General features: G+C 40.7%; 42 protein-coding genes, 1 tRNA gene and 4 pseudogenes (2 of these 47 cut by a window edge). 16 read left to right on the top strand and 31 right to left on the bottom strand.

What is annotated here, in order from left to right; all coding sequences use genetic code 11:
- The 4 genes from pstB to pstS all read right to left on the bottom strand — a co-directional run.
- On the bottom strand, window positions 1-510 hold the 5' portion of the coding sequence (gene pstB, locus PL11201_RS02555) for a phosphate ABC transporter ATP-binding protein PstB (protein ID WP_079677075.1). The gene continues 309 nt to the left of window position 1, outside the view; only the first 510 of its 819 coding nucleotides appear in the window; the start codon lies at window positions 508-510; the stop codon falls past the left edge of the window.
- A 160-nt stretch (window positions 511-670) separates the two neighbouring features.
- Window positions 671-1,570 (bottom strand): phosphate ABC transporter permease PstA, encoded by a 900-nt coding sequence (gene pstA / locus PL11201_RS02560; RefSeq protein WP_079677076.1) that lies wholly within the window; start codon window positions 1,568-1,570, stop codon window positions 671-673.
- Window positions 1,571-1,639: 69 nt separating this feature from the next.
- On the bottom strand, window positions 1,640-2,596 hold the full coding sequence (gene pstC / locus PL11201_RS02565) for a phosphate ABC transporter permease subunit PstC (protein ID WP_079677077.1): 957 nt from the start codon (window positions 2,594-2,596) through the stop codon (window positions 1,640-1,642).
- 247 nt (window positions 2,597-2,843) lie between these two features.
- Complete coding sequence (gene pstS, locus PL11201_RS02570; RefSeq protein WP_079677078.1) at window positions 2,844-4,037, bottom strand: phosphate ABC transporter substrate-binding protein PstS; 1,194 nt, start codon at window positions 4,035-4,037, stop codon at window positions 2,844-2,846.
- Between the two features lie 157 nt (window positions 4,038-4,194).
- Between pstS and bioB the strand changes: the two genes are divergently transcribed.
- The 4 genes from bioB to PL11201_RS02590 all read left to right on the top strand — a co-directional run bounded on the left by bioB (window position 4,195) and on the right by PL11201_RS02590 (window position 8,788).
- The gene (bioB, locus tag PL11201_RS02575; RefSeq protein WP_079677079.1) at window positions 4,195-5,313 is read left to right on the top strand and encodes a biotin synthase BioB; all 1,119 of its coding nucleotides are present in this window, start codon (window positions 4,195-4,197) and stop codon (window positions 5,311-5,313) included.
- A gap of 19 nt (window positions 5,314-5,332) precedes the next feature.
- Window positions 5,333-5,917, top strand: coding sequence for a biotin transporter BioY (locus PL11201_RS02580; protein WP_200816686.1), 585 nt, complete (start codon window positions 5,333-5,335; stop codon window positions 5,915-5,917).
- An 80-nt stretch (window positions 5,918-5,997) separates the two neighbouring features.
- The gene (gene lspA / locus PL11201_RS02585; RefSeq protein WP_079677081.1) at window positions 5,998-6,468 is read left to right on the top strand and encodes a signal peptidase II; all 471 of its coding nucleotides are present in this window, start codon (window positions 5,998-6,000) and stop codon (window positions 6,466-6,468) included.
- 49 nt (window positions 6,469-6,517) lie between these two features.
- Window positions 6,518-8,788, top strand: a complete 2,271-nt coding sequence (locus tag PL11201_RS02590; protein WP_079677082.1) for a transglycosylase domain-containing protein — start codon at window positions 6,518-6,520, stop codon at window positions 8,786-8,788.
- Window positions 8,789-8,842: 54 nt separating this feature from the next.
- On the opposite strand, the gene PL11201_RS02595 is transcribed toward PL11201_RS02590, so the two are convergent.
- Window positions 8,843-9,460, bottom strand: a complete 618-nt coding sequence (locus tag PL11201_RS02595) for a Uma2 family endonuclease (protein WP_079677083.1) — start codon at window positions 9,458-9,460, stop codon at window positions 8,843-8,845.
- Between the two features lie 336 nt (window positions 9,461-9,796).
- Between PL11201_RS02595 and PL11201_RS02600 the strand changes: the two genes are divergently transcribed.
- Together PL11201_RS02600 and PL11201_RS02605 are read left to right on the top strand one after the other, a co-directional pair.
- Window positions 9,797-10,969, top strand: a complete 1,173-nt coding sequence (locus PL11201_RS02600; protein WP_339394340.1) for an RNA-guided endonuclease InsQ/TnpB family protein — start codon at window positions 9,797-9,799, stop codon at window positions 10,967-10,969.
- 81 nt (window positions 10,970-11,050) lie between these two features.
- Window positions 11,051-13,075: a serine/threonine-protein kinase gene (locus PL11201_RS02605; RefSeq protein ID WP_079677085.1), complete on the top strand. Its 2,025-nt coding sequence runs from the start codon at window positions 11,051-11,053 to the stop codon at window positions 13,073-13,075.
- 193 nt (window positions 13,076-13,268) lie between these two features.
- Here the strand turns inward: PL11201_RS02605 and PL11201_RS02610 are convergent, their stop codons facing one another.
- The 5 genes and pseudogenes from PL11201_RS02610 to PL11201_RS27000 all read right to left on the bottom strand — a co-directional run.
- On the bottom strand, window positions 13,269-13,616 hold the full coding sequence (locus PL11201_RS02610) for a DUF5615 family PIN-like protein (protein WP_079677086.1): 348 nt from the start codon (window positions 13,614-13,616) through the stop codon (window positions 13,269-13,271).
- Window positions 13,613-13,930, bottom strand: coding sequence for a DUF433 domain-containing protein (locus PL11201_RS02615; protein ID WP_079677087.1), 318 nt, complete (start codon window positions 13,928-13,930; stop codon window positions 13,613-13,615). Before PL11201_RS02615 ends, PL11201_RS02610 begins: the two co-directional genes overlap by 4 nt.
- Before the next feature lie 22 nt (window positions 13,931-13,952).
- A complete protein-coding gene (locus PL11201_RS26380; RefSeq protein ID WP_159451503.1) occupies window positions 13,953-14,129 on the bottom strand; it encodes a hypothetical protein in 177 nt (58 codons plus the stop codon).
- 11 nt (window positions 14,130-14,140) lie between these two features.
- Window positions 14,141-15,130 (bottom strand): annotated as a pseudogene (gene rpoD / locus PL11201_RS26995) (RNA polymerase sigma factor RpoD); the annotation flags it as partial.
- A gap of 1,020 nt (window positions 15,131-16,150) precedes the next feature.
- Window positions 16,151-17,335 (bottom strand): annotated as a pseudogene (locus PL11201_RS27000) (WD40 repeat domain-containing protein); the annotation flags it as partial.
- 146 nt (window positions 17,336-17,481) lie between these two features.
- On the opposite strand from PL11201_RS27000, the gene PL11201_RS02640 reads away from it, so the two are divergent.
- Window positions 17,482-18,390, top strand: a complete 909-nt coding sequence (locus PL11201_RS02640) for a hypothetical protein (protein WP_079677088.1) — start codon at window positions 17,482-17,484, stop codon at window positions 18,388-18,390.
- Here the strand turns inward: PL11201_RS02640 and PL11201_RS02645 are convergent.
- The 3 genes and pseudogenes from PL11201_RS02645 to PL11201_RS02660 all read right to left on the bottom strand — a co-directional run bounded on the left by PL11201_RS02645 (window position 18,387) and on the right by PL11201_RS02660 (window position 23,497).
- The gene (locus PL11201_RS02645) at window positions 18,387-19,580 is read right to left on the bottom strand and encodes a DNA-methyltransferase (RefSeq protein WP_079677089.1); all 1,194 of its coding nucleotides are present in this window, start codon (window positions 19,578-19,580) and stop codon (window positions 18,387-18,389) included. The genes PL11201_RS02640 and PL11201_RS02645 overlap by 4 nt on opposite strands.
- A 24-nt stretch (window positions 19,581-19,604) precedes the next feature.
- Window positions 19,605-20,375, bottom strand: a pseudogene (locus tag PL11201_RS27455) (ApaLI family restriction endonuclease).
- Between the two features lie 257 nt (window positions 20,376-20,632).
- Window positions 20,633-23,497: a glycerol-3-phosphate acyltransferase gene (locus tag PL11201_RS02660; RefSeq protein WP_079677092.1), complete on the bottom strand. Its 2,865-nt coding sequence runs from the start codon at window positions 23,495-23,497 to the stop codon at window positions 20,633-20,635.
- Between the two features lie 151 nt (window positions 23,498-23,648).
- On the opposite strand from PL11201_RS02660, the gene psb35 reads away from it, so the two are divergent.
- Window positions 23,649-23,822, top strand: a complete 174-nt coding sequence (psb35, locus tag PL11201_RS26730) for a photosystem II assembly protein Psb35 (protein ID WP_200816687.1) — start codon at window positions 23,649-23,651, stop codon at window positions 23,820-23,822.
- A gap of 188 nt (window positions 23,823-24,010) precedes the next feature.
- Here the strand turns inward: psb35 and PL11201_RS02665 are convergent, their stop codons facing one another.
- From PL11201_RS02665 to PL11201_RS02685, 5 genes are all read right to left on the bottom strand, one after another.
- Window positions 24,011-24,769, bottom strand: coding sequence for an LmeA family phospholipid-binding protein (locus PL11201_RS02665; RefSeq protein ID WP_079677093.1), 759 nt, complete (start codon window positions 24,767-24,769; stop codon window positions 24,011-24,013).
- 122 nt (window positions 24,770-24,891) lie between these two features.
- The gene (locus tag PL11201_RS02670) at window positions 24,892-25,173 is read right to left on the bottom strand and encodes a type II toxin-antitoxin system RelE/ParE family toxin (RefSeq protein ID WP_079677094.1); all 282 of its coding nucleotides are present in this window, start codon (window positions 25,171-25,173) and stop codon (window positions 24,892-24,894) included.
- Entirely contained in the window at window positions 25,154-25,384 is a 231-nt protein-coding gene (locus PL11201_RS02675) for a hypothetical protein (RefSeq protein ID WP_079677095.1), read from the bottom strand. Before PL11201_RS02675 ends, PL11201_RS02670 begins: the two co-directional genes overlap by 20 nt.
- Before the next feature lie 100 nt (window positions 25,385-25,484).
- Window positions 25,485-26,099, bottom strand: a complete 615-nt coding sequence (locus tag PL11201_RS02680; RefSeq protein WP_079677096.1) for a pentapeptide repeat-containing protein — start codon at window positions 26,097-26,099, stop codon at window positions 25,485-25,487.
- Between the two features lie 34 nt (window positions 26,100-26,133).
- On the bottom strand, window positions 26,134-27,537 hold the full coding sequence (locus tag PL11201_RS02685; RefSeq protein ID WP_079677097.1) for an HD domain-containing phosphohydrolase: 1,404 nt from the start codon (window positions 27,535-27,537) through the stop codon (window positions 26,134-26,136).
- A gap of 353 nt (window positions 27,538-27,890) precedes the next feature.
- On the opposite strand from PL11201_RS02685, the gene PL11201_RS02690 reads away from it, so the two are divergent.
- The gene (locus PL11201_RS02690) at window positions 27,891-28,673 is read left to right on the top strand and encodes a calcium-binding protein (protein ID WP_079677098.1); all 783 of its coding nucleotides are present in this window, start codon (window positions 27,891-27,893) and stop codon (window positions 28,671-28,673) included.
- Between the two features lie 10 nt (window positions 28,674-28,683).
- On the opposite strand, the gene PL11201_RS02695 is transcribed toward PL11201_RS02690, so the two are convergent.
- The 6 genes from PL11201_RS02695 to PL11201_RS02720 all read right to left on the bottom strand — a co-directional run bounded on the left by PL11201_RS02695 (window position 28,684) and on the right by PL11201_RS02720 (window position 36,007).
- A complete protein-coding gene (locus PL11201_RS02695; RefSeq protein WP_144017651.1) occupies window positions 28,684-29,694 on the bottom strand; it encodes a sensor histidine kinase in 1,011 nt (336 codons plus the stop codon).
- Between the two features lie 331 nt (window positions 29,695-30,025).
- A complete protein-coding gene (gene fba / locus PL11201_RS02700) occupies window positions 30,026-31,105 on the bottom strand; it encodes a class II fructose-bisphosphate aldolase (RefSeq protein ID WP_079677099.1) in 1,080 nt (359 codons plus the stop codon).
- 434 nt (window positions 31,106-31,539) lie between these two features.
- Window positions 31,540-32,808, bottom strand: coding sequence for a hypothetical protein (locus PL11201_RS02705; protein ID WP_079677100.1), 1,269 nt, complete (start codon window positions 32,806-32,808; stop codon window positions 31,540-31,542).
- 65 nt (window positions 32,809-32,873) lie between these two features.
- Window positions 32,874-32,945, bottom strand: a tRNA-Lys gene (locus tag PL11201_RS02710).
- 70 nt (window positions 32,946-33,015) lie between these two features.
- A complete protein-coding gene (locus tag PL11201_RS02715; protein WP_079677101.1) occupies window positions 33,016-33,909 on the bottom strand; it encodes an aldose epimerase family protein in 894 nt (297 codons plus the stop codon).
- 67 nt (window positions 33,910-33,976) lie between these two features.
- Window positions 33,977-36,007: a CapA family protein gene (locus PL11201_RS02720; protein WP_079677102.1), complete on the bottom strand. Its 2,031-nt coding sequence runs from the start codon at window positions 36,005-36,007 to the stop codon at window positions 33,977-33,979.
- Window positions 36,008-36,610: 603 nt separating this feature from the next.
- On the opposite strand from PL11201_RS02720, the pseudogene PL11201_RS02725 reads away from it, so the two are divergent.
- Together PL11201_RS02725 and PL11201_RS02730 are read left to right on the top strand one after the other, a co-directional pair.
- Window positions 36,611-36,895, top strand: a pseudogene (locus PL11201_RS02725) (transposase); the annotation flags it as partial.
- 83 nt (window positions 36,896-36,978) lie between these two features.
- Entirely contained in the window at window positions 36,979-37,611 is a 633-nt protein-coding gene (locus tag PL11201_RS02730) for an IS630 family transposase (RefSeq protein WP_255377493.1), read from the top strand.
- A 263-nt stretch (window positions 37,612-37,874) separates the two neighbouring features.
- On the opposite strand, the gene PL11201_RS02735 is transcribed toward PL11201_RS02730, so the two are convergent.
- Window positions 37,875-40,352: an ATP-dependent Clp protease ATP-binding subunit gene (locus PL11201_RS02735; protein ID WP_079677105.1), complete on the bottom strand. Its 2,478-nt coding sequence runs from the start codon at window positions 40,350-40,352 to the stop codon at window positions 37,875-37,877.
- 384 nt (window positions 40,353-40,736) lie between these two features.
- On the opposite strand from PL11201_RS02735, the gene PL11201_RS02740 reads away from it, so the two are divergent.
- Window positions 40,737-40,916, top strand: a complete 180-nt coding sequence (locus PL11201_RS02740) for a hypothetical protein (RefSeq protein WP_079677106.1) — start codon at window positions 40,737-40,739, stop codon at window positions 40,914-40,916.
- Between the two features lie 2 nt (window positions 40,917-40,918).
- On the opposite strand, the gene PL11201_RS02745 is transcribed toward PL11201_RS02740, so the two are convergent.
- Window positions 40,919-42,487, bottom strand: a complete 1,569-nt coding sequence (locus tag PL11201_RS02745; RefSeq protein WP_079677107.1) for a photosystem II high light acclimation radical SAM protein — start codon at window positions 42,485-42,487, stop codon at window positions 40,919-40,921.
- Window positions 42,488-42,802: 315 nt separating this feature from the next.
- On the opposite strand from PL11201_RS02745, the gene PL11201_RS02750 reads away from it, so the two are divergent.
- Together PL11201_RS02750 and PL11201_RS02755 are read left to right on the top strand one after the other, a co-directional pair.
- On the top strand, window positions 42,803-43,177 hold the full coding sequence (locus PL11201_RS02750; protein WP_079677108.1) for a DUF1830 domain-containing protein: 375 nt from the start codon (window positions 42,803-42,805) through the stop codon (window positions 43,175-43,177).
- A gap of 113 nt (window positions 43,178-43,290) precedes the next feature.
- Window positions 43,291-43,860, top strand: coding sequence for a hypothetical protein (locus PL11201_RS02755; protein WP_079677109.1), 570 nt, complete (start codon window positions 43,291-43,293; stop codon window positions 43,858-43,860).
- Between the two features lie 72 nt (window positions 43,861-43,932).
- Here PL11201_RS02755 and PL11201_RS02760 read toward each other — a convergent pair whose 3' ends face one another.
- Window positions 43,933-44,697 carry a response regulator transcription factor gene (locus tag PL11201_RS02760; RefSeq protein WP_079677110.1) on the bottom strand — a complete coding sequence of 255 codons (765 nt, stop codon included), beginning with the start codon at window positions 44,695-44,697 and terminating at the stop codon, window positions 43,933-43,935.
- Between the two features lie 241 nt (window positions 44,698-44,938).
- Between PL11201_RS02760 and PL11201_RS02765 the strand changes: the two genes are divergently transcribed.
- On the top strand, window positions 44,939-45,187 hold the full coding sequence (locus tag PL11201_RS02765) for a DUF6761 family protein (protein ID WP_079677111.1): 249 nt from the start codon (window positions 44,939-44,941) through the stop codon (window positions 45,185-45,187).
- Window positions 45,188-45,291: 104 nt separating this feature from the next.
- Here the strand turns inward: PL11201_RS02765 and grxD are convergent, their stop codons facing one another.
- The gene (gene grxD, locus PL11201_RS02770; RefSeq protein ID WP_079677112.1) at window positions 45,292-45,615 is read right to left on the bottom strand and encodes a Grx4 family monothiol glutaredoxin; all 324 of its coding nucleotides are present in this window, start codon (window positions 45,613-45,615) and stop codon (window positions 45,292-45,294) included.
- Between the two features lie 112 nt (window positions 45,616-45,727).
- Complete coding sequence (locus PL11201_RS02775; protein ID WP_079677113.1) at window positions 45,728-45,985, bottom strand: BolA family protein; 258 nt, start codon at window positions 45,983-45,985, stop codon at window positions 45,728-45,730.
- Between the two features lie 625 nt (window positions 45,986-46,610).
- Between PL11201_RS02775 and PL11201_RS02780 the strand changes: the two genes are divergently transcribed.
- Window positions 46,611-47,354, top strand: a complete 744-nt coding sequence (locus PL11201_RS02780; RefSeq protein ID WP_079677114.1) for a thioesterase II family protein — start codon at window positions 46,611-46,613, stop codon at window positions 47,352-47,354.
- An 81-nt stretch (window positions 47,355-47,435) separates the two neighbouring features.
- Here PL11201_RS02780 and PL11201_RS02785 read toward each other — a convergent pair whose 3' ends face one another.
- Together PL11201_RS02785 and PL11201_RS25770 are read right to left on the bottom strand one after the other, a co-directional pair.
- Window positions 47,436-48,797 (bottom strand): cytochrome P450, encoded by a 1,362-nt coding sequence (locus PL11201_RS02785; RefSeq protein WP_144017652.1) that lies wholly within the window; start codon window positions 48,795-48,797, stop codon window positions 47,436-47,438.
- Window positions 48,798-48,876: 79 nt separating this feature from the next.
- Window positions 48,877-57,671: the 3' end of an SDR family NAD(P)-dependent oxidoreductase gene (locus PL11201_RS25770; RefSeq protein WP_159451505.1), read on the bottom strand. 15,046 nt of this gene lie beyond the right edge of the window; only the last 8,795 of its 23,841 coding nucleotides appear in the window; its start codon lies off the right edge, out of view; it ends in the stop codon at window positions 48,877-48,879.

Here is a 57,671-nt window from a genome sequence, read left to right on the forward strand (position 1 = left end):
AATACAAAGCCGTTGTTGTTGACCTCCAGACAGGGCAAAACCGCTTTGACCCAGTTTATCTTTAACCTCATCCCATAATACCGCTTGACGCAGGGATTTCTCGACAATTTCATCTAATTCGGCTTTATTTTTAGCTAATTTATTTACCCGTACCCCGTAGGCAATGTTATCATAAATCGACTTAGGGAAAGGGTTAGGTTTTTGAAAGACCATCCCGATGCGGCGACGAACTTCTACGGGATCAACATTAGGTGCATACAAATTTTGATTATGATAGAAAATATTCCCCTTGAGTTTGAATCCTTGAACTAAATCATTTAAACGATTAAAACAGCGCAGAATTGTACTTTTACCGCAACCAGAAGGCCCAATAAAAGCCGTAACTCTATTTTTGGGAATTTCCAAACAAACCCCCCGAACTGCCTTAAAATCACCGTAATAGATATCAATATTTTCCGTTTGGATTACCGTTTCCATCTGCGTAGAGTGACAGTCATAAACACCAGACATAAAAATTAACTCCTGAAAGTATACAATATCAAAAAAATCAACATCAAAATAGAGTATTTTATTTAGTTAATACTAAATTATGATGACCGTTAGATACAGCTAAAAGTCAGACAGAACCAACTAACCCATAGACAAGAATTCACCGGTTAAAAGCTCAGACTTAAAACTGTTTTTGCCGAGTCGCCAAACGAGCAATTATGCTAGTTAATAAAACTAAAACCACAATTACTAAGGACGCAGCCCAGGCAAATTCCTGTAAAACTTGATCAAATCCTCTAGCAAATTCAAAAACCAAATAGGCCAGGGATGGGAGAGTTTGAGAAAAAAGACCTCCGGGCCAATTATTGGTATAAACAACCGTAAATAATAGCGGTGCCGTTTCTCCAGCGGCTCGGGCGACGGCTAAGGTAACTCCGGTTAAAATTGCAGGTAAGCAGGCTGGAAGTACCACTTGCAAAACCGTTTGATAATTAGAAGCGCCCACCCCCACCGAAGCCCAGCGAATCTCCTGGGGAACAATTTGTAACGCTTCATCGGTAGTACGGATAATCGTCGGTAACATCAAAACCGAGAGGGCAATTGCCCCCGCCAGAACTGAAAACGAACCCATTTTCAAGACAATAAAACTGTAAGCAAACACCCCCGCAATAATAGAAGGAACACCACTTAAAACATTAGTGGTAAATCGAATCCAACGCACAACTTGACCATTTCCTCCAAATTCAGAGAGGAAAATAGCCGCCAAAATCCCAAAGGGAACCGCAATTAAAGTCGCAGTCGAAACCACTTGAATCGTGCCTAGAATCGCACTGGCAATGCCTCCAGAGATTTGTCCCGCAGCCGGGGGAAGTTTGGTGAATAAATCTAAATTTAAACGGGCAGACCCCTTGAGGAAAATATAATACAAAACCGCCACCAACGGGATCAAGGTAATCACAATACAAGCGGATGCAATCCCGGTCATTAACAATTCAAAAATATGCCTGGAACTTTTATTGTTGCGAATTAAACTAAAGTCATTAACTTCAGAATAATTTGGATCTTTTGTCGGATTTGACATACAGAAAAAATACTAAATTTTTCAAGATTATCAGATTTTTAAAACCGGATTAATTACTCCTGATTCAGATTATTGATATTTCGCTTTAACTTGATTAACAATCCACTCCGCCGCAATATTCACCAATAAGGTGAGGGCGAACAAAACTAATCCTGCATACATTAAAGCTGAAACCTGTAAACCCGAAGCTTCTGGGAATTGATTTGCCATCAAAGAGGCAATCGTATTCGCCGGAGCAAATATGGAAGTTTTCAGATTATTCGAGTTACCAATAATCATTGTAGCTGCCATGGTTTCTCCCATGGCCCGTCCTAATCCCAACATCACTCCTCCGACAATCCCAGAAAAAGCCGCAGGAATTAAAACCCGAAAGATAGTCACCCAACGGGTTGCTCCCAAACCCAAAGAAGCTTGACGTAAATCAGGCGGTAAACTGGCTAGGGAATCCCTGGAAATTGCTGTGATAATCGGCAGAGTCATCACGGCTAAAACCACCCCGGCTGGAAACAATCCTGGCCCAGCCGGGGGGGTACTAAATAAAGGAATCCAGCCGAAATTTTTATACATGAACATCCCAAAGGGTCTTAAAAAAGGAATTAAAACAAAAATTCCCCAAAGACCATAAACCACACTGGGAATTGCGGCTAATAATTCGACCAGAAAGGTTAAAGCGGTGCGAATCGAAGGGGGAATAAAATCTTCACTCAAGAAAATTGCCGTTCCCACACCCAAAGGCACTGCCAATAATAGGGCGATTAACGAACTCATTAACGTCCCCGAAATCATGGGAAAGACGCCATATTGATTCGTCACAGGGTTCCAATCACTACCAAATAAAAACCCTAACCCAAACTGTTGAATAGCGGGAATTGCTTGTTGAGCAATGGGAAAACCCAGTAATAATAAGACAACAATAACCCCCCAGGCAAAAATTTGTGTTAGCCAAATAAACCCTTGATCAAGTTTTTTTTCTATTGGGGAACGAGATTGGGGAATTCCTTGTACATTTTGACGGGGTATAGCCATATATCAAAGATTATACACGATTAATCACAATAATTGAAATTTAAGGTTACTTAATTTTAACCTTGATTACCATTGTAAAAGATGAAAATTAGCATCTTTATTTTGGGGGAAAAGAAGCAATTTAAAGTTTAACCGCAACCGGTTAAAATCTCTCAAATGCTGTCTTTTCCTTTGGTTTTTTAGTTGAGTTCCCTACAGGTTCTCTCGCAACTTACAAGTTGCAAGTTCAGCTAAAGGGATGACCCCGTTACTCCACTTTAATTGTAAAGTCTGGGCTGATTTGATCCGCTTTTGCTGCCACTTTTTTTACAACCGCCGCAGGTAAGGGAATATAACCTAGTTGGGCACTGGTTTTTTGGCCTTCAGTTAGTCCATATTGAATCATGGCTTCAACAGACTTAGCGATTTCTGGTTTATCGTACTTTTGATAAGCCATAATCCAAGAGTAGGTGACAATCGGATAGGATTGGGCACCTTCAGGATTAGTAATAAAAGCGCGTAAATTTTCGGGTAATTCTACGGATTCAAGGGTTTTTGCCGCCGATTCATCGGTAGCTTTGACAAAACTGCCCGCTTTATTTTGCAAAGAGGCTGTTTTTAAGTTAGCATTTTTGGCAAAACCATATTCAACATAACCAATCCCACCAGGAGTTTGACCGATTTGGGCCGTAACCCCCTCATTGCCCTTACCACCAATACCTACGGGCCACTGAACGGTTTTACCCTCGCCCACACTATTTTTCCAGTCCTCACTCATCGCACTTAAATTTTTAGTGAAAACTCCCGTGGTTCCGCTACCATCGGAACGATAGATGACCTGAATGGGTAAGTCAGGGAAGGTGACACCCGGATTATCTGTGGCTAGGGCTGGATCATTCCAATTAGTAATTTTACCTAAAAAGATATCAATTAGGTTTTGTTGAGATAATTTGACTTCTGCTACATCGGGGATGTTATAGGCTAAAACAATACTTCCGGCGGTCATGGGTAATAGTAAAACGCCGTTGGGAACTTTAGCAATTTCTTCATCGGTCATGGCGACATCGCTGGCACCAAATTGAACTAACCCTTGTACAAAACGTTCTACCCCAGCACCACTACCGACGGATTGATAATCAATTTGTAGATTTTTGGTGCTGCTACTAATATCACTGGCCCAGCGTTGATATAAGGGAGCCGGGAATGAAGCCCCCGCACCGATTAATGCTACGGGTTGTTCCAAACTAATTAATTGGGCTGCTGCTGTATTCGGGGTTGTGGTAGCGCCCGTTGTGTTATTAGTTGCTGTAGATGTCCCCTCAGTCCCGGTCGCCGGAGTGGGAGCCGTAGTAGTTGTGGTATTACTCCCGCCACAAGCGGCTAAACTCAAACTCAGAGCTAAGGCTGAAAATCTAGCTACAAACCGACTAGAAGGATTAATCGCATTCAGACGAAACAGCATAAAAAATCAATATTTTGTTAGGGTCGATACCGTAGAGAATACCGTCTCTGTAACAAGTTAAGGTTAAGGGAAGGTTAACGGTTGCAGAAAGTACGAAACAGTCTTATGTGTGCTTTGGTGATAAAATAACTCAGTTTGGATAATTGAAAATTCCGACATGATCAATGTAGTTCCAGTACGACCCGCCCTTAATAGTTTGTCTTCGGTTAGCAATTCCCCATTGGAAGTTCCTGAAGATTGGGAAACCCAAGAAGACCTACAAGTCTGGCTGAATAAATTAGTTGAAAGGATTATATCTGGCGATCGCATTAGTCGAGAAGCAGCCTTAGCTCTAGGCCAGATTGAAGACCAAGAAAAAATTTTATTACTCTGTCAAGCCGCCGATCAAGTTCGTCAAGCCTGCTGTGGTAATACCGTTGATCTCTGTAGTATTGTTAACATTAAATCGGGTAATTGTTCAGAAAACTGTGGTTTTTGTTCTCAATCTGTTCATCATCCGGGGGAAGCATCTCCGATTTATGGATTAAAGTCTAGTGATGAAATTTTAGACCATGCTAAAGCCGCAGAAACTGCCGGAGCCGCTAGATTTTGTTTAGTTTCTCAGGGACGAGGGATTAAATATAATAGCCCGAAATCCTCGGAATTTGAACAGGTTTTAGCCACGGTTAAACGAATTATTCAAGAAACAAAAGTTAAACCCTGTTGTGCTTTAGGGGAATTAACCTTAGAACAAGCTCAGGCTTTAGCCGATGCGGGAGTTACTCGCTATAACCATAATTTAGAAGCCTCAAAAGCCTTTTATCCGCAAGTGGTAACCACCCATACCTGGGAAGATCGGGTACAAACTGTTAAAAACCTGAAAGCGGCGGGAATTCAAGCCTGTACAGGGGGGATTATTGGCATGGGAGAAACCTGGGAAGATCGGATAGATTTGGCTTTCTCCTTAGCTGAATTAGAGGTGGAGTCCGTCCCAATTAATTTATTAAACCCGCGATCGGGAACGCCTTTATCAGAACAATCTAAACTCGATCCTTATGAAGCATTAAAAGCGATCGCCATTTTTCGTTTAATTCTTCCGACTCAAATTCTCCGTTATGCTGGAGGACGGGAAGCAATCATGGGAGAACTGCAAGGAAAGGGGTTAAGATCGGGAATTAATGCCATGTTAATTGGTAATTATTTAACTACTTTGGGTCAACCTCCCGAACAGGATCAGGCGATGTTAAAATCCTTGGGACTCGAAGGGGGTGAAGCTCAAGCCCCTCATTTTTCCTAATGGTTAATATTTCTCTATTGTGACAGCGACCTCCGAGTTTTTTTGGGCAATTATTGGTGTTTTATTAACGATTGGTGGCACTTTTTTAGAAGCCTTTGTCACCGATCCTTCTTGGCTTTGGCAACAAGAAAATGTTGAAGTTCACTCTTTGGGTGTCACCTATCAAATTGGGGCGGTTTTGTTAGTGGGTTGTTTAGGGGGGAAAAATGCCGCCGCCATGTCCCAAATTGCTTATCTAGCTTTGGGATTAACTATATTACCAGTTTTTTCAGAAGGGGGGGGACTGGATTATGTAAGACAACCCACTTTTGGCTATTTATTAGGGTTTATTCCCGGGGGATGGGTCTGTGGATTTTTAGCTTTTAAAGCCTTACCTAAATTAGAATTATTAGCCTTTAGTTGTTTATGTGGATTACTTACCGTTCACAGTGTAGGGTTAATTTATTTAAGTTTAAGTCACGTTTTTAATGGCGTTGCTACCCAAGGAATTATTCTTGGAGATGCGTTTGAAAAATATTCCCTCCAACCTTTCCCGGGACAATTAGCTGTCAGTTGTGCGGTAGCTGTTTTATCTTATCTTTTAAGGGGATTACTATTTTATTAAAGTAGTTTGTTGACCGTTGATTGGTAGGGTCATGATAACCCCGCCCCATTCCCCATTCCCTATTCCCTATTCCCTGATTTATGCGATTTAAGAAAAATTCTGATTTTTGGATAGTTGCTCTGGTGAGTTTAATTGCGGATCACCTGACTAAATTGTGGGTGGTACAAAATTTTGAACTAGGAGAAACTTTACCTCTGTGGCGTGATGTGTTCCATCTAACCTATGTTACAAATACAGGAGCAGCCTTTAGTTTATTTAGTAATGGGGGTATCTTGTGGTTGCGTTGGCTATCATTATTGGTCAGTCTAGGATTAATGGCAATGGCTTGGTTTGGCCCTCGTCTCCACCGTTGGGAACAAGTGGGATATGGTTTAATATTGGGGGGTGCATTAGGGAATGGAATTGATCGGTTTATTTCCGGTCACGTCGTTGATTTCCTAGATTTTCGACTAATTAATTTTCCCGTATTCAATTTGGCAGATATTTCGATTAACATTGGAATCTGGTGTTTAATTATTGCCATGTTTACCCAATTAAAACCTGAGTCCTGAAACGAAACGGTACAATAGATACAGACCCATGCAAGTCTGAGTGCTGAAAATGTCCACCCCCTTGCCCCCTCAGAAACCCCAAACTCTCCTGAACACAATCACACAGGTTGTCCAGACACTTCACGCTAAAGTTAATTTTTCGCGACTGATCCTCAAACCGAATGCTAAAGTCCCGGAACTGATAGTACATCAGGCTGATACTAACAAAGCAGAAGTTTATCCCCTATTAGGCGATCGCTATGTGGTGGGACGTTCTTCCCGAACCTGTGATATCGTAGTCCGAAACCCCCTGGTCAGCACAATTCATGTCAGTGTTGTCCGAGATCCCAAACGGACGGGGTTATTCTCGGGTCGTACCGGGTTTATGATTCAGGATGAAGACTCCACCAATGGCTTATATTGGGGACGACGACGGGTTAAAGAATTGCCGTTGCACCATGGGGATAGTTTAACCTTGGGGCCACCGGAACTGGCTTCTGTGGTTCGGGTCGAATATCGAAATCCGCCTCCTTGGTATCTTCAAACCCTCCGTTATGGATTTTATGGAATCTGTGGTTTAACGGCTGCGGTGGGGATAGTGGTGTTATTCCAGTGGCAGAAATTTGAAGTTGATCCCCTACCGAAAACCGTAACTGGGCCAGTAATTATTCATGCCGCCGATGGTCGCCCCCTCCGACAAGCAAATACCATCGCCCATTTAGAAGCGGATAAGTTATCGGATTTTGGCCCCTATTTACCTAAAGCCGTTGTTGCTTCTGAGGATGCTCGGTTTTATTGGCATTTGGGCATTGATCCATTAGGAACATTACGCGCATTATTAACCAATGTCCGGGATGGGGAAATTCGAGAAGGAGGCAGTACCCTTTCCCAACAGTTAGCCCGGAGTTTATATCGGGATTATGTAGGTACGGAAGATTCTGCTGGACGGAAATTTAGGGAAGCGGTTGTGGCCCTGAAATTAGAAGCGGTTTATGGTAAAAATCAGATTCTAAAAACCTATTTGAATCGGGTTTATTTAGGAATTAATTTATATGGTTTTGAGGATGCGGCTAAGTTCTATTTTAACAAATCTGCCAAGGATTTAAACCTGTCAGAAGCAGCTACTTTAGTAGGAATTTTACCCGCCCCCAATAGTTTTAATCCGATTCAAAATTATCAATTAGCAGTACAATACCGCGATCGCGTGATTAGTCGGATGTTAGAACTGGGCATGGTTAGTGAAGATGAAGCCGATCGCGCTCGCCGTTCTCGGATTGAAATTAATCCTAAAGCTCAGGAGTTTTTAGAAAGTACCATTGCTCCCTATTTTTACGATTATATTTTTGCTGAATTACAGGAATTATTAGGAGAACAATTGGCACGGGAAGGCAATTTTATTGTAGAAACAGCATTAAATCCTTCGATGCAAACGATCGCCGAATCTTCTCTCAAAAGTTCAATTCAGACCACAGGAGCAACTAATGGGTTTTCCCAAGGAGGTCTGGTAACATTAGATTCTAATACTGGGGAAATTTTAGCAATGACGGGGGGTGCAGATTATAAAGAAAGTCAGTTTAACCGTGTTACCCAAGCTCAACGTCAGCCGGGATCAACGTTTAAATTGTTTACCTATTTAGCGGCGCTCGCTCAAGGTATTCCGCCGGGTCAAATCTATTCCTGTGAACCCTTAACTTGGAAAGGACAAAGTTATCAAGGGTGTGAACGCAGTGGGGGTGATATTGATATGTATAGAGGGTTAGCGTTATCAGAAAATGTGATCGCCCTGAGAATTGCTCAAGATGTTGGATTAGACCAAGTTATTGACATGGCAAAACGCTTAGGAATTAAGTCAAAACTTGATCCAGTTCCGGGCTTAGTAATCGGTCAAAGTGAGGTGAATCTGTTAGAAATTACTGGAGCTTATAACACCGTTGCCAATGATGGTTTTCGTAATTCTCCCCATGCAATTAAACGAATTTTAGATAGTAGTGATTGTACGGATTTTAATGATATTAATACCTGTCGGGTGATTTATGCTTATGATCGAGACAATCCCAAGATCCCATCGGTTTTATCTGCTTCTGTGGCGGAAACAATGACAACTTTATTGCAAGGAGCAATTCGTCGGGGAACGGCTAAAAGTGCCTATATCGGATTAGGAGAAGCGGGTAAAACCGGAACAACAAATGATAATGTTGATTTGTGGTTTATTGGTTATCTTCCTGATTCTAAATTAACCACGGGAGTTTGGTTAGGGAATGATGATAATTCTCCTACCAATGGAAGTAGTGCAAATGCGGCTCAATTATGGCGAGATTATATGAGTCAAATTGCTAGATAATTTTTTAGAAATTAAGAGAAAGAGAGACGCGCCGTGGCTCGTCTCTACGGGGAATTATGATTGAAAGATTTGTGTTGGGGTTAAATTTAATTCGGGGAATATAGCCGATTCCATTCTATCATTTTCTCTAAATAAATTTACCATATATTCCCCATCGATCATTTGATAAACTGAAATCGTAGGTTGTTTGGGATTTCCAATATATCGCCGACCGCCTAACCCTAAATAATCAATAATCCAATATTCTTTAATTCCTAATTTTTCATATTCTGATAATTTCATTAAATAATCATCTTGCCAATTGGTACTGACCACTTCTATAACTAAAGGTAAACTTTCACCTTGAGTAATAGTTGATCGCTTTTTCCACATTGGTTCATTTTCTAGCGCATTTTTATCAATAATAGTCAGATCGGGATTAAAACCAGATTGATCAGAATCAATGGCTTTGATAATACACTGTCGAGCGACAAAATAGTTCAGTCCCAAGGATTCTATCTGAATGCCTAATTTAAGGGTAAGAAAACTAGCGACTTGTTCATGAGTTCCTGTAGGCTGCATTTCTTTAATAACTCCTTGATGTAATTCATACCGTCCGTAACCATCGGGAACCCAGTCCAAAAATTCCTCCAAGGTGATTAATTTAGCTTCCGATTCTAAGTAAATAGTCATAAATAAAATAACAATAAGAAGACAGTTTGTTGTTGCGCTTAAGCGCATCTTGTCGTTGCTGTTTATAGCTAAGAGTAGGAGCGCCACATCGCAACAACGAATTATTTTTTTATAGTATAACAATTTATAGAACCCGGCTTTCTCAGAAAAACGGTTTCTTCCGGTTATCAGAAAAATGGGTTTAAAACCCCGTCGTTCTAGGCCTGCCCTCATGAAAATGGGGGACGGCTTTTTATTCTATTTTAGAGTATACTAAAGAACTGATTGTGAGCAACAAAAACAATGAAAGCCAGGTATCGGTACAGAATCTACCCAACTAATCAACAAAAGAGGCTGATGTCTCAATTGTTTGGTTGTTGTCGTGTAGTGTTTAACGATGCTTTAGCTTACTGTCAAGAGCAACACCGTGCGGGTAATAAAAAACCTTCTAGCAGTGAACTCTCTAAAAGACTTACAGAACTCAAAAAAACCGAGGAAAAAGAATGGTTAACAGAAGTTTCCTCGGTTCCCTTGCAACAGTCTTTGAGAGATTTAGAGCAGGCTTATTCTAACTTTTTCAAATCCTCCAAAGGACAAAGAAAAGGCAAAAAAGTTAAACCGCCTAGATTGAAGAAACGTAAATCCAAGCAATCAGCTAGATTTACTGATAACAGTTTTAAACTCTATCCTAATTCTGATTACATTTGCCTAGCTAAAATAGGTGATATTCAAGTAATCTGGAGTAGGGAATTACCCGCAGTTCCTTCTAGTGTCACCTTAATTAAAGATAGTGCTGATAGATATTTTGTCAGCTTTGTAGTTGAGTTTAATCCTCAACAATTACCAAAAAATGGACAAAGTGTTGGCATTGACTTAGGAATCACTGATTTTGCTACACTAAGTAACGGTGAAAAAATCAAATCACCTAAACCTTTAAAGAAACAGTTAAAGCGTTTAAGGAAATTACAACGGAATTTGTCAAGGAAACAGAAAGGGAGTAAAAGAAGGGAAGTTGCTAGAAAAAAACTAGCTAAACTTCATGCTAAAATTTCTGATACCCGAAACGATTTTTTACACAAACTGTCAACTCAGATTATTCGTGAAAATCAAACAATAGTCTTAGAAGATTTGAATGTGTCAGGGATGATGAAAAACCGCAAACTATCCCGTGCAATTAGCGATTTGGGCTGGCGTAGTTTTAGAACCATGTTAGAGGCTAAGTCAGTCATGTACGGGCGGGATTTTCAAGTAATTGATAGATGGATTCCCACTTCTCAAACTTGCTCTTGTTGCGGTTTTCACAGTGGCAAAAAAGAGTTAAATATTAGAGAGTGGATTTGTCTTAATTGTGGAACTTCTCATGATCGAGATGTTAACGCTGCAATTAATATCAAGGTCGCCGGAGGGCATTCGGAGACTTTAAACGGACGTGGAGAGAAGGTCAGTCTTTCTGTAAAGAAAGCACATCTCGGCGAAGCGTCAACCCATCCAGCATTTGAGCAGCTATCAATTTTTGATCTGCTTAAATAGATAGAATCCCCGTCCGTTCACGGCGAGGCGGATGTCAACTTAGGGTAAAATAAACTTAGGCTCGTTTGAGTTAGATCATCTATGAGTTATTGCCTAAATCCCCAGTGTCCTCAACCCCAGAACACCCCAGAGGCTAAATTCTGTTTAACCTGTGGGGCAAAATTGTTATTAAGAGAACGGTATCGCGCCGTTAAAGTGATTGGTCATGGGGGTTTTGGTAAGACATTTTTAGCCGTAGATGAAGATAAACCCTCCCGTCCCGCTTGCGTAATTAAACAATTTCGCCCCCAAATGCAGGGCAATTCTCAAAAAGCCATTGAGTTATTTCATCGAGAAGCAGAACGTTTAGATGAGTTAGGAAAACACCCTCAAATTCCTGAATTATTAGCCCATTTTGAACAAGAGAATCATCAATATTTAGTCCAAGAATTTATTAATGGGCCGAATTTGGAAGCGGAAATTTTGGATCACGGGATTTTTAATGAAGCCCAAATTCGTCAAGTCTTAGATGACTTATTACCCGTTTTACAATTTATTCATCATCATCGGGTAATTCACCGAGATATTAAACCCGCGAATATTATTCTGAGAGAGGGATCTTTATCGGCACAATTGCCCTTAGTTCGTCCTGAATTTTTACAACAATTGCGGGGAGAATCTTCGCCTCAAAATGCCCCTGGGGGTTCTCAACCTCAAGGTCAGTTAGTATTAGTAGATTTTGGAGCGGCAAAGGTCGTTACTGATACTGAAGTTCCAATTATGGGAACAGTAATTGGTAGTCCCGAATATGTGGCTCCTGAACAAACCAGAGGACAGGCAATTTATAGCAGTGATATTTATAGTTTAGGGGTAACTTGTATTTATTTAATGACGCAAATTTCACCTTTTGATTTGTATGATATTCATGAGGATCGGTGGATTTGGCGAGATTATTTAAAACAAAATTCTGTGAGTTCGGAATTAGGAAAAATATTAGATAAAATGTTAGCCGTATTACCCAGTCAACGTTATGATTCTGCTTTAAAAGTCCTCAAAGATCTACATCCGAGTGGCATACCTGTCGCGATCACCCGCCATTTACAAACCCCATCCCCCCCAACTCCTGCACCACCAACCGTTAGAACTCCCGCCCCATCTCCCTCCCAGACCTTACCCCCCCGCACCCTCCAACAACCCCCACCCCCTCAACAGCAGCGTGTTCAACCCTTGCACCCGCCCTCTTGGAAGTGTGTGCACACCCTTAGTGGTCATCGCAACGCTATTACGGGAGTGGCTTTCAGTCCCGATGGCCAGACCTTGGCGAGTGGGAGTCAGGATCAGACGATTGAAATTTGGCGGCTGGACTCGGGGAAACGGTGGTATACCTTGGTGGGTCATAGTAATTGGATCACGACCATTGCTTTTAGTCCTGATAGCAAGACTTTGGCGAGTGGGAGTCGGGATCAAACCATTGAAATTTGGGATATGACTAAGGGTAAAAGGTGGTATACCCTCACGGGTCATCAAGACGGGGTGGAGGCGGTGGCGTTTAGTCCCAATGGTCAATTCTTAGCCAGTGGAAGTCGAGATAAAAGTATTGAAATTTGGAATATGAATAAGGGAAAACGGGGGTTTACCTTAACAGGTCATCAGGATCGAGTTTATAGTGTGGCGTTTAGTTTGGATAGTCAAAAATTGGCAAGTGGGAGTCGAGATCAAACGATAAAAATTTGGGATTTGAACACAGCAAAGGAAGTCCAAACTTTAACAGGTCATGGGGACTGGGTGCGAAGTATGGCGTTTAGTTTAAACGGTCAATTATTGGCTTCGGCGTCTAAAAATGGCATGATTAGAATATGGCACAATCAACAGGAAAAATGGGTATTATTAAGAACATTAAGAGCCGATGTTCAAGAGATATTTAATATTGTTTTTAGCCCAGATAATCAGTTTTTAGTGAGTGGGGGAGGACAGGGAATAATTGATATTTGGGATGTACAAAAAGGGATATTATTAGAAACCATTAAAGCCCATGATAGTGATGTTTTTACGGTGGCATTTAGTGGGGATGGTCAATGGTTAGCAACGGGAAGTTATGACTGGACGGTGAAGTTGTGGAAACAATAACCGCCCTGAACGCTCATTTCGGGCTGTAGAGACGTGCCACGGCGCGTCTCTCGATGTTATCTAAAGATAACCTGTTTTAAATAGGAGCGATCGCAACCCCAATCAAATTAACACCCACCATCTTACTAAAATTGATATTCATATAAGAATGTGCGATCGCAAATACAATAATATTAAAACAATAATTTTATTGTTAAAAAGGTAAGTATTGAACTTGGTTCACTAAATCTTCTGGTTCACTTGCTTTGGCAATTATTTCTAAGTCCCGCACACATTCTCCAACGGTGACAGACTGTTGATGTGCGTAAATAACCCCACTAAACTTTACCCCCTCTTGCTGGCGACGGTTAGCTATTACTAAAAAATCATCATCTTGGGTAAAGATAACACGATCGAGTTCTGTGGCGCGATCAAGTAAAATTGGATCAGGCGTGCCAGTTCGTCCATCTTCTTGTACTGTGAGAACGTCTATACCGCGCAATTTTAAACCATTTGTAATTACTCGGCGAATGTGTTCATCCATGTAAAGGGCTAGGGTCATTTAATGAGTCCCTGGGTGCGAAGTTTTTTAACTAAAGCAGATTCACCTGCTTGTTGACGTAACGTTTCAACATTCTCAAATCGTCGCTGTATATCGGCATCTAGTTCTTCTTTATTATCCCAGTAGTAAGCTAAGGTAGAATAAATTTGACTCATGCTTAAATAGGGATGTTGAAATTTAATTTCTTCGGGACTCCAACCAAAAGCAAGATGACCGGAAACTAATTCAATTACTTTCATGGTTGTTCCGCCAATGTAGGGAACGTTGTTTTCATTCAGTTCTATATACTTGTGTTGTGTCGTAGTCAAGTTCATAGAGTTTGCCTCGTTACTGAATTTAATTATAGTATATTTTTGGCAATTTCTTCTGAAGTGCGATCGCCACCCCAATCAAATTAACACGCACCATCTTAATAAAATTGATATTAATACAAGAATAGGCGATCGCAAATACAATAATATTAAAACAATTAATTGGTAGATGTTGGGGTGTAGCAAGTGAGGATGATCGCACTGCTTTAGATTCTAAAATAACAATAGATATTCTTTCAAGATACTATTGCGGTTAGGATGACGTAACTTTCTGAGAGCTTTCGCCTCTATTTGACGAATGCGTTCACGGGTGAGATTAAAAATCTGACCAATTTCTTCTAATGTCTTCATCCGACCATCATCTAACCCATAACGCAATCTTAGTACATCTCTTTCCCTGGGACTGAGACTATCTAATACATATTCTAAGTCTTCTCGTAATAGATTCATAGACACTTGATCTTCAGGAGTTTCGCCATCGGATTCAATAAAATCTCCTAAACGAGAATCTTCCTCTTTCCCAATCGGTGTTTCTAAAGAAATCGGAAGTTGAGCCGATTTAACAATAAACCGTAACTTCTCGATGGTCATTTCCATGCGAGTTGCTATTTCTACTTCGGTGGGTTTGCAACCCATTTCTTGAGACAGTAACTTGGTAGTTTTTTTAATCCGAGAAATGCTTTCATACAGGTGAACTGGAAGCCGAATAGTCCGAGATTGATCGGCGATCGCTCTAGTAATTGCCTGACGAATCCACCAGGTCGCATAAGTAGAAAATTTGTAACCTTTTTCGTGATCAAATTTCTCGGCGGCGCGAATTAATCCTAAACTACCTTCTTGAATCAAATCTTGGAAGGAAAGACCCCGATTCATGTATTTTTTGGCAATCGAAACCACCAGTCGTAAATTAGACTGTACCAGTTTATCTTTTGCCCGGCGGCCAATATAAAGACGGCGGCGGAATTCTGGCAACCTCATCTCAACGGCGCTCGCCCATTCCTGCTCATTGGGTTCGCGATCGTAATGTTCGATCAGTATTTCCCGAATTCGCTCTAGTTCGAGTAAGTCGGCAATTTTACGAGCGAGTTCAATTTCTTCATCCGCGCGTAATAATCGAATCCGACCAATTTCTTGGAGATAGAGACGAATCGAATCTTCTGTAAAGTGTTTTTTCTTCGTCTGAGTTCGACGCCGGGATCTAACCCATTTACCAGATGGCATCTGGTAATAACCATACAAATGACCATACAATAATCTAAATTCATCCAAATCTCGGAAGATATAAGATCGAATATGCCAACGAGTGAATACTCCTATTGCCATTTTAGAATAGCTTTCAGGGTTTTCCTTGGGTTCGGGAGTTGGAGTCGGAGTTGGAGTCGGAGTTGGAGTCGGAGTTGGAGTCGGAGTTGGGGTTGGACTTGGGGTTGGACATGGTGTTGGACTCGGTGTTGGACGTGGTGTTGGACTCGGTGTTGGACTCGGTGTTGGACATGGTGCTGGACGTGGAGTTGGTTCGGGGTTAGGATTATTTTTGGAATGATCTAATTTTTCTATTGTTTCACCGACCGTTTTAATCACTTCATCTATGAAAGAAGGTTTAACCGGATTTCTATTGCTAAAATCAGATGAAACATAAACATCTTTTATCTTGGGAACAGGAATAACTTTACACTCAGCTAAATCGCTAATATTCTCTGGGATAGCTTTAGCATAAACTTCATAACTTCCATCAGCATCCTCTAATGGAATAAAATAACCATTCTGATTAATTGTTCCCCCTGTAGCCGTCCAAGTGACTTGTCCGATGGGAATAGGTTGATTATATTGATCAAAACCTTGAACATTAAATTGTTGGGATTTACCACAATATAGACTTGTTTCTGAAGGGTTAATTTTTAACAATGTTAGTTTAGGTTTTTCAATAATTGTTATTAAAACTTGACAACTAACTGAGTTAACCTGTGCTTGTATTTTAAAGTTAGAACCTGATATATTTCCGGCTTGGAATAGTCCGTCTTCGACCTCTCCTCCTGTAGCAGTCCAAGTTATATTTTCAATTTTAATCGGTTTATTATATTGATCAAAACCTTGAATAGTAAACTCTTGATAGTCACCACAATATAAAGTTTTTCCTGGGGAATTAATTTTTAACGATGTTAGTTTAGGAGACTCACCTTCTAAAACCTCTAAAATTTCTCCTTTTTGCAAATCCCAAAGTTTAATCCAATCCCGACTCCCACTAACAAATAATTTACTATTAGAACTAACAGCAATAGAACTAATAAATCCAGTATGACCTGTGATTCTACGAGATGGATTAGGGTATTGATTAAGGTTTTGAATATAAATACTGCCATTATTGGTTCCTATGACTTGAATATTACCATTAGAAGTAATATCAAAATCACTGATTGTTTGAAATTTGCCTGTAATAGTCTTAACACATTTTAAACTATTGACAAGTAATTGAAATGGGGGTTCATTATTACTCTTTCCAAAAAAGAAACTCAAAACATCAGTTACAAAAGGAATATTAAAATTTTCATTTTTACCTTGAGTTTTGGGATCTTTTTGCCAAATTTTAACAGTTCCATCTCGACTACCTGTAACTAAAGATTGATCATCAGAACTAATGGCGACATTTTGAATCCAATCTGAATGTTCTTCAATAGTTCTTAATAATTGTTTTTTTGTCAAATCCCATAATTTTATCGTTTTATCTGTACTTCCACTGACTAAAAATTTACTGTCTGAACTAATTGCTAAACAAGAAATCCATCCGGTATGATCATTAAAAGTATGGACAAGTTGTTTCTTTTCTAAATTCCAGACTTTAATGGTTTTATCTGCACTTCCACTAATTAAGGTTTGATTATCTGGGGTAATTTTAACGACATTAACCCAACTTGTATGACCTGTAAAAGTATGCAAATTAATTGTAGTTTTTAAATTCCATAACTTAACAGTTTTGTCAATACTACTACTGACTAAATATTGACCATTGGAACTAATTGCAACGGATAAAACCCAATGGGAATGAGCATCAAGGGTATCAACTAATTGTCCTGTCTCTAAATTCCAAATTCTGATGATTTTCCAACCGCCACCGACGATAATTTTATGTTCTGAACTAATAGCTACACAAGAAATTGTATCTTGAGGTATAATATTAGGCGATCGCAAATTAACATTTTCAGTTAAATAAGGATTATCACCATACAGCACCCAATACGCCGATTGTTTAACCTGTTCTGAAGGGTTGATTAATGCCTGTTGCGCTAGTAAATCTAAACCTTGATCAAATTTCAGACAGTCTGAAAGGGCTGTAAGTCGTTGTTGCAGGTCTGGACTGGTGAATTTACCCCGAAGATTCTCAATAGCTGGCCGTTCAGAGGGTTCGGTCATGGTCTTAACTATTACAGGTTATCTATCCATTTTAAACTCATAACCCCATTAAATAACAAAGGTTTAATTAAGAAAAATGATCACACTTTATCAAGGGCTTTGCTTCTGCTATAGTGAGAATAATTAACTCGGCAAACCGGATCAATATGGAAATTAACCCTAATCCCCTCGAATTTCTATCTGCCAAGGTTCAAGAAACGGTTAACGATACCCAAAATTTGGCTAACCAAATAGCTGCCAATGTTCAGGACAGTGCCAAGGCCGTAACCGCATGGGTAGAATCCGCCCCCGGTTCCATGGTTGGTGTTGGGGTCGTTGTGACTCAAGAAGCCTTTAAAGTCGCCCATAATATCCGGTTTGAAAACCTACCTACAGGGTTACAATTAAAATTCGCTCGGGCGGGTGTGCGCCAGGGAATGCGAAATGTTCAAGAAGCCACAAAAGTCTTTGAATCCATACCCGCCCAAATTCGCGCCCAAGGGCCAGAAGCCATTCGTAACTTCTGTCAGGATAAGGATTGGAGTCACATCAAAGCCCACGTCAATGGCGGCGGAAGCGAAGCCCATAACGGGATTTTTGAATATTTTAAGGTGAATCGTAAGCGCGGTGGGGTGGACATGACCCGCAAAGAATTAGCCGCGGCGAAGAAGGTTTTAGCGGATGCCGCCTTTAAAACAGCAGTTGTCGAAATCGTTGGGGCAACTCTTAAAGGTGCGATTGTTGCAGGAGTTATTGAGTTAGTATTTTCTATTTTAGAAAACTCTTTATTGTACGTTGAAGGCAAAATTACCAAGTCGGAGTTAGTGAAAAAAGTCGCCACCGCCACGGCAAAAGCCGCTATTGCGGGGGGTGTAATTACGGCCATCCTGTTAACACTTTGTATGATATTTCCCTCCATTGCCACGCTTTTAGGTGCTGTCGCCATACCCTTGGGGGTTGCCGGGATTGGTTTTATGGGAATTCGCGCCTGGGAAATCTTTTGTCATGCCGATCACTTATTTGGTATTACTGAACAAACACAACAACTTATGGGACTCACTGAAGGGGCAATTTAATTGAAGTTAAACCCTTTTTGAACAGTATAAGCCGGGGCTTCTATAATCATGATGTGATCGGGAATATCTATCACGTCAAGATCAAAAAGATCATCTGATGTTTTGACTAAAATGGATTTTAAAGCCCCTTTAATTTGAGATGCTTTATGCAATAAAGCGAGTGCTTTGTGTAAACTTTCTCCCTGACGCTGTACCCGAACAGGAACGGGCTTTCCTTGATAATTCTGTTTTAAAATAGCATCAATTCCTTGATTTCTTTGAACCGGAATAATATCTAAACTAGCAATAATATTAAGTGCATCTTCATTGGCATTAAGATAGGCTTTGCGACCTTTCTGAAGGAGCAAAGATTCAGATTTCATTGGTGTTTTTAATCTATCTTTAGAAATTTGAACAGCATCGGGAGAAATATCAATTCCCCAGGCTGAACGATTTAATAATTTTGCCGCAATAATTGTTGTCCCACTTCCACAAAAAGGGTCTAATATAATATCCCCAGGATTAGAGGCTAACTCAATAATTTGTTCTAGGAGCAAAATCGGTTTTTGAGTTGGATAACCCACACGCTCTTTAGCTTTAGGGTTTAAATAGGGAATCTCCCAAACATCACTTAATGGGACTCCTTTTTTGGGATCAGCCGGAATAATTTCCCCCTGCTCATCCCTCGCATAAATGGCTTTACCATGCTGATCTCGGGTACGTTTCTGTAAGATTTGATCAATATTGGTAGACTCTGAATAATCACAATAAATACGATTAAAAATAAATTGATTGGTCTTAGAATAAAAGAATATTGTTTGATGGGCGGGTAATAATCCTTTTCTGGAATTTGACCATCGTTTGTAACTCCAAATAATTTCTGATCTAAAATTTTCTTGTCCAAAAATATGATCTAAAATTGCTCTAATGATATAATTAGCATGGGTATCACAATGCACAAAAATTGACCCATCTTCCCTTAAAACCTTATGTAGAACAACTAACCTCTCATGAATAAATTTTGCATAGTCTTGATGACTTTCCCATAAATCATCATAGCTAAATTCAGATTGTCTATCTCTCGTTTTTAAAGAATGGTGTTTTTGGGTAAAAAAAGGAGGATCTAAATAAATCAGATTAACGAAATTTTGCTGCATTCCTTGGACTATCTCAAGACAGTCTCCTTGAATAATATTGTAAGTATTGTTCATAATTTTTCATGGGTTAATCAATTATCATTCATCTGAAGCCGTATTTTGATCCGCAATTCTTTGTAAGATTGCTTTTAAATCTACACCTGTTCGTTTCGTTACATAGTTCCAGGCACTCTCTCCATAGTAATATTCACCGCCAATGCCCTTATAAAGTGTCTCTAAAGTTTGTTGAATTCTGATAGCTTGTTGCCTATTGGGGTAATAAAACATAATACGAATGGGTTTATAACCTGCGGTTGATATATAGCAATCCTAAATAGGTTGTAACATTTTATTGTAGGGGTTTGGTCTCCAAACCCAGGCGAAAAGAGGGTTTGGAGACCAAACCCCTACGGAATTTTGTCACAAATTATTTAGGATTGCTATAGCTTTGATTCTAGTATGTTCTTTTGTGATATGATCTCCATCTGTTGTTGCATCTCTCCACTTAATTTCAATGGCATTATTTCCTTCTAAACAATCAATTTCAAATGTTTTCGGTCTTGAACCCAGAGTATTAGTAATTTTGACTGCTTTTGAATCAGGGTATTTTTCCAGGAAAGATAATTGAGTAGCCTTCTCTAAAAATGAACCTGCATAATTATATAAAAAACGACCTTTATTTTGATAAGTATCTATTAATCTTCCTTCTTCCTCAGTGATATGCAAAACTCTATAGATTAAAAAATGAGAAGTATCATCAGCTTCCATTTCTTTTAAACTAAAGTTAATTTGTTTCAGTAGAGCTTCGGAAGATTTTTGTGCTAAATTGTGGATTTTTTCTTCTAAACTTGAAGGCGTGAGAGATGCCATAAATTAAATACTATTTTTATAGAAAAGTATAAGTTATATAGCAATTCTAAATGATTTGTGATCAAAACCCGTAGGGGTTGGGTCTCCCAACCCTCTTTGCGCCTGGGTTGGGAGACCCAACCCCTACAATAAAATGTTACAACTTATTTAGAATTACTATATACAATTAACATTACAGTAAAGCACTCTAATTATAGCTTTAAATTGTTCATCATGTCAATATTATATTTAACACTATATTCTCTATTTTTGATTTCCTATTCTTTACTCTCCAAAATCTCAACAGTCCCCTGATAACCATCAACGCGCACCCGTTGACCATCTTTTAAATAAGTAGTCGCTCCTTGAATATTCATCACCGCCGGGATGCCATATTCCCGGGCGATAATTGCACCGTGAGAAAGTTGTCCACCGACTTCAGAAATAATCGCTTTTGCGGTTAAGAGAATCGGCGACCATCCGGCATCGGTGTAGGGAACTACGAGAATTATATCCTCAGTTTGATCAATAATATTGGTTAAACTACGGCAGATTTTAACGGTTCCTTCCACACAGCCAATACTAGCAGGAATCCCTTGTAAAATAGCTGAATTTATAATCGTTTTTAATCGAGGTTCAGGTAATAAGTTACCATAGACAACAGGGGGAACTGTGCGATCGCTATCTTCCCTGAAAACTTGCCGCCGTTGACTGACTTTAGGAATAAAATCAGGCTCAATTTTCCGTTCTATCCAATCTTTAATTTCATCCCATTCTAAATAGAAAATATCCCCCGAAGTTTCTAAGATTCCTTGATGAATAGCTTGGGATTCTATGGCTAATATTGTCCATCGTAAATGAGCTAAAAGTTTACCGTAAATTTCAGCAATTTGGCTTTTGGTTAAAGTGCGTTGATAACATTGAGCTTGTCGCCATCTTTCCCATCGGGTTAAGGTAGAAACCGTTGAATTTTCCGTCCGGTAGTTGCTATTTTGAACAATTTTAAAGAGCATTTCTTTTAAAATCTCCGGTTGTTCTAACCAATTCGGCACAGAAATATCCGTTCCGACTTCACTTAAATAGCCGTAGGTTTGTAACCAATCTTCAAATTGTTGATTAAACTGGGGATTTTCTGCTAGAATCTGATCAAAGTATTGGTCGCTTATTAGTTCGGGTTCTTCCGAGGTTTCTCTAATCCGATCAGCCAGGGTTTGTAAGGCTTCCATCGAAGCAATTTCTGGGGCAGTATAGGTAGGTATCCAACTATCAGAAACTTTAAATAAAGTTCGTCGAATCGCTAACCCTATAGGGGCTAGAATATTATAATAAGTCGCTGATTTTAACAGGTTTTGAATGGTTTCAGATCGTTCTAAAAGTTGAGTTAAACTTAGGGATTTCATGGATAATTCTGCTTCTAGTTGTTGTAATATGGGTAAAAATAGCTGTTCTAAATCCTGTTGAAAATCCCGATCCAAATGTCGCTCCCGTTGAACTAATCGCCATAAACCAGGTAAGGAGGGTAAGAGTTTCCCAAGGGGGGGTTTTCCCATTTTTTGTCCTCGAACTAAAAATTCTAATCCCTGTTCAGGTAATCCCATCATTGAAAAGATTTCCCCTAATAAGGTAGCGTTAAAATAGGCGTGGGAACCGAATAATGTCGCGGTTTGATTAAAGTCTAATGGTGCTGCTTTTTCCCCTAAAACTAAAGTAAAGATTTCTCCCCAAACCCCACAGGTTAAGGGGCGATTAATTGACCAAGTTAAGGGAGGAATTACCCCGGGAATGACTTCTGCGGCGATGGTTCGCGTCCAGATAGGATGTAAATTGGTAATGGGGCGACTTTGCAAAATCCAGACTTTTGCTCCATCCCAACACCACTCAATATCCTGGGGTAAACCATGATAAAAGGTTTCTATTTCTTGAGCGAGTTTAACTAATTCTAAAATAACGGTTTTGGGTAAAATAGACGGGGGTTCTAAATCCTCAAAGGAGGTATTAATTTCTATTTCTAAATTCACCGGAGTGACTTGACCTCCGACAACGGATTCTGCCCCCCCGGGTAAGGCTTCAATAATGATTTGTGAACCGCCATCTAGGGGGTTACGGGTAAACATAACCCCAGCGACTTCACTGGCTAAATAGGGTTGAATTAATACCGCTATTCCCGTATCAGGAATTTGTTGATTTTGACGATAGGAAATGGCTTCAGAAGTCCAATAGGATTGACGACATTGAATAATTGCCTCGTGTAATTCTGAAGTGGAATAAACCGGGCCAATGGTTTGATATTGTCCTGCTGCTGAAGCGTAGTTACTATCTTCTCCCACCGCAGACGAACGAACAATTAAGGGAAAATTAATCGGGTCAATTTCTTTTTTTAAAGTAATATTTACGTCTTCTAAACGGTTAATAGCAGGTAAAATCCATCCTAAAGTAACTTCAAATCCTGCCCGTTTTAATTCACTTAATCGGGTGGCTTTTTCCCCACATTGTTGAAGATTGAGTTTATCTTCCAGATTTAAAAATTGTTGTTTCATATAATATCCGAGATCATCTTTTTGAGATAAGTTAATTAAAACTAATTGAAAGGCTATTCCTAGGGCTGCGACGAATTCCCAAGCAGATAAGGGGGAATATTCAGGGGTTTGATGCCAAAACCAGACCCAAAACGGCCCACTTAAACAGCCTAAACGGGATGCCCAAAGTCGGGATGAATATTTAGAAATGGGTAATAATAAATCACTGAATCGCCAGATGAATAATCCAGTTATTCCGCTACTGATGGCAACAATAGGAGAATAGACTAATATTCCCCAGGTGGCATTAGTAACTCCCCCACCTTTAGCAACAAAATATCGTCCCGTAACCAATACCATTAAACTCACTAATTGCCAAGCTGGATCATTTGGGAATAAAATTTTAGCAGCAATTACTGGAATTATCCCTCGGGTTATTTCCAGGAGAACTGCAACAATTCCTGCGGGTTTTCCTCCTTGATAAAAAGCGGCGGAAACACTAATATTACCTGTTCCTAATCTTGATAACTTTTTGCCCGATAGAAGTTGAACAACCCAATCGGTTAGGGGTAATGTTCCTAAAATAAAGCTGCCCACTAATAGTAATCCGATCATCCAAAAAGACATGAGAAATATTCTCCGGTAATTAGCAAGATCTCAAGCATCAGATCCTAGGGTTAATTGGGTTAGGATGTCGTCGATAGAATCTTTAACGTTTAGTTAACCAAAAATGAGATAATGGTCAGGGTATCATTATAATTAAGGAAAAATCAACATTATGGCAAGTAGTAATACTCTATGGATTCCGATTGCAGTGCTGATTGTCGGATTTGTGGCGGCGGTGAGTATTGGATCAATTGCTTGGTATAACTCTAAGCGTCCCCCGGGTTGGGAAGATAAAGAAAGACCGGATTATATTCCTAAAGTGAATCAGGAAGATGAGAATAAATAGGGGTTAAGATTAATTTAACCACAAAGACACGAAGATACAGAGAGGTTGTCAATATCCTCGGTGCTTATTGCTTTACTTTCAAGATGAAAGTCGGGAAGAACACTTGCTTTTCCCGACTTTAAACTAAAAGTAATGGTCTTGAACAATTCTCCTCCAGCAATCAAATTTAACGGTAAATTAACAACGTTTTAGCTTTTCTTTCCTTTGGGAAATTGATTGATTTGGGCTGACCCATAAAAAATCAGGGAATTGTTTTGAATTCGCAGTCTATCTACCTTTAATTGGGTTCCATCTAAAGCAAATTTGTCCAGATCTAATAAATCATTTACATGGTTTACTAAAGCTTGACTCAGGTTAATTTCCTCCTGATTTCCCTGATATTGAACATCAACAAATCGGATTTTCTGACGGTCTTCCACCTCCACCTGAGTTGTGAAATCAACTTGGACGGGTGCTTGTGAATTTCCTAGTAGAATTCCCGATTGAATTCTAAGGTTTTTCTCAGGAGTAACCGTCATCAGGGTTTTTGTAAAGGTTAAGGATTCTCCCTGATATTGCAGGCGCTGGAGTTTTTCTACCACAAAGGGGGTGTTAAAAGAGTCAGTCAAGTCTTCCTCCGTTAATACCACCCGCAAACTGGCTTGAGTCGGTTGTCGTAACTTGACTTGGCCTGTGAAAATCGCGCTGAAATCAATGGACACCGCCTGCACATAGAGTTCCATGACGGCAATGCGGAGGCCATTGTACATCAGCATCCCGTTGCCAATAAAATCGAAACCATCGACGCTTCCCTGCAAAAGCTTGGCTACAGGTTCCGCCCGAACGTTGGCTTCAATTTTTTCAGAACGCTTGAATAAAGCTGCGATCGCAGCCCCAACCGCCTTGCTGACAAGGCGATCGCCACTTTGATTCTGAAAAGAAGTGCTTCCAAACAAAGCCTGTACCATTCCTATTGCTCGTTAGCTGACTTGCCTATTATAACTTTTTATAAAGTTTTGTAACAATCAGTAATGCTTATCAAGAGAATAAGAGGGGGTGGGGGTGCGGTGGGAGAAGAACGGAGAACAGCTTAATAAACCTCATCATGGCTTCCAATATCAATTAAAAAAATTACTCTCTCTACTAATTCCTTGTCCTCGGAAAATTCAAAAACAATCCGGCAATTATAAGTCACCCAACAAGCCCATAACCCATCCAAATTTCCGGTTAACTTATGAGACTTTAAAGAAAAAGTAAACGGGTCATCAGCCAAAATTTCTAAAACATCAATAATTTTTTGCTGTAACTGCGGATTCTTTTTGATCAGCTTTTTAACTCCTCGCTTAAACCCATTACTCCAGACCAGTTTCATCCTCATCCTCTAATAAATCAGCCATCAGATCATCAACTGTTCCTTGCTTGGCTTTCCCTTCCCGAAACGCCAATTTAACCGCCTCAGCATTCGCCAATATTTCTCCTCGTCGTTGTTCAATTCGTCGCTTACGAATCAACTCCCACAAATAATCCTGTTCCTCAAATGATAATGCCTCAATCGACTCAATCAGGTCTTGAAATATCATCATGATTACCTCACTTTCACTGATTAATTAACTCTATCCTAGCTAATTACAAGCTGATTTTTAAAACAACCCTGCACCCATCTTCTTTCACACTGTACAACCGTTAACAATTCCCTAACTCTGTTCCTTCGAGACAAGCACCTTCTAAAACCACACCTAAAAATAAGGTTTGTTCCAGAATAGCGCATAGTAAATTAGCCCGTTCTAAATTCGTTCCCCGCAACACCGCACCGGATAAATTAGCTTCTTCTAAATCAGCTTGAGATAAATCAGCACCGGATAAATTAGTATTTCTTAAATCCGCTTGATATAAAATTCCTTGGGATAAATTCACGCCGCGTAAATCAGCACCCCTTAAATCAATCCCACTTAAATCCAAATTTCCACAGGTGGCTCCAGTTAAAAAAGCTCCAGCAAAACTCGCTTCTTTTACCTCCGCATCGAATAGAATTGCCCCCCTTAAATCAGCATTTCTCAAGTCAGCCCCTTGCAAATTTGCTCCCGATAAATCAGCCCCTCTTAAATTAGCTCGGAGTTGCGCTCCTTGTAAATTAGCCCCGGATAAATTAGCTCCCGACAAATTAGAACCCGATAAATTCACCTGTGCCAAATTAGCCCCGGATAGATCAATACCGGATAAATTCATATTAGTCAAATCTTTAATAGCTCCTTGTTTGAGGGCATTAAAATCAACCGATAGAGTGCGAGTCATGGTCATAATTAGGGATAATTGAAACAACTTAAAGTTCAGATTATTTTTGCAGTTTAGATTGAGGATTTAACTCCTCCTCTAACCACACGTTCGGCAATTGACTAGGCTTTTCAGGTAACTGCATTAAGCCGATTTCAGTTAATTTTACAACGGTTTTTAATGATTCAACTAAAGTTGGATCAAATCTCGTGCCACTCAACTCCTGACATTTTTCTAACGCCTCTGTTAAACTTAAAGCCGGACGTTTACCTCGGGGTTGAATAAAGGCTTGAAAATAAGCCACCACCGCTAAAATTCGGGATTTAATATCAATTTCTTCTCCTTTTAAACCATTGGGTTTGCCCGTGCCGTCCCAATGTTCTAAATAGTGATACACAACCTCCCGAACTTCCGATAATTCTGGCATAGATTCTAATAATCTAGCCCCAATTAATGTCCGTTCTGACCAAAACTTTCTCGTGGCATCATCCATTTCTTCCGGTGTTTGATTAAACACCTCATCTGGTGCCGATGCTAACCCAATTCTATATAATAATCCCGCTAACCGTAACCGTCTCAAGGTCACCGTTGGCAGATCTAAAATTTGACCAATGGTTTCCGATAAAGCCGCGACTTGTAAGGAAGCACAGGGGTTATCGCGATCCCGTTCATCCACCCGTTGTGCCATTCTTAAAAATGCCTGTAATTTATTGGCACTAATATTACGGCTGACTCGTTTTGCTTGCCCTTCTAATTCCCATAATTCTCGGGTTTGACGGTTAACCGTAATTAATTCCTGTTGAGAAGATTGTAGATAACTCACAATCCGAGAAACCACGCTGGTTAAATCAGGAACTTGATGATAAGGTGTCGCTACAATTTGCTGATGTTGTGCCAATAAACTATCCGCTAATTCAGGATTATAGGGTCGAAACCGCTCAATTAAAATTTCAGCAGATTTACGAACCAACTTTTGATCAAATGTCCATAATCCATAAAATTTTCGTTCGCTATCAATCGTAGGTTTACTATGATGGGCATATTCATTTGCCATCAATTCATGGCACAATAGCATTGTCGTATAACCGGGAGCCAAAATAATTAAATTCCACTCCATCACCAAACTATCAGAACGGTCTAAATTAATTAAAGAAACATTCTCTAATTGTCCGGTGCGATGGGTCAAAAATCCACCATCCCCAACGGCACTAATCACAACATGGCGACAAGATTGAACCAGATCAAAATACCGTTCAGCCTCTTGAAGATACCATTTTCCCTCCTGAAATGTGACTAATACTAGAGGTTGTTGATCCGTTGTCGCATCACTATTTTGCAAAATGTGATCTTCGAGGGCATGACACAAGGCAACTAGGGTATTTTTGAAGTAGACACCATAACTAGAGGGCAGTTGACCATCAGGAAGGGAGGCTTTAAGCTGATTGAGCGTGGATTCTGGATTCATTTGCAAACGCGAGTCCCGACTATTCCTTAAATCTTAACTGTTATGGGCAGAATTTCAGGGTCAATCATCAAAAATTTTCATTTTCTCGTCGAGATTGCTCCGAATTCAGGGTAGGATCATTCCCCGTAAGATATTATTGCTTTTGAAACCCTCTGCATTTTTTGTTGAATTTTTCCCTGAACCTAACTAACAAGAACAAAAAGAAATCATACATGATTCATGAGTTTATCCCAAAAATTTCTCAAGCGGAATTGCCTATAGCAATCCTATTTTACTGATTTTATAGTAAAATAATTTATACTATTTAAACCCAGTGATTTCCTTTGCCTTAATGTTTTCGGGAGAGTCGATTTATGACAATGCAACCAGATTTTTCATCTCTATCTGTTCCACAACCTGTGCCAATGTCCACAGGAACTACAACTTCTTTGGTGGGGGTTAATATTATTACGATTACCCAAAAAGATGTCAATAGAAAGGGTCAATATATTGGAACAACTGGCCCAGATTATATTGAGGTCTCTCCCTTTCTCGCCCCCTTTAACTTTGCCATTTATGGTTTAGAAGAACCCGATACCCTATCGGGGGGGGCTGGAGATGATAGTTTATTTGGGGGAAAAGGAAACGATTCTTTAATTGGTTTAAATGGCAATGATATTATCCAAGGAAATTTAGGTGCAGATTATATTAATGGAGGAGATGGGAATGATTCTGTTTATGGAGGACAGGGAAATGATACCCTTTTGGGTTCGGCGGGAAATGATTATCTGGCCGGAGATAAAGGGATAAATCAGTTAACCGGAGGATTTGGGGTTGACAACTTTTCGATTCGCGCTTTTCCTCCCGAAAATACAGGATCTTCATCCAGTTTTATTCCCACTAATGCAGATATAATCACGGATTTTACCCCCGGAGAAGATGTAATTATTGTTAATGGAGTTCCTTCTTTTGCTCAGTTGCGTTTGACCTCCATTCCCCCAGAAGCCGTGCGAGGAGTATTTCCCAGTATTGAACGTACCCTCGGTGGTGGAACTTTAATTGAAGTTCAAGCCACAGGTCAAATTATTGGCTTTTTAGAAAATATTCAACCCCAACAATTATTAACATCTTCTTTTCTCTTTTTCCAGACTCCTTGAGGTTAGTTTATTAGGTTAAATCTGAATTGTAGGTTTCTCCATCACTTAAGGGTAAAAAGATTTCAACCAGAGTTCCTTGATTCTTCCCTGGACTGACTAATTGAATTCTACCTCCCATCATTTCGACTAAATTTTTGGAAATCGCTAATCCCAATCCGGTACTTCCTAGGGCATTAATTCGGGATTCATCTTCCACAACAAAGGGTTGAAATAGTTTTTCTTGGATTTGAGGTGAAATCCCAATTCCCGTATCTTTAATCGTAATCACAGCCATTTCTTCACTCTCTTGTGTTTGAGGATGATTACCGTGACGAATTTCTGTGCTAATTGAAATACTCCCCCGGTCTGTAAATTTAATCGCATTCCCAATAATATTAATGAAAATTTGTTTAAGTTTTGTCGGGTCAGCTTTGACTTTAATTCGGTGAGAATAGTCCTGTTTATAGAGTCGTAATCCTTTTTGACGAATATTAGAAAATTGTAGGTAAATAGCAGCCGTTAAACAGGCTTGTAAATCAATAGTTTTAATATCAAAAGAAATTCGACCTTCTTCAATTCGAGCTAAGTCTAAAACCTGATTAATTAACGTTAATAGATGGAGGGAAGAATCATGAGCTTGTTTTAAAAGCTCCAGTTCTTCATCTCGATCATCACATAAATCATCCAATAGGAGTTGTAAGGAACCAATAATCCCATTCATCGGTGTTCTTAACTCATGGGATGTTTGCCTAAGAAAATCATCTTTTCGATGATTCATCTCCTCCAAAACTTTATTTTTAGATTCCACCCTGTCATATTTTTCAACCGTTGTTTTCAGTTGTTTTTCCAGATCATCTTTTTCTAGTAGAAACCTTTCTTTCGTGTTTTGCAATAGCGCCTCTAAGGAAGCATTTTTCTGTTTTAAATGTTGGAGATTTTGATAATAAATTAACGCCATTAGAGAACTGAAAAAAGCCACTAACACGGAAACAATCGGTATAAATGCAGTCAATACCGAAAAACTGTGAGCAAGATAAGCCATAACTCCCAATGCTATCAAAGCTATTATAGCAATTGGCACTCTCCACTTTAGCTCCATTGATTGTCTGAGCTTTTGCCCCATATATTACACCCGTCAGTCGCTCCAAAGGTTTAATTTTAACGATGTTAAAACTTCCCTTTCTATGCTATCTTGCAAAGTTGATTTTGAAATCCCCCCTTTTTGCTAGGACGGAAATCTTAATAACTGAGTATCAAATCAGAATTAAGCCCTGAAGGGCTTACTACAAGGAAAAACCTGGCTTCTTTTTTAAGAAACCAGGCTTTCAATTCATCAACTTAGACGCTTTAAAACTAAAATCAGGGTCTATTAATTAAACCGCAACAGCCTTTTTAGTAGTAGCACTCAATTCACCTTTAGCGTACTTAGCTGCAAACTCATCTAAAGTTTGAACTTTGATCTTATCTGCATTACCCGCAGAACCGAATTGATTATAACGATCCGCACAAACTTTCTTCATATATTTGATAGAAGGTTTCAGGAAGTGACGGGGATCAAAGTTAGAAGGATCTTTAAAGGCTGCTTCCCGGAAGGCTGCGGTAATGGCTAAACGGTTGTCAGTATCAATATTTACTTTCCGAACACCGCTCTTAATTCCTTTTTGGATTTCTTCCACAGGAACCCCGTAGGTTTCAGGGATCTGACCACCGTATTTGTTGATGATTTCCAACAAATCTTCAGGAACGGAGGAAGAACCGTGCATGACTAAGTGAGTATTCGGTAAGCGACGGTGAATTTCTTCAATGCGGCTAATGGCCAGAATCTCACCAGTCGGTTTCCGGGTGAATTTGTAAGCCCCGTGACTGGTACCAATGGCGATCGCTAAAGCGTCTACTTGGGTTCTTTCCACGAACTCAACGGCTTGGTCGGGGTCAGTTAACAACTGTTCCATCGTCAATTTCCCTTCTGCACCGTGACCATCTTCTTTGTCACCTTGCATGGTTTCCAGAGAACCCAAACAACCCAGTTCTCCTTCAACACTAACCCCAATGGAATGAGCCACTTTCACCACTTCTAAGGTGACAGCCACGTTATATTCAAAGCTGGCAGGGGTTTTACCATCGGCTTCGAGGGAACCATCCATCATCACGCTAGTAAAGCCATGACGCATGGCAGAATAGCAGGTGGCGGGAGAGTTGCCGTGATCTTGGTGCATGGCAATGGGGATGTGGGGATAGGTTTCCACCGCCGCTAAAATCAGGTGGCGCAGGAAGCTTTCACCAGCATATTGACGAGCACCGCGAGAAGCTTGCAAAATCACAGGGCTATTGGTTTCTTCAGCAGCCTGCATAATGGCTTGGATCTGCTCCATGTTATTCACATTGTATGCAGGAAGTCCATAATCATTTTCAGCCGCATGATCCAGCAAAAGCCGCATGGGTACGAGCGCCATAAAATTGCCTCCTAAGTCGTTGTTTTGTAAATTGGTTCCGAGATCGTCCTAATTAAAATAATATTAAGACAATTTGGTCATTTGCGGTGGATCTGATCAGAAATTTGTTGTTTTTTTAGGGGCAGGGCTTCAAAATTGTAGTAAGCCCTTCAGGGCTTCAATCTCATGGCTACAGGTAAGGAACTTCAAAATCACTCTAAGTTAAGCCCAGAAAAGCTTACAACAATTGATCTTGTTGGCTCGTATCGGTTTTGCACTTTCCTATATGACATAATGTTACTTTTGTCAAGTATCACTGTTGGCTTTTGGGAATTCTGCGATCGCTCGTCATCAGCGTTTAAATGCCCTCTATAGAAAAGAGGAGGAGCCTTTGAACTCTCAAAGGCTAATATGTCAAGCCCCAGATTTTGATGCTCACAATCAATTTACTTACATTACTTACAGTTAGCTATAGCCCATTCTTGTAAGTTTCCTGTAACTATTTTACCAATTTGATAGCCACCATAAACAGCTGCACCTGTCCCTCCAACTAATATCAATCCCATGACAGCCGGGCCACCTACGGCTGAAGTAACAACTGCTGTAGCAGCGGCTCCAGTTACATTACTACCCAACCAACCTGCAACTATCTGAGTTAAGCCACCTAATCCCAACTGGGAAACAGCAGAAGCTATCCCTGCATAACCTGATAAGGTTCCTGCACCAGCAGCAGAAGCACTTGTTACAGATTGAACTAATACCAAGGTTGCAACTGCACCTTTTTTAATAGCCATCCAACTGGAACTATCACCTCCTTGAACTTTATCCAGATAAGCTTGACACATTGTTTCTGGTGTTGATTGTAGAAAAACTTTCATATCTTTTCGGAGTTGTTTGTTCTTTCCAAGCACTTGTTCACCCGCAAAAGATATAGAGTCCAAAACCAGTTGATTGACCGGAATATTAATGTTAGCTAAAAATGAGTTAGTTTTGTTGGAAATATCTGCGTAGTCAATGGCTTGAAGGTTGTTTCCAAAGTCTTGAACAAGCTGTTGACCGTACTTTAATTGATCCCCACTAACTTTACTTGCATCTTTCAAGATTTGATTCGATGAAATCAAAGTATTTCCTAATGTAGTTTGGGTGTTGGCAAGAATCTGTTTTCCTAATTCAGCCTTGGCATAAAGTAGTTGAGCCGTTTCTTCTAAAACCTGGTCTTTAGCAATGTTTTGCTGTTCTAAAACATTCTTAGTAGTTTCGACAAACTGACTGCTACCCACAAAATTACTTAGGTCTTGCATAGCTTGTTTGCTAAGAGCAACATCTCCCTCGATTGCACCACTAACATCGGTAATTATCTGTGATAGATTGATCTGATTTAATAAAGATTTTGCTTCAGCACTTAAATGGCTTCCAATTTCAAGCTGCTTTCTTGTAAGCTCATTGACTTTTTGGGAAAGTTCTGATCCGTGTTGAAGTTGTTCTCCGATAAAACCTTGTGATCCTTTTATCAGATTGAAAGATCCTTTTTTCGTATCCTCGAAGACTTGACCCATATTACTGAGTAGAGTTGGGTCACTAGCTAAAATTACAGCAGGTGAGTTAGCATTTATTGGCGTTATCGGATTTGCTAAAGCTGTGGCTGTTTCTATAAATCCTGAATGAATAAGTAGAAACAAACTTGAGATCAGAATCACTAATTGTTTCCGACAAAACTTAAACATTATTAAATCTCCCTACAAACACATAATTCAATGATGAGTAACTCACCTTTGATCATGCCTTAAAATGGGTCGCCCGGGGCTCGAACCCGGAACAAATCGGTTAAAAGCCGAGTACTCTACCATTGAGTTAGCGACCCGCGCGTTTTTCTTTTTCTCACGCACAGTTTCTAATAGTAACACAACACTTTAGGGTTGACAAGGGGTTTCTTAAAAAAATGTTGCGCTCAGGTGGACGAGCATCTCACAACTGGCTCCGGGCTTGAGATAGGTCAATAATTTTCCCGTATTCATCGCATTGCGAGGGGCTGTCCAAGGTTCCAAACAATAGTAATCTTTGCCCTTGAGTGTCCAATACACCACACTGGAATAGGCAGAACTATAGCCAAGGATAATTTTAGACCGACGACTGTGGTCAATGGTGGTGGTGGCTAACCCGGTTAATGGATTAAACAGTCCATCGATTTCCTCCTCCAAGGGATCAAACCGTCCCGTAAACACATGGGTTTTCTGGCTACGTTGATCTCGGTACTGCATCGCCGGAATCTCAAACGCCAACTGCTCCTTATCCCCGGCTAAAAAATAAGGATGTAACCCCGTGGAGAAGGGCATGGTCTGGGCGGGTAGACTATCCATTGTCCCGCAGAGGTTCGTATAACGTTGGAAAATCTGTAGAGAGTTACCCTTGAGGGTATAGGTAAACTCCACTTCAAAATCAAAGGGATAAACTGAACGGGTTTGGGGATTACTTTGCAAGACCAGGGTAATCGATGCCCCCTGATTTGTCGCCTGTTGTGCTACTGTCCAGGGCAAATTTCGAGCAAAACCATGTTGTTTGAGGGTATAGCGTTGACCCTGATAGGTGTAGGTATCATCGGGTAAATTCCCACAAATGGGGAATAAAATCGGGATTCCGCCCCGCACCGTTAACTCAGGGTTAGCAAACCGTTCACTGTCCAAATACAGTAAGTCCTTACCCTCGACTTGCCAACGGGTAATAATTCCGCCCCTTTCGGGCACAACTTCTAGGCTCGACTGGGTAGTCGGGTCAGACAGGACGTAGGTTTTATATTGTTGATGGGGCTTTAGTGCGATCGCAAACACAGTAATAGTTAGGAATAAATAAACTTTGGACAGGCAAACAAATTCACCAGGGGTAACCGTTAGGATCTTAGCCTATGGCTTGATCAAACTCTCGATTTTTCAAAGGAAGATCAATTTCAGCGTGAGATCCCCTTTCCATTTTCGAGACAGAAACTTCTGATTCCGTTGTTACAGATTGCTGCTTAGGAATGGCAATTTGAAACGAGATTGGGAAATCAGAACCCCGGTAACTTTGGGTGCTAGGGACGGGTGCTTGGGGAAAAGAAGGCAGGGAGATAAACGGATCTTTAATAAAAGGTTGATCAATATAGGGTTTGAGATCATCCTGGGTTGCCGTTTTAGTTTCCAATTTAGGAGGTAAGGGGGATTCGGTCTGTGATATAGATCCTGACTGCTTAATAACTGGAGACTGCATGGGTTCGGAGAACAAGGTTTTCGGCGGTTCCGATGGGAGCATCTCCGTCGCTGTCGATGGACTTTCTGGTTTAGGTTCCGTCACTAGGGGCAAAGTCGGTTCTGCCGTTGGGGTTAAGGCGGCATCCACCCGTTTAATCTGTCGTTGCGGGGTGTCTAACACGACGGAGGACTGCATGGGCTGATCAAAAATTTGGGAGAGTCGCCCCACCCGCTTAATAATATCCTCGCCCTTTGGGGTTGAAATCACCTTAGCTTGATATTGGGTGACTTCCACAGGTAAAAACTCGACCTTCATTTGATGGTTAGCGTTTAGGGCAACTCTGAGCACGGCCGTTTCATAATCCGCACGACTATTCCCCCCAAAAATAAAATTCCCCAAGGAGTAAACAATCGGCCGACCTTTATAAATTTCCGCACCCTGTAAGGTATGGGGATGATGACCAATCACCACATCGGCTCCTTGATCGATCGTAAATCGGGCTAAGTCAATTTGCCAGTCCCCCGGATATTCCGCCAGTTCTACACCCCAATGGTAGTTAACCACCACCCAATCCACTTGATCTCGGATGGCTTTAATATCGGCGGCTACCTGCTGATCATAACGGGGATTGGTTCCCGCTAAAGTTTCGGTGGCTGCATGAAAGTCGGCATCATAATAGCCTAAATAGGCAATCCGTTGACCTTTAACTTCAATAATCGAGGGCCGACGGGCTTCTTTCATATCTCGACCTGCTCCCACGGTCTTAATCCCCGCTTGGTCTAAAGTTGCGATGGTTTCCATTAGCCCAGGTTCCCCATAGTCCATCGTATGATTATTGGCAAGATTGACAATATCAATTCCCCCTTCTGTTAATACCTTGACAGCTTCTGGATCGGCTTTAAAATTAAACTGTTTGTTGGGACGGCGTAGGGTAGAACGGGTGAGGGGATTTTCTAAGTTCACCATCGCCAGATCGGCATCCTGATATTCCGGGAGTTGGGCAAAGGGTAGGGAGTAGTTCGTCCCAATCACATCTTCAAAGTGGTCGGACAGGGTGACGTCTCCCCCAAATACTAAAGTCACCGTCGGATCTTGGGGATTTTTGACTTGTTCCTGTTGCACCACCGGAACCACTTCTAGGGCGGCTTGGACGGTATCAGACCGTTTGGGTGGCGGTGCGACCAGGGCTATATTTTCTTGAGCCGGATTTTTCGGTAGGGGGAATACCTCGGCTCTGACTTCGTAATAACTCACCCAACAGCCCAAGACAAAGGCAGAAACGGCCGAACCCATGAGAAACATCAGCCGCAGGGTTTTAAATTTAATCCCATCCAGATTTAACCACCGTCGGTGTCCTTGTCCTCGATAAACTCGATTGGCCGGAGTCACCAGTCGCACCGATTGTTTCCAGAGAATCTCCCCATCTCCTTGATACCTGGCGGCAATTTTTACCCCTTCTAGGTTAGGGGCGTTGAGTTTCCACAGCAGGTGACAGATAAACTTAACAATGCCCTCGGCCATGGGTTCTTGCTGGAACTCGACGAGGACGGGTAAACAGCCTTTACGGTCGGGGGGCGCGACCCTGGCCGAGATCCCCTCGGGTCTGAGATAGGTGTTAATTAAATCGCTAATTGCCCTTAAATCTCCAGTACGGGCTAATTCAAAAATAGAAGGTTGACCTAAATATTCTGCATAAACCATAAAAATACTATCTTCTCCCTTAGAAATTTTGCTTGCAGTTCAGTCTAAATAGTAAAAATAACCCTAACCGCCGACCATAGCGAGTGATTGATGATTAGATTTAACGGTTCTAACATAATGCCTCTGCATAACGCTATAGCGCTACCAATTAAGGTTAGGACAATACTAAACCTAAACCTTGTAACCTGTTCATAACCTACTGTTCCCTGTTCCCTGTTCCCTAGCGCGTAGCACTATAGAACTTTCTGGTGAAAAGTTTAACAGGTATCCTGAGCTATGGAAAAATCTTTCTGGAAAGGGAATGGGGGAACAGGTAATTACGAATTGAGAATTGAGAATTACGAATGGGGAATACTTCGACTTCGCTCAGTAACATTGGGATTGCTATATTTCTATTTTAGCGATTAGAAATCGCGTCTACACAGACCAAACCCACCTTCGTGGGTTCAGAAGCCTTAATTTTTCATTAGTCCACGCAGGTGAACTTCGCTTGTGTAGTAGCGAATTATATTCGCCGAAAACTTTTCTTAGTATTTTTAAACAGAATAAGTTGCTCAAGCCAATTTCCTCAAGTAAGAAATAGAGCCCAATGTATAATCCTGATTTATCAGGAGTTTTNCTAAACCTACTGTGGTTGTTCTCGATCAATCTTCAATTCATACCAGCGATCGCTTTCTCTCCAAATTATCCGAATGGGAGCAAAAGAATTTAAAAATATTTTGGCTACCCACCTACTCACCTAAGCTAAATTTAATTGAAATCTTATGGAAATTTATTAAATATGAATGGATTGAAGTTGATGCTTATGCCAGTTGGTCAAGCTTAATTAAATATCTGAAAAAAGTGCTGGAAAATTTAGGTCAAGAATATGCAATTAATTTTGTTTAGGTACTTACAAGAAAGTAATTCTGTTGATTTTTCTGAGCATCAACAATGGGATCATGAACACGGATGGAAGAATGTGCTAAATAATCTTCNAGTTTTCTCCCGAGCAACTAATAACAATATTTAGAATTAGCCGAAGAACTCTATATAATTGGGTGACTCGATGGGAAAAAAGTGGATTTGTCGGTCTATATAATGAAAAAGGAAGGGGGAGAAAAGCAAAATTAAGCCCATCACAAATAGCAGAAGTAAAAGAGTGGGTAAAAGCCGAACCTAAAAATCTCAATAAAGTGGTTATAAAAATTCATAAAAACTGGGAAATTAAGGTGAGTAAAGAAACCATAAAAAGAATGATAAAAAAGTTGAATATGAGATGGAAAAGAATGAAAAGGGGATTAAGCAAAACCCCTGATGAATGGGAGTTAGAGGTGAAAACGCCAGAATTATTGAAGCTGAAAGAACAAGATAAAAAAGGCGAAATTGATTTAAGATATTTAGATGAAAGTGGATTTTCGTTAACGCCTTACATTCCTTATGGTTGGCAAGAGAAAAATTCAACAATAATTCTCAAAAGTTCTCAAAGTAAAAGAATAAATGTGCTGGGATTAATGAATTGTAGAAATGAATTATTTTCGGAAATTTACCTCCAAACAATTGATAGTGAAACGGTGATTAAATTTTTAGATAAATTTAGTGATAGTCTAATACAAATGTGTTAAAAAAATAGGATTCTATTTCTGTGAAAAATAGCAATTATTTATGTTTAGTTAAATAGCGGTAAATTAGCTATATAATTTGATAGCAAAGCCTCGGAAGTTCAACGAATAACTGTAAGGGTTTTCAATTTTTTAGAATTAGTGGAAAATTTAGCCGCCATCTGCGGAATGTGGGTTTAAGTCCCACTAGGAACGCGAAAAATAAGAATAAAAAAGCCCCTCGATGGTTAGGCGAGGGGTTTAAGAAAAGATATAATTCGAGTCAATTAAGACTCAGCGCCTTGGGGTAACAATTCCCGACTGGTGGTACTTTGGAACACCACCACTTGAGCATTTTCATCCACATCAACCATGGCCGTATCCCCCTCTTTGATCCGTCCAGACAGAATTTCTTCCGCTAAACTATCTTCGAGTAACCGCATAATGGCTCGACGTAGAGGACGCGCTCCGTAGCTGGGGTTGTAGCCTTCTTCCACTAACCGCTCTTTGAACTTGTCCGTCACTTCCAAGGTAATACCTTTTTCGATCAAGCGTCCGAAGACTTCTTTTAACATGATCACGGCAATTTCCTTGACTTCTTCCTTATTCAACTGACGGAAGACAATAATTTCATCCAAACGGTTGAGGAATTCAGGACGGAAATATTGTTTGAGTTCTTCATTCACCAAGTTGCGGATACGGTTGTATTGGGCATCGTTTTCGTTTTCCGAGAACTCGAAGCCCAAACCACCGCCACCTTTTTCGATCACCTTCGAGCCAATATTAGAGGTCATGATGATCAAGGTATTCTTGAAGTCCACCGTCCGACCTTTGGCATCGGTCAAACGACCATCTTCTAAGATTTGCAGCAACATATTGAAGACGTCGGGGTGGGCTTTTTCAATTTCATCGAATAGCACCACCGTATAGGGACGCCGACGCACCGCTTCGGTGAGTTGTCCGCCTTCGTTGTAGCCCACATAGCCTGGAGGCGACCCAATTAACTTAGAAACCGTGTGACGTTCCATGTATTCGGACATATCCAAGCGGATCATCGCTTCTTCAGACCCGAAGAAATAGGACGCTAAGGCTTTAGTTAATTCGGTTTTACCCACCCCAGTCGGCCCAGAGAAGATAAAACTAGCGATCGGTCGGTTGGGGTTCTTCAGACCCACCCGGGCACGACGAATAGCACGGGATACGGCTTTAACGGCTTCATCCTGACCAATTAAGCGTTGGTGCAGGGTTCCTTCCATATTTAGTAGTTTCTCCGACTCAGACTCGGTGAGTTTATTCACCGGAACCCCTGTCCAACTGGCGACAATTTGGGCGATGTCTTCTTCGGTGACAACGGGGCTATCGTCTTCGCCGCGGGTAGTTTCGGCTTTCTTGGTTTGACTAATGGTACGAATTTGACCCTTAATTTCCATTTCCCGATCGCGCAATTCTCCCGCCCGGTCAAAGTCTTGGGAACGCACCGCCTCGTCTTTTTCCTTCAGGACTTGGCGCAGTTCCTTATCTAATTCCTTGGCCGCCGGAGGCAGTTGGGAATTGATTAAACGTACCCGGGAACCCGCTTCATCCATTAAGTCAATCGCTTTATCGGGTAAATAGCGATCGCTAATATATCGATCCGAGAGTTTAGCCGCTGCTTCGAGAGCCTCATCGGAAATTTTCAGTTTATGGTGTTGCTCATAGCGCTCGCGCAACCCAAACAGAATTTCAATGGTTTCAGAAACCGAGGGTTCACCCACCATCACAGGTTGGAACCGACGTTCTAGGGCCGCATCCCGTTCAATGTGTTTGCGGTATTCATCTAAGGTGGTTGCCCCGATACACTGCAACTCGCCCCGAGCTAAGGCGGGTTTGAGGATATTGGCCGCATCGATCGCCCCTTCGGCTGCCCCGGCCCCGATCAGGGTGTGGACTTCATCAATGACCAGGATGACGTTACCCGCAGACCGGATCTCATCCATGATTTTTTTCAGCCGTTCTTCAAATTCCCCGCGATATTTGGTTCCGGCGACTAGCAACCCAATATCTAAGGTGACCACCCGTTTATCTTCTAAAATATCGGGAATATCGTTCGTAGCAATGCGTTGGGCTAACCCTTCCGCGATCGCGGTTTTACCCACCCCGGGTTCCCCAATTAACACCGGGTTATTTTTGGTACGACGACCCAGAATTTGGATCACCCGTTCGATTTCTTTTTGACGACCAACCACCGGATCAAGTTTGCCTTCGGCGGCCATTTGGGTCAGATTTGATCCAAACTCATCTAAGGTTGGGGTTTTGGTGCGGCTGTTACTACCTCCAGCAGCCACTTCCGCCGTTTCGCCCAACATCCGAATCACTTGAGTCCGAACCTTCGAGAGGTCAACCCCCAAGTTTTCCAAAACTCGAGCGGCCACCCCTTCCCCTTCCCTGATCAGACCGAGAAGTAGGTGTTCCGTGCCAATATAGTTATGTCCCAGTTGGCGTGCTTCTTCCAGGGACAATTCCAGAACTCTTTTGGCCCGAGGGGTAAAAGGAATCTCGACGGCGACAAACCCCGAACCCCGACCAATAATTTTTTCCACCTCGATCCGGGCATCTTTGAGATTGACTCCCATTGATTTCAGGACTTTGGCTGCAACACCCGTCCCTTCCCCGATCAGACCCAGGAGGATCTGTTCAGTTCCCACGAAGTTATGCCCCAGGCGACGTGCTTCCTCCTGGGCTAACATGATGACTTTAATGGCTTTTTCTGTGAAGCGTTCAAACATAGCTAATTCCCATCACCTGTTGCTTATCAGTTATGCTAATTTTAGCGTGAGACTTATAACTTCGGAAAAATTAAAAAGTTGACTCAAAACTGACTCAAGGGTACTGACTCAAGGGTGAGTCTAAATCCATCTTCCTCCTCTTGAACTAGCAAGATCAGGATAGGGATCAAGATTTGGATAGAGACAGTTTACTCTAAATTAAATTTTGATTCTGTATAGAGGTTGTCTATCTAAAAGCCTCAACTGTGTTGTGGCTAAGGATTACTTTCGATTTTGATTGATTTAATGATGGATTCTAGCACAATGATTTTAGCATCGCAGGGGAGGTATGGTCAGCGTCCTCGCCCACTAACAGAAACCGGGTTTCTCAAGATATCTTGATTTATGGCAATTAACTTAATTAGAAACCCGGTTTCTTTGGGTATTGCGATCGCATTCGGGGCGGGTTTAGCAAGATTTCTGCTAATTAACAGAGATTGTCTCGAACCCGCCCCTACAATTGGGGGATTTAATTATAGCGGAAAGTGCGATCGCTACCATAACCGCACCCCCAATTCAACCTAAAATTAACGAATACTTGCTAACTCTTTTCCCTGACCCAATGGCGCATTTAAGGCTTCTTCTAAAGGTGCTCGTCCTAACTTTTCTTCTAAAATATCCATCACCGTCCGTCCGAAATCATTGGGGTTGCGCTTCCAGGCTTCTAAACAGATTTCGCCAAAAAATGATCCTAAAGGTTCGGGATTCCAGAGCAATTTTCTGGCTGTCCAAGGCATTAAACTCATGGGATCATACCCGGGTTTTAACATCTTTTTATCAAAGGCATATTCTTCTAAATGGGTATGGGGTTGCAACCCGATAAAGAAAATCGCAGGTTCGACTTTATCCGCCCCAAAAATAGCCTCTAATTCCCGATGGTAAGCAATGGTTTGACGGATGGTTTCAAAGGTTTCATCAATCACATTAAAGGAATAATTCACCGAAACCAAATCGTTAAACCCAGCAGCTTTTAAATCCCGACAATTTTCTAAAACTACCCGCAAATTATACCCCATTCGCATTTTTCTGACTAATTCTTGCGAACCACTGGTAATCCCAATTTCAAAATAATTCATCCCGGTTTTAGCCATTAAATCACATAATTCTGGGGTTAAATTATCCGCCCGAATATAGGCCGCCCAGTGAATATCCGTCATCCCAGAATCAAGGATTTTTTGCAATAATTCCACCGCATCATTAATAAACTTACGGGCGGGAATAAATTGGGCATCGGTAAACCAAAAGTTTCTAATTCCCCGTTGATACAGTTGCTGCATTTCCGCCACCACTTCATCGGCGGGATTAATTCTAACTTGTTTGCCCTCAATAACCGTATAGATACAATAACAACAATTATGGGGACAACCCCGTTTTGTCTGGACTCCAATATAAAAGTCTTGATCTTGAAAATAATATTGAAATTCCGGCCAAATGGTTTCAATATAATTGTAATCACAGGCGGTTTTTTCAAAATTCATGGGTTGTTCATGAATTAAGCGATCGCGGGGTGTCGTTTCTCCAACAATATAACAGCGTTCATCGGCTAAATCCTGTCCTCTTAATAGCCTTTCTAATAAACTTTCTCCTTCCCCAACCGAAACAATACTTCCTTTAGGTAAACTCTTTCCTAACTGTTCATAAAAAACACTCACCGCCCCGCCCCCAACCACAACCCGCGCCTGGGAATTATAACGTTGAGAACGGGATAATCCCCGTTTAATTAATCCTAAATTCTGCCAAAGTTCCGTATAGTAGGATGTTGCTAAACGTAATCCTCCTAAAGCCCCTCGTAATTTAATTAAAGGGTTTTTAGCATAATAAAATTCAAAGGCATTTTGTAGCGGATTTCCACCCCGTCCCCCCACGGGGGCATAAATTTGAATATCTCGCCAAGAAAAGACTAATAATGTGGGTTGAAACTCATCTACACAAGCATCCAAGGCGGCGGCATAGTCCAAGGGAGGGACAGCACCTAAGTCAAAAATGCGCTGTTGGACGGTGGGAAATAGCTTGTGAACGTGGTCGGACAGGTAAACCACCCCAATCGGGAAAATCGGGTTACAGGGAAGGCGGACGTAAAGGATTTTATCTTCCATGATACTGTTGTGTGTCGGGCGGGAGTTGGACTGAAATGGGTGAAGTTATATCGACTTTGTTTAATATTCCTTAACACTATAACGAATTTTCTGCCCTTTAGGGTCGCAACTCTGAGAAATTCGTTTGGTAGCTAGTTGATTAAAAATTCTATATCTTCCTATTGCCCATTGCCCATTCCCTATTCCCTATTTTTCGATAAACTGGATGAGTATAATAACGGATTGGTAGTCGGGGTTACAACCAACTGGGATCAACAAATGTTAACGTAGCAAGTAATCAATAAAACGTTTACCTCAAAGCCCCCAAATCCCGATATGGCTCAAATTCTTGATCCCCTACCGTCAAATAGTTCTGGTCGAATTTTGTGCTGCTATGTTAATGCTACCAGCCATATTCAGATCGCTCGGATCACCAATGTTCCTAATTGGTACTTTGAGCGGGTGGTATTTCCAGGACAACGCTTAGTTTTTGAAGCGATTCCGCAAGCAACTTTGGAAATCCATACCGGAAGTATGGCCAGTGCAATTATTGCTGATAATATTCCTTGTGATCGGCTCCAGATTGATCAACAGTCTATCAGCTATGAGGATAAACCTTTGACTCTAAATACTCAACCCAGAAATTTTGCCAGTAAGCGTACAGTTAAACAGGAACCTTTAACAACTCCGGCTTTAACTTCTGTTGATTAATTTACCAAAAAACGATAATAAAAGCATCTCAAAACTCACCGGAGAGATTCCACTGCGAGTTAAAATATCGCGGTGGAATTTCTGGAGATTAATCAATTTAAAAGCTGTTTAAAATGAATATTGAAACAGTAGAATCCGTAGCGTTATCTAGTCCAATTGTATTTCGCCTATCTCCAATTATTAGAATCACGCTGTTAAGTTTATATACGGTATTGATGATCCCCTTACCTTTTTTGTCAAAAGCTGTCAATTCCCCCATCTCTCCGATGTTACTTTGGCTAGGGATTGGGATCGGAGTGATCGCCTTATTAGCACTTTTAACAGAAAGGGTAATCGTGGATCATGAGGGAATTAAAGTAAGCTATTCTTCTTTGATTACTCCGATATTTCGTCGGGGTTGGTCATTACCCTGGAATCAGATCAAAGCCTTGAAACCCAGAACCACCGGACAAGGAGGACTGGTTTATTATTTTGTCAGTCAGACGGGGGAAGGTTATTTACTCCCAATGCGAATGGCTGGGTTTGCCAAGTTTGTGGGAATAGTCCAAGAAAAAACAGGAATTGATACAACCGATGTCCGTCCGTTGGCTCAACCCTGGATGTATTTTATTTTATTGGGCTGTAGTTTATTATTAGGCCTAGTAGATATTTGGACAATTTCCACCGCCCTCACGCTGAATTGACATAATCCCGTGAAAAGAGGGAATAATCAAAATAAAGGATTAGATTTTGATTATTCCCTGATCTCCATCAGATCAAGCACTACTCTCTGTTTTGACTCCGCGAATGGGTGGATATTTGCCATTGAGTCTAACAGCGCGAACCGTTTCTGCTTTCAGAACTTCCAAATTGAGACGATAACCAATATTCCGAACCGTTTGGATTAAATTCGGTTGACGGGGGTCAGTTTCTAACTTTTTCCGTAACGAAAGAACATGGGTATCAATCGTGCGAGGATTGTCAATAGCATCTGGCCAAGCCCGTCGCAACAGTTCTGAACGACTCAAAGGTTCTCCACAGGCTTGAGCGAGAACATAGAGCAGACTATATTCCTGGGGAGTGAGTTCAATCAATTGACTCTGTAGGCGCACACGACGCTGTACCAAGTCAATTTTGAGAGATCCATAATCCAAGATGGTTGGCGGAACAATGGTGCGACTACGGCGCATTAAGGATTCTGTCCTCGCCAAAAATTCCTGCATTCCAAAGGGTTTGGTTAAATAGTCGTCAGCGCCCGCCCTCAAACCCCGGACAATATCGGATTCCGTTGTGCGAGCCGATAACATCAGAATTAAAGATTGTCGTTGCTGCTGAAGCCATTGGCAAAACTCTAAACTATTTCCCTCTGGTAATTCAGCGTCCAAAATCACTAAATTGGGTTGATGAGCATAGAAGATATCCCTTGCATTGTGCAAATCAGCAGCCTGATGAACCAAGTAACCAACGTGCTGTAAATGCCAACCCAAGAGCGACCGTAAATGCGGGTTTCCCTCAATAATTGAAATACAAGCAGATCCCACGAATGCGAGCTTCCTTCTTCAATGTTGAGTTCAAGCGTAACAGGGTAATCTTTCTGATTTTGTAGCTACTGTTACCTCCCCATCACCTTAATAGTCAAAAGTATCAAAGCCAACCGGGGTAATTTTGATCTGAAGTTAAGATGGAAAGAGTTAACATGAAAATAGACGAGTCTTAGTTCCCGGAATCCGGCCTGACCTTTTAGTTCAATCGAGTAATTACCCCTTAACCCCCATTCAAACCATGCTTCAGGACACCTTAACGATTCGCCATTATCAGAAACTCACCGACGCCCTCGTCGAGATGTGGAATCGAGGTTATCGTTATGATGATCTCAGGTTATATTTAGACGGTTACTTAGCCGCCCTCAGACATACAAATACCTTAGAACCCTATTTAGTTAGTCGTTTGGAGGAAGAAGCGACTCGATACATTTACGACCCCTCGAATTTTGAAATGCCGATGCCTCAACGTCAAGTAGATTATTATTAGGGCAGAAGTCCAGAAAGGGTTGGGAAAGCGGGAATATCAGGGATAGAGGGTTAGGCAGAAATCAACTGCAACCCAACACCCGAAACCCGATACCCAACACCGTTTTATGAAGCAATTGCCACTTCTACCAGTTGCTGTAACTCACCTTTTTGATACAGTTCAATCAGCACATCAGAACCGCCAATAAACTCACCGTTGATATAGACCTGAGGAATCGTTGGCCAGTTGGAATACTCTTTAATCCCTTGGCGAATTTCATAATCTTCTAAAACATCTAGGGTTTCAAAAGGAACCCCCAAAGTATTTAAAATCTGCACAACATTATTGGAAAAACCGCACATTGGCATGAGCTTTGTTCCCTTCATAAAAACAAAGATTTTGTTTTTCGTGATCAGATCTTTAATTTTTTCCTGTGCGTCTGTTGTCATGGTTTATTAATAGAATAAGGTAGGTTTGGATAGGTTAATTGATCGGCAAAACGATCATAGAATCCCAGATTTGAGTCTAACTGATTTCCGAGAATTTGGGTATTAAGCTAGATCAGAATTCAGTGCTGGCTTTTTCCCACTCTTGAGGGGTATAGGTCTTTAATGCTAAAGCGTGAATAGCTTCGGTTGCCATGGCTTCTTTAACGGCTTTGTAAACCATTTGGTGTTGTTTTACTAAAGTCTTGCCTTCAAATTCGGCTGATACCACAATCGCTTGTAAATGGTCACCCCCGCCCAAATCTCGAACTTGAACCACCGCATTCGGTAATTCTGACTTAATCATTGCTTCAACTTGATTGAGTGTAATCATCGCCATTCCCAGACCATAGTATTTCAAATATTTTAGAGGAAACAGGAGTCAGAAGTCAGAAGTTAGAAGTTAATGATTTCCTCCCCTGCCTCCCCTGCCTCCCCTNGAGGGTTATACTGGATCTGAAATAGGAGTTCTGAAACCCAGTTTTGGCTGTCATTGGAAGGATAATATTGCCGGAACTGGAAGGATAATATTGCCGTGACTGTAGCTGTAACATTCATTCTGAGGTTAAGTAGTCACCCGACATCTGCAACAGTTGGAAGCATAAGATTGCCGTTAACTAAAAATGGAACCATAAAGCTGCCAAAAATTTAAGATTTTTTCAAAAGATGAAGAAGTAAGATTAAGTCAAGCACTCAAGCCAGTGCCAAGGAGACTTGGAGGTAAAAGCTTTACCTCAGTACCCAAGAAAAACAAGGCATTAGTTGTGAGTCGTATATTCGTGTGAGATGCTAGAGCATCTCCAATCCAATTGGAAGCATATATTTGCCGGAGTCAATTGGAAGGATAAACTTGCCGAAACGGCAATATTATCCTTCCAATGACATTGGCAATACTTTCAGACTATCTTGCCCCTGGTGACAGCTTCGCTATATCTACCCCAATTTACGATATAAAACTTATGACATCTAGTTGGATTATTAAGTATTATCCAAATCCTCAAGCATCTTTACGCCTTTTTTGCTTTCCTTATGCAGGTGCAGGTGCTTCTATTTTTCGCAGTTGGTCTACTTATTTACCTCCAGATATTGAAGCTTGCGGCATCCAACTTCCAGGGCGAGAAAACCGATATAAAGAAAAGAAATTTACTAATATATTTTCTTTAATTGACGCTCTTACAACAGCACTTTTACCTAATCTAGATCGCCCTTTTATGTTTTTTGGTCATAGTGTTGGCGCATTGCTTAGTTTTGCAGTGGCGCGTCAACTTCGCAGACTACGATATCCTACTCCATTACACCTATTTATTTCTAGTTATTCCGCTCCACAACTTCCTAATTTAGATTTACCGATCGCTAAACTTTCCGATACCGATCTTTTAGAAGAAATACGCCTTTACAATGGTACACCAAGTAACATTTTAGAAAATCAAGAATTTATAAACTTCTACTTACCGATTCTGCGGGCAGATTTAACATTAAAGGAAAGTTATGTTTACCTACCTGAACCCCCTCTTAATTGTCCGATTTCTGCATTTGGAGGCATAAACGATCCTAAAATTAGCCGAGATTCTCTAGCTAGTTGGCAAGAGCAAACCAGTAAAAAATTTAACCTACAAATGTTTCCTGGAGATCATTTTTACTTAAAAACTCAACAAGAGTCTTTGCTGAAAGCGATCGTCCTTGATTTAACCAAACAGAGTTAACCTTAAAGGCTTGCAAACAAGGTGAAGTTAAATTTTATTTCTCTTTAGGGAGCGATCGCAAAACTTTTCAGTCTACTGAAATTAGCGAAAACCCTTCAACACTAAAGGTACTCCATTTGAGGGTGCGATTACTGCACTGCGACGTATTGGTTTAATAGGTTTATCATCAGCTAATTCTAAGTTGTATTTAGATACGATTGAAGCTATTACCAGTTTTATTTCTAGCATAGCCAAGGCGTGACCCAAACAAAGTCTCACACCGCCACCAAAAGGGAGAAATTCATAAGCAGTATATTGACGCTCCAAAAATCTTTCTGGTCTGAATTGTTTGGAATTTGGATACAAATCTTCTCGATGATGAATTGAATAAATGCTGGGAATAAATGTTGTCCCAGCTTTAAAAAAGCGACCCATTATTTCTACATCTTGTTTCGCAAATCTCGCCAAAGCCACCTGTACTACCGGATAAATTCGCAGCGTTTCTTGACAAATAGCCGTTAAATATGGGAGACGAGATATTTCAATCGGATCGGGATTTTTACCTAAACTATCGATTTCTTGTAAGAGCTTTTCCTTGATCGAGGGATTTTTTGCCAGCCAGTAAAAAGCCCAAGCTAGAGCATTAGCAACAGTTTCATGTCCAGCAGATAACAAAGTAATTAATTCATCTTTTAACTGTTCATCACTCATTACCTGACCCTCTGAGTCAGTTGCACATAGCATTAAACTTAAGATGTCATTGCCACGTTTTTGGGGATGAGTGCGTTTATCTTCTATTTCCGCTTGGAATAAGTCGTAAATTTTTTGTTTTGCCCTGATAAAGTTGCCCCAAGGACTCCAAGATCCTAAGTCTACTTGCAGAGGTTTCAAGAATATAAAACTCAAGCGCGTTGGAGAAGAGGTAAGTTCTAACCAATGAGCTATGGCGGATCTAAGTTGGTCGCATTTTTCCCCTTCACTAAATCCAAACACTACTTGCATAATTACCTTCAGAGTAATCTCTTGAGTAACTTCTGTACCAATAAAATGTTCATTTATTTTCCAAAAAGAAGCTACTTTTTCAGTTATTTCACAGATTGACTTAGCGTATGATTTTACTTTATCTCCATGAAAAGGCGGCATAAGTAATTTACGTTCTCTTTCGTGACGAGGGCCGTCCATTAAGATTAAGGAATTATCTCCCATAATCAGACGACCCCCTCCATTGTTGTTTATACGCGCAGCATCAAAACATTGAGCATCAGCAGCGAAAATCTCTTTAATCCCTTGAGGATGCGCTATGAATACGAATGGAGGAAATCCTAATAGCTTTATAGTAAAGATATCGCCGTATTTATCAGTGCATTCTTCTAGATATTCAAAAGGTCGAGAAATCCAATTGAGCATCTGAAACAATGCAGGAGCTTTAGGTCCGTCTGGTAATTGATTTTCACTAAAAGACATTCTTGGTGAGACCATATTGAATTATTGGGTATTATTTTTAAGTAAAACCTGTATGAATTAATGTATCAGAAAATTGTTTTTAAGAATACAGACTTTCACAAAATTTAATAATCATCTGGCGTGACTTATCTTCCGAGAGCATTGTCATGTGACTGGACGAATCAACATCAATAATTTGCATATTCGGCAAGTTGTTTTTCCACTGTTGCGAAGCAGCTAAATGATTGCTTGTGGCAAATTTTTCTCTGTCCTCTGGTGTCGCAAAATAATAGGGAACTCGATCGCCCAACATCGATCCGTTTTTGTTGCGGAAATAATAGCAGTTGACCGCATCAGGATTAGGCAACAACATAAAAGTAAAGGGATCGGTTTGATAAAATTCATCTAGGCTTGTTGCCTGTTCGAGATCGGCACGTATTTCCGTTTCTGTTTTCACCAACCCTCGTTGTTTAGCTAAGGCAATCAATTGAGTTAAATATTCCTCGTCACTTAAACTTGAATCCAATTCATCTGAATTAATTAGCATTTTCTGCACAGTTTCTTCTGATTCTTGCCATGCAGATAAGGTCAAAGCCCGGTTCAAGGCAATCAAATACTTTGTTTTGTGCGAGTATTGATCCATCTCACCAGGCTTATATTGTAATGTATCTACCATTACAATACTCTCAACTCTCTCTCCGAGTTCCTGTAATTGACGGGTTGCTTCATAAGCAAACATCCCACCCAGAGAATAGCCACCAAAATCATAAGGGCCTTCTGGTTGCACAGATTGTATTGCCTCAAGGTAACGCTTCACCATAGATTTTATCTGAGAAGTAATCTGGGTTTTGTTTATCCAACTCCAGGGCTGAATGCCATAGAAGGGACGCTGACTTTTTTCAGCTACAGGCTCGTAAACCTTAACACCTGCGATACCATGAAACCAAAATACAGGTCTTCCCTTGGTACTCGAATTAAGCTGAATTAACTCTGGGAAAGAAGCGTTATTTGATGAGGAAAAGCCTACTAGTTGATGATTCACCTTTTCTGGCTCAATTTGTGATCTATCTCTTGACGATTTCAAATAGATCAGGATTTCCTGCATTGTTCGGCATTCTAGCAACTGCCCTAAGTTAATCTTACTATCGATATTAGATTTTATTTGCTGGAAAATTTGCAGAAACATAACAGAATCAACCCCATATTGAACTAGTGAGGTATTGAGATTGATTTCTTCTGCCTTTAGCCCTATTGTGAGAAGCATAATATCCCTAAGTGCTATTTCTATGTTTTTGCTAGAAATACTTAGATTATTAACGCTTTGAGAAATTGGCTCTATTTGATCTTTGGGTTCAACTTGAGATGTAATTTTCATCTCAGGGTTAGCCTCAACCCAGCAGCGTCGCTTGATAAAGGGATAGGTTGGCAGAGAAATAATAGAAGCTTGACCTTTTTTATGCAGTAATGGCCAGGGAATTTTACCTCCGTTAACCCAGTAAAGTGCGATCTTTTCCAGATCATTTTCTGCAAAAAGCACTTTCACCATTGCTTCTCCAGATTTACCAGAAATTAAATGCTTGATTTCTGAATGTTCTGCCTCCAAATTGCCGATATATATTGGAATAGATGTATCGATCGCAACATTTTGTTCTAAGCAATTCAAAGCTTCCTTGATTCCCTGGATCAATTCTTCTTGATTATTAACCAAAATCGCAATTCGATGGGTCATTGCCATACGTCCTACTTGAAGAGTATAAGCCATATTCTTCAAGGAAAGTTGTTTATTAGATTGCACAAAATCGCTCATTTGTTGCAGCATAGCCTGAAGACGATCTCGACTTTTAGCAGAGAAAACCATTAACTCACGATCGGTTGAAAAATCCACATCAGATCTGACTAGGTTCTTATTTGAAGAAGGAATATATTCTTCGATAATTAAATGTGCATTGGAACCCCCAGCACCAAAGGAACTGACTGTTGCACGTCGAGGAAACTCCTGCTCCTGACCATTAATATTTAATACTGGACGTTGCCAATGTTGAAGTTTTTGTTGCAGATAAAAAGGCGAATCATCGAAGCTTAAATTCGGATTCAGCAATTCTGCATTGATCGATGGTACAAGCTGTTGGTGCTGAAGCTGTAAAATAACTTTTGTCAGTTGGGATATTCCCGAAGCCGCCTCTGCATGACCAATATTTGACTTTACCGAACCGATCGCACAAAAACCTCGATCCTTAGTAAATTTTTGAAAGGCTTTATTGAGCGCACTTACTTCGATTGGATCTCCCAAAGGAGAGCCATTAGCTGCGGCTTCAACATAACTAATAGTGCGTGGATCGATGCCAGATTTACGGAAGTTATCTTCAATTAATTGAGCTTGAGCATTCGGGGAAGGTACATGAAAACCGTGAGTATGTCCGCTATGATTTGTATTAATAGATTTAATGACGGCTAAAATAGAATCTCCATCTGCAATCGCCTTAGCTAAGGGCTTTAATAATACTGCACCAACACCTTCTGCGGGAACATAACCATCACCCTCACCAAAGCTTTTGCTGGTGTTTTGTCGGCTAATCATTTGGCTTAAGCTTAAGCCAATATATTTGTTGGGATGAATCGAAAGATTTACACCTCCAGCGATCGCCATTTGGCATTCACCTTTAAGCAGAGTATCACAAGCTAACTGTATCGCAATTAACGAAGAAGAACACATCGTATCAATTGCCATACTAGGCCCATGAAAATCAAAGAAGTAAGATACACGATTAGCGATCGCACTATAGGAAGATAAGGAAAGGATTGACTCTTGTACGGGGTCAGAAGCTAAAGCCTGATATTGTTGATACATAGCTCCCACATAAACCCCCACTTTATTCTCGTGTCGCTCTTCTATTCTTTCTGGTGTATACCCCGAACGTTCCAGCAAATCCCAGACTGTTTCTAGGAAAAGGCGATCGTTAGGGTTCATCAACTGCGCTTCACGAGGAGAAATATTGAAAAACAGGGGATCAAATTTGTCCACATCAGCCAAGAAACCGCCCCATTTGCTATATGTTTTACTCGAAGAAGGTTCAAGATCGAAATACAAATTGTAATCCCAGCGACTCTTGGGAATTTCAGTAATACAGTTTTTACCTTGAGATAAAATTTCCCAGAATGTTTCCAAATTTGGAGACAAGGGATAACGCCCAGAAACACCGATAATAGCAATATCCTGAGATTGCGTCACAGGTAATGGCGATAACTGTTGTTCAGGAGCTAAAAAGCGAGATTGTTCATTTATCTTCTGACTGGCTTCATTAACAGAAACTAAGGGATGATTTACAAATGCTTCTGTTCGATCAAAACCAAGGGCTATCTTCAGTTTTTCTTTATGAGACGCGACAAAATACTGGGTTATTTCCTCAATCGTTGGATACTCAAAAAACAGAGTTTTCGATAAAGAACCAAAAACTTTTTCCAACTGATTAGTTAATTGCATAATCACAACAGAATCAATGCCATAAATCTCTAACGATTCATCGGGTTGAATTCGATGGGCAGGTATCTTTAATATAGAAGAGATGAGATTTTTAAAATAATGAATTGACCTAGCCACAAAATCATTTTCATTAATGTCTGTGTCTTGAATTTCCATTTGAGATGGCAGTGATGATGGACGTACCTGCTGTGATTTTTGTAGGCGTGACCTATCTCCTGTTAAAACCATAAATTGGCTCTGCCCTGAGAAAATACCTTGAATCAGAACTTGAATTCCAATTTCTGTCTGCATTGGTACAAGTCCCAAATTTTGCAGAAGGGTTTTTTCATGCTCTGGATTGATTTGCATACCACCTTCTTTCCACAGTGGCCAATTAATAGAAAGCGTTTGTCCGAAGCGTTCTTTTGCCGCAACCAAATCATTACGGTAATGAGCATAAGCATCCATAAACGCATTTGCACAAGCATAATCTACCTGTCCCACATTGCCATTACTGCCCGCCAAAGAGGAAAATAAAATAAAGAAATCGAGATTTAAATCTTTAGTCGCTTCATCTAAATGAATCACACCATCAACTTTAGGTGCAAGCACTGATTGAAACTCTTGCGTTGTTTTTTTGATAATAAAATTATCCCGAATAATCCCAGCGATATGCAAAATACCCCTAAGCGATCCGATGTTGTTTTCGATGTCTTTAATTAAGTTTTTTACTTCTTGTTTCTGACTGACATCAATCTGACGATAGCTAACTTTAGCTCCCAAAGATTCTAGTTCTTTAAGTTGCTTAAGTCGGCGCTCATCTAAGGCAGATATCCCTGTCAGAATCAGAGAAACTTGCTTAGTTTGTTGTGCAATATGTTTTGCAAAGATAAATCCAAGTCCGCCAAGTCCGCCTGTAATTAAATAAACACCACCTTCCTGCCAGGGAATTTGAATCACCTGTTCTAAAGGTGAAAGTTCTTGCCAGGAAATAATGTAGCGTTTTTCGTATTGATAGCGAATAAAAGTATCTTCAGGGCAATGACTGTTTCGTTGAATTTTATCAATCAGACTTGACTGAGTTTCATTGGATTCTACAACGATAAGTTGTCCCAGAATCGCTGGGTTTTCTAAGTGAGCAGTTTTGAGCAATCCAGTAAGCGCACTAAATAGATACGTTGCTCCAGAAGAAGGTATGACAATCTGGATCAACGTTGCTCCTGTGCTTTTTTCTTTGAATACCGCTTTTACTCGCTCAAAGACTTGAATTGTAATTTCTTGAAAGCGTTCTGCCAGTGTTTTTGCTTGAGTTGTCAAATGAATACAGACAGCACCTTCAATTTGAGATGTAATTGATCGACCGCCAAACCATTCTATTTCACATAAAATTACAATGCGTTGAGCATATTTAGATCTTTTGTCTTCGGTTAATGCTTTTTCTTGCCAAACTGGAAAGCCTATCCAAGTTGTAATCGATTTGCTTTCTTCTATCGCCAGAGTACGAGGAGAAAATCCTTTAATCCGAACGCAAATATTACCGCTTTCATCACACAGATCGATGTCAATTTTGGTTAGGCTATAATTTGAGCTTTGTCTGTTGGCGGAATTGCGATCGCAATAGCGTATCCAAGCCCACATCGTTTCTTGACATTTTCTCATGATTTCCAGCCTGTCTAACCCAAAGGGAACTGAAATCTGCCCAGACTCAAATGCAGGTTGTCCAACCGTTAATCCAATACAAGCTTGAAAGGCTGAATCTATAATACTGGGGTGAAGAACAAATTCACTATTAGTATCAGTAACAACAGCAGGTAACTTGAGTTTTGCTAAAACTTCGCAACCACTGATTTGGCTAGGACTAACATAGATATCTTCTATGCTTTGTTGACCATGACCATATTCAATCCCCATTGTTTTAAAGGCATCATAACATTGCTGTTTGGAGAATTTTTTCTGATTGATCTTCTCTTGCAAGGCTGATAGATCCAAAGCAGCAACTTCGCCAATCTTACTGAAAGTTACAACACCTTGACTATGGACAATAACTTCATTTTCTGTGGCTGTGTTTGAATAGACTTGATAACCAATCTCTGCAAAACTAACGTCGCCGTTATTGTTAACGCTAGTATTTTTTCCCTGAGTATCTTCAAAGGTAACAGGAAAAATCTTGATATGAATGGTTTGGGTTTGACTATTGCAGGTAAAGGGCTTTGCCCAAATAATGTTTTTAAGTTGAATATAAGTTTTTTCTACGTTTGTTGAGCAGTTTGGTAACGCTAACTCTCCTGCTACTCGTGCCATTTCCAGATAGGCGACACCGGGTAAAACTTTTTCCCCATTGATCAGATGATCTGCCAGAAAAAACTCCTGTCCGCTAAATGTTGAAGTAAAACGTTGTTCTGCGAGATTGGAGGTGTTTTTATGGACTAAGGGATGAATCTTTTCTTGATTTTGATGATTGATTGCTAAAGAGGTATAAGGGGGTAATAAGTCGATCGCTTTTGCCCAATAGCGTTCCCGTGCAAAAGGATAGGTTGGCAAGTGAAGGCGAGGCGGTTTCTGTTCGCCATATAACTTATTCCAGTCAAAAACAAAGCCTTTGACCCAAAGTTCTAAAATTTTGCCATACTTACGTTTGTGAATCCAAGTATCAATAGTTTCTGTGAAATCTTCATCACTGGCAAGTATAGATATAGCATCCTTATTGCGTTTTACCTGGCCCCGATAGAGGTCTTCAATATCGCTTCGTCCGTCCAAAAAGCCCTGGAGTTTTTCGCTTAGTTCAGCAAGGGAGGCTACAATCAGTCCCAGACGCTCTTCCATTGCTTCGCGTCCAACCTGGAGAGTATAAGCGATCGCTTGCATCTGTGCTGTTTGTGTCTTACCCCGATCTGCCACACTACAATCTCTTGCGTAAGAACACAATTTTTTGACAACTTCCCGAAGTCGGTCTTCATCTTTGGCAGAAACAACAATCAAGCAATCGCTTTTTACTTCTTCTTCATCAGCACGATTCGCCAGATCCATTTCCTCATCATTAATATATTCTTGAACAATAACATGAGCATTAGCACCACCAGCACCAAAAGATGATATACCAGCAATTCGCGGAAAAACCCTAGTTTCTCCCTTAATTTTCAGCACTGGTCTTTCCCAAGGTTCGAGTATTTGCTGTACAAAAAAAGGCGTTTCAGCAAAATTGATATTGGGGTTTAGCTGCCGTGAATGCAAAGAAGGCACTAATTGGCGATACTTTAGTTGTAGTAAGACTTTGGTTAAACCAGCAATACCTGCGGCGCTTTCGGTATGACCGATATTCGATTTAACTGAACCTATGGCACAGAATTGCTTATCTTCAGTGTAACCAAAGGCTTTACTCAAACCAGTAATTTCGATCGGATCGCCTAACGCCGTACCCGTACCATGAGCTTCTAGATAACTGATAGTTCTAGGGTTAACTCCTGATCGAGTTAAGGCTTCCTGAATCAACTGAGATTGTGCGATTGGATTAGGCACAGTATAACCATTAGTCTTTCCCCCCGCATTGATCGCACTGCCTTTGATAACAGCGTAGATAGCGTCCCCATCTTGCTTTGCCTTCGCCAAGGGTTTTAACACTACTGCACCCACGCCTTCTCCATCGACAAATCCATCAGCATTATCGCCAAAAGGCTTACACTCGTTAGTTAAAGAAAGCATCATCATCGCACTGAGGCTCAAATACTGAATTGGGTCGAGAATCAAGTTCACACCACCGACAATGGCGCATTCACTTGTACCACTATGCAAGCTCTCTACTGCTAAATGTAGGGCTGTTAGGGAAGATGAGCAAGCTGTATCCACCGACAAGCTGGGGCCTTGAAAGTTAAACAAGTAGGAAACCCGATTAGCCATCGACCAGTCGCTAGGCTGAAGTGGGTAAGTGCTATTCATTACGCCAACAAAAACCCCTACTTTGCGGCTGTCACAGAGGCTTGCAGGTGTATAGCCTGCGTCTTCAATGCAGTTATAAGCGCACTCCAAAAATAATCTTTCTTGCGGATCCATGCGTTCAGCTTCTCTCGCTGATAATTGGAAAAATAGAGGGTCAAATTCGTCTACATCGTCAATAAAGCCTCCCCAGCGAGTATAGAGTTTTCCTTCTTTACCTTTTTCTGGATCAAAATATTGCTTCCAGTCCCATCGTTCTTGAGGTATTTCGCTGATGCAGTTTTTCCCTGCTTTTAAGTTCTGCCAAAATTCATCAATGTTTTTGGCTTGGGGGTAACGTCCGCTCAATCCAATAATGGCGATGTCTTGATTGGATCGCGATCGATTTTCTGGTGATTCAGTTAGGGCCAATTGTCGCGCAGTTCTTAAATTCGGTTTCAGTAAAGGTCGCTTTTCCCCATTTGTTTCTCTGGTGGTTTGGGATATTTCCAATGTTGTACTTTTGGCGATCGCTGTTTCAGAAATTACTTCCCTTTCCAACCCCAGCAAGGCTATAAATTCCTCTGACTGGCTTTCAAGTAAATAATCGACAACACCATCAATTGTTTGTACTTCAAAAAATAATGTGTTGCTGATATTTTTAAATGCTTTGCGTAAGGTACTGGTCAATTGGATCACCAAAATTGAATCCAGTCCATAAACTTCCAATGGTTGGGTAGAATCTATCTGGCTAATTGAAAGTTGCAGTGTAGAAGCAACTAGCTTTTTGATGTAAAGTTTAGCTTTCTCTTTTAGGGTTTCGGTATTTGCGATCGGTTTAATTGTCACATTAGAGCTAGATAATGATTGTCCCTGTTGGATTTCTTTTTTCTTTACTTCTATCCTTGGCCTCGTAGGTGCTGATGGTGTTAACAGTGAAGTCTGGAGATGATTTTTTTGTCTAACAACACCATCGCTTTCTGCAAAAATAATCTGTTGACCAAAATCACCTCCAGATTTTGCGGCAAATAACGCCGGAAAAGTAACGGAACTAAAGCCTTCTTCTGTCAAAACTTTAGCCCAACTAATCGGACTTAATGCCGGACTACCAGTGATTCGCAAAGCCGCATCTTCATACAGCCACCAACCTGCCAATAAACCGAAAGTTAAATGGGAAAACAAGGATTTATTACTTATTTCATTCAAAAAGATCAAGCCATGTTTGCGTAAGATTGCCTTGGCATTACGTAGGGTATTGCGAATATTTTTGGTGGCGTGTAATACATTAGCTGCAATTACTAAATCGTAGTGATTAGGCTGTATTCCCTGTTCAGCTAGAGGTTTTTCTACGTCAAAGATTTGCGTTATAATATATGGATATGTGGGGGCATATTCCCGTTGGGCGTGCTGTAAAAAGGCTTGAGAAATATCTGTATAACAATACTCGGCAATGTTATTTTGAAATGGGCGAAGTTGCGCCAGTAATCCAGCACTTGTTCCACCTGTTCCAGCACCAATTTCCAATA

This window comes from Planktothrix sp. PCC 11201 (genome assembly GCF_900009135.1).
Classification (GTDB): Bacteria; Cyanobacteriota; Cyanobacteriia; order Cyanobacteriales; family Microcoleaceae; genus Planktothrix.

Bases quoted from the DNA above. Each gene is read 5' to 3' on its own strand.
- pstA (WP_079677076.1), bottom strand. From the start codon at position 1,570: ATGTCAAATCCGACAAAAGATCCAAATTATTCTGAAGTTAATGACTTT.
- pstC (WP_079677077.1), bottom strand. From the start codon at position 2,596: ATGGCTATACCCCGTCAAAATGTACAAGGAATTCCCCAATCTCGTTCC.
- pstS (WP_079677078.1), bottom strand. From the start codon at position 4,037: ATGCTGTTTCGTCTGAATGCGATTAATCCTTCTAGTCGGTTTGTAGCT.
- bioB (WP_079677079.1), top strand. From the start codon at position 4,195: ATGATCAATGTAGTTCCAGTACGACCCGCCCTTAATAGTTTGTCTTCG.
- lspA (WP_079677081.1), top strand. From the start codon at position 5,998: ATGCGATTTAAGAAAAATTCTGATTTTTGGATAGTTGCTCTGGTGAGT.
- PL11201_RS02590 (WP_079677082.1), top strand. From the start codon at position 6,518: ATGTCCACCCCCTTGCCCCCTCAGAAACCCCAAACTCTCCTGAACACA.
- PL11201_RS02595 (WP_079677083.1), bottom strand. From the start codon at position 9,460: ATGACTATTTACTTAGAATCGGAAGCTAAATTAATCACCTTGGAGGAA.
- PL11201_RS02600 (WP_339394340.1), top strand. From the start codon at position 9,797: ATGTCTCAATTGTTTGGTTGTTGTCGTGTAGTGTTTAACGATGCTTTA.
- PL11201_RS02605 (WP_079677085.1), top strand. From the start codon at position 11,051: ATGAGTTATTGCCTAAATCCCCAGTGTCCTCAACCCCAGAACACCCCA.
- PL11201_RS02610 (WP_079677086.1), bottom strand. From the start codon at position 13,616: ATGACCCTAGCCCTTTACATGGATGAACACATTCGCCGAGTAATTACA.
- PL11201_RS02615 (WP_079677087.1), bottom strand. From the start codon at position 13,930: ATGAACTTGACTACGACACAACACAAGTATATAGAACTGAATGAAAAC.
- PL11201_RS02640 (WP_079677088.1), top strand. From the start codon at position 17,482: ATGGAAATTAACCCTAATCCCCTCGAATTTCTATCTGCCAAGGTTCAA.
- PL11201_RS02645 (WP_079677089.1), bottom strand. From the start codon at position 19,580: ATGAACAATACTTACAATATTATTCAAGGAGACTGTCTTGAGATAGTC.
- PL11201_RS02660 (WP_079677092.1), bottom strand. From the start codon at position 23,497: ATGTCTTTTTGGATGATCGGATTACTATTAGTGGGCAGCTTTATTTTA.
- psb35 (WP_200816687.1), top strand. From the start codon at position 23,649: ATGGCAAGTAGTAATACTCTATGGATTCCGATTGCAGTGCTGATTGTC.
- PL11201_RS02665 (WP_079677093.1), bottom strand. From the start codon at position 24,769: ATGGTACAGGCTTTGTTTGGAAGCACTTCTTTTCAGAATCAAAGTGGC.
- PL11201_RS02670 (WP_079677094.1), bottom strand. From the start codon at position 25,173: ATGAAACTGGTCTGGAGTAATGGGTTTAAGCGAGGAGTTAAAAAGCTG.
- PL11201_RS02675 (WP_079677095.1), bottom strand. From the start codon at position 25,384: ATGATGATATTTCAAGACCTGATTGAGTCGATTGAGGCATTATCATTT.
- PL11201_RS02680 (WP_079677096.1), bottom strand. From the start codon at position 26,099: ATGACCATGACTCGCACTCTATCGGTTGATTTTAATGCCCTCAAACAA.
- PL11201_RS02685 (WP_079677097.1), bottom strand. From the start codon at position 27,537: ATGAATCCAGAATCCACGCTCAATCAGCTTAAAGCCTCCCTTCCTGAT.
- PL11201_RS02690 (WP_079677098.1), top strand. From the start codon at position 27,891: ATGACAATGCAACCAGATTTTTCATCTCTATCTGTTCCACAACCTGTG.
- PL11201_RS02695 (WP_144017651.1), bottom strand. From the start codon at position 29,694: ATGGCTTATCTTGCTCACAGTTTTTCGGTATTGACTGCATTTATACCG.
- fba (WP_079677099.1), bottom strand. From the start codon at position 31,105: ATGGCGCTCGTACCCATGCGGCTTTTGCTGGATCATGCGGCTGAAAAT.
- PL11201_RS02705 (WP_079677100.1), bottom strand. From the start codon at position 32,808: ATGTTTAAGTTTTGTCGGAAACAATTAGTGATTCTGATCTCAAGTTTG.
- PL11201_RS02720 (WP_079677102.1), bottom strand. From the start codon at position 36,007: ATGGTTTATGCAGAATATTTAGGTCAACCTTCTATTTTTGAATTAGCC.
- PL11201_RS02735 (WP_079677105.1), bottom strand. From the start codon at position 40,352: ATGTTTGAACGCTTCACAGAAAAAGCCATTAAAGTCATCATGTTAGCC.
- PL11201_RS02740 (WP_079677106.1), top strand. From the start codon at position 40,737: ATGGCAATTAACTTAATTAGAAACCCGGTTTCTTTGGGTATTGCGATC.
- PL11201_RS02745 (WP_079677107.1), bottom strand. From the start codon at position 42,487: ATGGAAGATAAAATCCTTTACGTCCGCCTTCCCTGTAACCCGATTTTC.
- PL11201_RS02750 (WP_079677108.1), top strand. From the start codon at position 42,803: ATGGCTCAAATTCTTGATCCCCTACCGTCAAATAGTTCTGGTCGAATT.
- PL11201_RS02755 (WP_079677109.1), top strand. From the start codon at position 43,291: ATGAATATTGAAACAGTAGAATCCGTAGCGTTATCTAGTCCAATTGTA.
- PL11201_RS02765 (WP_079677111.1), top strand. From the start codon at position 44,939: ATGCTTCAGGACACCTTAACGATTCGCCATTATCAGAAACTCACCGAC.
- grxD (WP_079677112.1), bottom strand. From the start codon at position 45,615: ATGACAACAGACGCACAGGAAAAAATTAAAGATCTGATCACGAAAAAC.
- PL11201_RS02775 (WP_079677113.1), bottom strand. From the start codon at position 45,985: ATGATTACACTCAATCAAGTTGAAGCAATGATTAAGTCAGAATTACCG.
- PL11201_RS02780 (WP_079677114.1), top strand. From the start codon at position 46,611: ATGACATCTAGTTGGATTATTAAGTATTATCCAAATCCTCAAGCATCT.
- PL11201_RS02785 (WP_144017652.1), bottom strand. From the start codon at position 48,797: ATGTCTTTTAGTGAAAATCAATTACCAGACGGACCTAAAGCTCCTGCA.